Raw genomic sequence first — 57,446 nt, 5'->3', positions numbered from 1 at the left:
ACCGCTGACCGCGCGAGAGCGCGATATCGTGCAGGGGCTGGTGCGAGGGGACAGCAACAAGATGATCGCGCGCGACCTGGGTGTGGCGGAAAGCACGGTCAAGATTCACGTGCAGAACATCCTCAAGAAGCTCAATCTCGCCAGCCGCGTGCAGGTGGCCGTCTATGCCGTAGAGCACGGCATGACCGCCTAAGAGGCCGCTTCAGAATGATTCTGGCGTCGTTGCGCGGCCTTGGCCGGTCCACTTGTACTGTCTGCGGCCGCACCCTTGCAGGGCGCGCATGCGCTGGCAAGCGCATGCCGTTACGCAGGCGGCTCGCTTGCGAGCCGAAATCCCTGCTTCACCCTAGCCAGAACTGCTTCGCTTCATTCTGAAACGGCCTCCAAAAGCCCCGGGCGCGGCCCGGAGCCCTTCTGGCACTCAGTTCAGTAATCCGAGCGCTGCACGCCCTGCTCGGTACCTAGCAGCAGCACATTCGCGCCGCGCAGCGCAAACAGGCCAACCGTTACCACGCCGGGCAACTGGTTGATACGCTGCTCCAGGTCACGCGGGTTGTCGATCTGCAGGCCGGCAACATCGAGAATCACATTGCCGTTGTCAGTCTTGTAGATGCCGCCTTCCTTCGTCATGCGCAGGCGCGGTTGGCCGCCAAGCGCCGCCAGGCTTCGCGCCACGGCTGCGCGTGCCATCGGGATCACCTCCACCGGCAGCGGGAACTTGCCCATCGTCGGCACCAGCTTGCTGCCGTCGGCGATGCAGACGAAGCAGTCCGCCACCGAGGCGACGATCTTCTCGCGCGTCAGCGCGCCGCCGCCGCCCTTGATCATCGCGCCGGAGTTGTCAATCTCGTCGGCGCCATCCACGTAGACCGGGATGCTGTCGACTTCATTGAGGTCCAGCACCTTGAAGCCATGCTGCTGCAGGCGGCGCGTGGAGGCCTCGGAACTAGAGACGGCGCCGGAGAAGCGTTCCTTGAACGCCGCCACGGCGTCAATGAAGAGATTGGCGGTGGAGCCCGTGCCTACGCCGAGTACGGCACCTTCGGGCACTTCCTGCTTCACATAATCGGCGGCCGCTTGCGCGACCAGCGCCTTGAGTTCATCCTGAGTCATGACAACAGCCAGAAAAGCGTTGGAGAAAACGCGTAGTGTAGCGGATTGGAACCGCTTCACTGGCGTTTACGCCGCGCACTGCGCCGTTACAATGCCTTCTCCATCCGACGGAACCAGATCATGAACGAGCTTGAACAACTGAGGCAGTTCACCACGGTAGTGGCCGACACCGGCGACTTCCAGTTGATGAAGCAATACAAGCCGCAGGACGCGACCACCAATCCGTCGCTGATCCTCAAGGCCGTGCAGAAACCGGAGTACCGCCCGCTGCTGGAACAGGCCGTACGCGACCATCACGGCGAATCGGGCCTTGACGGCGTCATGGACCAGTTGCTGATCGCCTTCGGCTGCGAAATCCTGGCCATTGTGCCGGGCCGCGTGTCGACCGAGGTCGACGCACGCCTGTCGTTCAACACCCAGGCCACCGTAGACAAGGCACGCCACCTGATTGACCTCTACGAGCGGCGCGGCGTGGCGCGCGAGCGCGTGCTGATCAAGATTGCCTCCACCTGGGAAGGGATTCGCGCCGCCGAGATCCTGCAGCGCGAGGGCATCCGCTGCAATATGACACTGCTGTTCTCGCTGGCGCAGGCGGTGGCATGTGCCGAGGCCGGTGCGCAGCTTATTTCTCCGTTCGTTGGCCGCATTCTCGACTGGTACAAGAAACAGGCCGGCGAGAAGTGGGACCCGGTGGCAAACGGCGGCGACAACGATCCCGGCGTACGCTCGGTGCGCCAGATCTACGACTACTACAAGAAATTCGGCTACACGACGGAAGTCATGGGCGCCAGCTTCCGCAGCACGGGCCAGATCCTGTCGCTGGCCGGCTGCGACCTGCTGACGATCAGCCCCGATCTGCTCGAGCAACTTGCCGTCGGCACGACCACGATCGAACACAAGCTATCCGTGGAAGAAGCTCAGGCCGGCAATGTTGCACGCATCACCGCCGACGAAGCATCGTTCCGCTGGCAGCTCAATGAGGATGCGATGGCTACCGAGAAGCTCTCGGAAGGTATCCGCCTGTTCGCGGCGGATGCGGTAAAGCTTGAGAAGCTGGTCGGCGAACTGGCCGGTTGAGCGTACTGTGTTGCTCCCTCTCCCGCCTGCGGGAGAGGGGAGAAAACCATCAGGCGTTCAAGCCCCTTCCTGCTGCCACAGCATAGGCAGGCATTCTCCCGCCGGCGCGGACAGCACCAGATCCGCCGTTTCATCCAGCGCAGACGGCTGCGTATTCACGACGATCACCCGGGCGCCGATCTCCTTCGCCACACCCGGCAGCGCCGCAGCCGGATAGACCAGTCCCGACGTTCCCACAACGAGACACAGATCGCAGGTCTCGGCCGCATGATCGGCGCGAAAGCGCGCCACGCGTGGCAGATCCTCGCCAAACCACACCACGCCGGGACGCATCATCGCGCCACACAGCGCGCAATGGGGCGGATCGCCGGGAATTGGCGGCACGGTATCGCAGCGGCCGCAGCCGTCGAGCCATTTGTTGGCAAACAGGTTGCCGTGCAGTTCCACCACGTGCTCGCTGCCCGCGTGCTGATGCAGGCCGTCGATATTCTGCGTAACGAGCGTGATCGACTTCTGCCGGGCAAGCGCCGCCAGCGCATAGTGCGCCGGATTCGGCTGCGCCGCCGACACCAGTTCGCGCCGATGCTGATACCACTGCCACACGAGCGCCGGCTGGCGCCGGTACGCTTCCTCGGTGGCCAGCTCTTCGGGATCGAAGCGCGCCCAGAGGCCGGTCAGCGCGTCACGGAACGTTGGAACGCCCGATTCGGCGGAAATCCCCGCCCCGGTCAGCACGAAGATCTGGCGCGCGTCTGCGATCCAGCCACGCGCCAAAGACAGGGCGGCATTTTCCATGGTCAGCGCGGCAGCCGGCGCTGGCGCACCGCTTCGTACAGGCACACACCGCTGGCCACCGATACGTTCAGGCTTTCCACCCCGCCAGCCATCGGAATGGCTACCAGCTCGTCGCAAGTTTCGCGCGTCAGGCGGCGCATGCCCTCGCCTTCCGCGCCCATGACGATGGCGGTCGGCCCCTTCAGGTCGATGTCATACAGCGCCTTCTCAGTGCCGTCGGCAGTGCCGATCACCCAGACGCCCCGCTCCTGCAGTTCACGCAGCGTGCGGGCAAGGTTGGTCACGGTGATGTATGGCACGGTCTCGGCCGCGCCGCTGGCAACCTTCGCCACGGTGGCATTGAGCCCCACGCTACGGTCCTTCGGCGCGATCACCGCATGGGCACCCGCGCCGTCGGCCACACGCAGGCAGGCGCCGAGGTTGTGCGGATCAGTGACGCCATCAAGCACGAGCAGCAGCGGCGTGCCTTCGATGCCATCGAGGAGTTCGTCGAGATTGAGCGCGAGAGAAACGTCTTCGGCACGTGCCACCACACCCTGGTGGCGATCGGTGCCAGCCATGCCGCGCAGGCGCTCGGCATCCACCGGATGCAGCGTCACGCCAAGACTTTCCGCCAGGCGGATGAAGTCCTGCATGCGCCGGTCCTTGCGGTTCGCTTCAATGTAGATATCGGACACGCTCTGCGCGTTCTGGCGCAGGCGTGCGTTGACGGCGTGAAAGCCGATCAGGAGTTTGTGTTTGGCCATGGCGCGCATTGTACTCGCCATGGCCAACTTCAAACGCGCCGGCTTAACGCTTGCGTGCCGGGCGCGCGCTCTTGCCGGCCGGCTTCGCCGCCCGCTTGCCCGCCGACTGCTTGGCGGCCTTCAGGTGCGAGGGCTTCGGTTTGGCCGCATGCTTGGCAGGCTTGCCGGTTGGCGACTTCTTCGCCGGGGCGCGGCCATGCGGCGCATGACCGACATGGGCTTCGCGCGGCTTGACCGGCGTGATGACCGCTTCGAACACCGGTTGCTCTTCGATCACGCGGTCAAGCGTCTCGTCGAACGATTCCTCGGGTTTCGACGTGCCACCGAGCAGCGCCGCGAGCTGGCGGCCCTTCTTGCGCGCCGGCACCGCGTGGGCGGCAGGCACGTGCGGCTGTTCGCCAACGCCCGCGCGGGCGCGCAGCGTCTTGGCCGACGGCTCCTGCACCAGGCGGAAGTCGATCTTCCGGGCATCGAGGTCGACGCGCGAGACCTGCACACGCACGCGATCGGTCAGCCTGTAGCGGATGCCGGTGCGCTCGCCACGCAGTTCGTTGCGCGCCTCGTCGTACTGGAAGTAGTCGCTGCCGAGCTCGGTCACATGGACAAGGCCTTCCACGTACAACTCATCGAGCTGCACGAAGATACCGAACGACGTCACGGCACTGATTGTCCCCGCGTAGTCGCTGCCAAGCTTGTCGCGCATGAAATAGCACTTGAGCCAGGCCTCGACATCGCGCGACGCCTCGTCGGCGCGGCGCTCGTTGGCCGAGCAATGCAGCCCCAGTTCATCCCAGACGCCTTCATTGCGCTTGGCACGCGCGGCAACGTTCTCGGCGCGCTTCGCGGCATCGGCGGCCTGCATACGGCGCGCCTTCGGCGAGATCTGCGTGTTGAGCTCGGTGCCCTGGATAAAGGCCGGCTGGTACTTCTTGTGTGCCAGGATCGCCTTGATCGAACGGTGCACGAGCAGGTCGGGATAGCGCCGGATCGGGCTCGTGAAGTGCGCGTAGGCCTCGTAAGACAGGCCGAAGTGGCCGATGTTGTCCGGACTGTAGACCGCCTGCTGCATCGAGCGCAGCAGCATCGTCTGCAGCATCGGCGCATCGGGCCGCGACTTGATCTTGTCCATGACCTCGGCATAGTCGGACGCCTGCGGCTTGTCACCGCCGCCGAGCGAAAGACCCGCGGTCTTGAGGAACTCGCGCAGGTTCTTGAGCTTTTCTTCGCTCGGGCCCGCGTGGATACGGTACAGCGCCGGATGCTTGAAGCGCTCGAGGAAATCGGCCGCGCAGACGTTGGCCGTCAGCATGCATTCCTCGATCAGGCGGTGGGCGTCGTTACGCGTGCGCGGCAGGATCTGCTCGATCTTGCCCTGCGCATTGCACACGATGTAGGTCTCGGTGGTATCGAAGTCGATCGCACCGCGCGCACGACGGGCCTTCAGCAGGACCTGGAACAGCTCATACAGGTTCTGCAGGTGCGGCACCAGCTCCGCGCGCTTGTGGGCTTCGGGGCCCTTGGTGTTCGACAGGACGGACCAGACCTCGTTGTAGGTCAGGCGCGCGGACGAGTGCATCACGGCCGGGTAGAACTGGTATGCCTTGAGTTCGCCCTTGGCCGTGATCACTGCATCGCAGACCATGCACAGGCGGTCTACGTTGGGGTTCAGCGAGCACAGGCCGTTCGACAGCTTCTCCGGCAGCATCGGAATCACGCGGCGCGGGAAGTAGACCGACGTGGCGCGGTCGAGCGCATCGGCATCAAGTGGCGTGCCGGGACGCACATAGTGCGATACGTCGGCAATCGCCACGACCAGTCGCCAGCCCTTGGTGCGGCCAAGCTTGACCGGCTCGCAATAGACGGCATCGTCGAAGTCGCGCGCATCCTCACCGTCGATGGTGACCAGCGGAACATCGCGCAGGTCGATGCGATGATCGAGATCGGCCTGGCGCACCTCGTCGGGCAGCGCCTGGGCTTCCTTCGCGGCCGCAGGGGAAAACTGGTGCGGCACGCCATACTTGCGCACGGCGATCTCGATCTCCATGCCGGGATCGTCAATGTCGCCAAGCACCTCGATCACGCGGCCCACTGGCTGCACATAGCGATCGGGCCATTCGATCAGCTCTACGCTGACCACCTGCCCCACACGTGCCTTGCCTTGCGCCTTCGGCGGAATCAGGATGTCCTGGCCGATGCGCTTGTCCTCCGGCGCCACCACAAGCACGCCGTTCTCCGACAGCAGGCGGCCAATCACGTAGCGATTGGCGCGCTCGACGATCTCGACGATCTGCCCTTCCGGACGGCCGCGGCGATCGTAGCCAACCACGCGCACCTGCGCGCGATCGTTGTGCATCGCCTTCTGAAGCTCGCGCTCGGGCAGGAAGATGTCGTCCTCGCCGTCGTCGCGGATCAGGAAACCGAAGCCGTCACGATGGCCCTGCACGCGGCCAATCACGAAATTGGGTTGATGGGCCAGCTCGTAGCGGCCCTTGCGATTGAGTTCAATCTGGCCGTCGCGCTCCATGGCGGCAAGCCGTTTCTGAAAACCGTCATGCTCCTTGCGCGTGACGGCCAGGGCCTTGGCGATATCGCCGGCCGACAGGGGCGACCCCGATGTTCTCAGTACGCCGAGGATTTCTTCCCGGCTGGGGATCGGATAGTTGTTCTGATTCAATTTTTCTCGAAACTATTTGACAAACGTTTTACGGTCGCTATAATGGCCGCTTCGGTTGTTTCGACACCTGCCCAGGTGGCGGAATTGGTAGACGCACTAGGTTCAGGTCCTAGCGGTGGCAACACTGTGGAGGTTCGAGTCCTCTTCTGGGCACCATACCCTGAAAGGCCCGCAAATTGCGGGCCTTTCGCATTTCTTAGCCCAGGAAGAAAAGTCCTTGAGGACTTTTCGCGAGGACGAGAACAGGCCGCGCTTGCAAGCGCAGCCCGGGGTCGCGCCTGGGTGACCGAGTCCTCTCCTGGGCACCAAGATTCAGCAACGAACCCGCAACGCAAGTTGCGGGTTTTTTGTTTTTGCGTCGCTGAATCCTTCAAATCTCGTTCCTCTCTGCCTTGTTGATTCTCTACGGCTCACTCAAAGCCGTGGATGAGTGTATCAGTTTCAGTGCCGATTCCGGCATTATCTCGCCACCTTCGTGGCATCCATCACGAAAAACTCGCGGCCGTCAGCTCAACTCCCCGCTTGACGTGCCGGCCATCTGTAACTACCATAGTTTCACATTGAGATTTCCGCATGAGCACGAGTAGCCGATTCGCCGTCGCCGTTCACATCCTCACCCTGCTCGCGCAGGCCGAGGGCCCTGTGCCGTCGTCGATGATTGCAGGCAGCGTGGGTACCAATCCCGCACTGATCCGGCGCATGATCGGCGCCTTGACCGAAGCCGGCTTCGTCACCACGACGATGGGCAGCACGGGCGGTGCGATGTTGGCGCGGCCTGCCAGCCAGATCACGCTGCTTGAGGTATTCCGCACCACGGAGACCACGGCACTGATCACCCTGCACCAGAGCGCGCCAAATCCGGCCTGCCTGGTTGGTCGCGAGATCACGGGCGCCCTGCGGACGGTTGCCGATCGCGCGCAAGCGGCCATGGACGCCACACTCGCGGAAATCACGATTGCCAGCATGCTCGGCGAAGTCGAGCATGCCGCCCGGCGCCGCAAGCGCTGAATTTTTTTACCCTGATATGTAACCACACCGGTTTCATATCGATTTCGACACAAAGGATACGACCATGAAGATCGCCATCATCGGTGCCACCGGCAATGTAGGCACCCGCCTGACCGAGGAAGCACTGCGCCGCGGACATAGCGTCACCGCACTCGCGCGCCAGGCCTCCAGACTGCAGACCCGTGACGGCGTCACCACACGTGATGTGGATGTCGCTGACGCCAAGGCACTGGCCGACGCGCTGCGCGGCAACGATGTTGTCATCAGCACCGTCCGCTTCCTGCAGACAACGGCCACCCAGATCGCAGATGCGGTCAAGGCAGCGCAGATCAAGCGCCTGCTGGTGGTGGGCGGCGCCGGCAGTCTTTACGTGGCGCCCGGCGTGCAGCTCGTGGATACCCCCGAGTTTCCGGATCTCTACAAGGCCGAAGCGTCTGCTGGCCGCGATTTCCTGAACGCACTGCAGCGCGAATCGCAGCTTGACTGGGAATTCCTGTCGCCGTCGGCACTGTTCACGCCGGGCGATCGGACCGGCAAATTCCGCCTTGGCAAGGACGATCTGCTCGTCGATGCGAACGGCAAGAGCTGGATCTCGATGGAGGACTATGCGATTGCGATGCTCGATGAAGTCGAGCGGCCGATGCATGTCCGGGAGCGGTTTACGGTCGGCTATTGATTCGCCTGACATTGACTCGCCTGACGGCGATCTCCCCTCTCTCATTTGCGAGAGAGGGGACACAAGCAGGCAGGCTTAAGCTGCCGAATCGTCTTCCGGCAGGCCGGCGCGCTTGCCGCGCTTGAGCCAGGCTGCCAGGTTGTGGGGGCGCAGCGTGTCGTACTCTTCGAACGGCTGGTGAATCCAGGGATTCGACGGCAGGAACGTCACGTGGTAATCAGGCTTCACCTTCGAGCAAGCCTTGTACCAGAGCACGGCCGACCGCACATCGGTCACCGCGGGGTAACGCTCCTTCAGGTGGCGCCCCACTCGCTCAAGCGTGACGCCCGAATCGACGAGGTCGTCCACCAGCAGGATCTTGCCGGACAGCTCGCCGCGCGTCATCGTGATGTATTGCGCGATATCGAGATCACCCTGCTGCGTGCCCGCGGCCTCGCGGTACGAGCTGGTAGCCAGGATCGCCAGCGGCACATCGAAAATACGCGACATCTGGTCGCCCACACGCAGGCCGCCACGCGCCAGGCACAGGATCTTGTCGAATTTCCAGCCCGACTCATGCACGTTCATCGCCAGGCGTGCAATCAGGCGGTGATATTCGTCCCACGAGACCCAAAGGTTCTCGTCATCATTGGTTGGCAGGTTCATGGCGTCTTTTCTTTTCTCTGGGTCAGTGACCAATAGATAAAGCATCGGCCCGCATGTCGCGGGCCGAAGGCTTGTCGTGAGGCCGCGGCGCTCATGGCACCACGGTCATGCTCACTGGGTACTACAGACAAATCAGGCGATCTGGTACGGATGGCGCAACAGAATCGTCTCGTCACGGTCCGGACCGGTCGAGACCATGTCGATCGGAATGCCGACCACTTCCTCGATTCGCTTCAGGTAGACACGCGCCGCTTCCGGCAGTGCATCCCAGGTCTTCACGCCGAACGTCGATTCATTCCAGCCCGGGAACTCCTCGTAGATCGGCTTGCAGGCCGCCACGGCATCCGAGCCGCGCGGAAGGATGTCCACGCGCTTGCCGTCCAGTTCATAGCCGACGCACAGGTTGATCGTTTCGAGGCCATCCAGCACGTCGAGCTTGGTCATGCACAGGCCCGACACACCATTGATCTGCACCGAACGCTTCAGCGCGGCGGCATCAAGCCAGCCAGTACGGCGCGGACGGCCGGTCACGGAGCCGAACTCCTTGCCGACGTTAGCCAGACGCACGCCAACCGCGTCCTGACGGGCCGGGTTGTCGTTGTCGTACAGTTCGCTCGGGAACGGACCCGAACCTACGCGCGTGCAGTACGCCTTGGTGATGCCAAGGATGTAGTTCAGGCGGCCCGGGCCAACGCCCGCACCCGCTGCGGCGGCACCAGCCACGCAGTTGCTCGAGGTCACGTACGGATAGGTGCCGTGATCGACGTCGAGCAGCGTGCCTTGCGCACCTTCGAACATCAGATTGCCACCCGATGCATTCACCGCGTACAGCTCGGCCGACACATCGGCCACCATCGGCTTCAGACGCGGCGCGTAGGCCAGCATCTCGTCGAGGATCTGCTGGTAGTCCACGGCTTCGGCGCCGAGGTACTGGGTCAGCATGAAGTTGTGGAATTCAACGTTCTCGCGCAGGCGTTCGGCGAAATGCTCGGGATCGAACAGGTCCTGCACGCGCAGCGCACGGCGCGCAACCTTGTCTTCGTAAGCGGGACCGATACCGCGACCCGTGGTGCCGATCTTGGCGGCGCCGCGGCGGGCCTCACGTGCCTTGTCGATGGCTACGTGGTACGGCAGGATCAGCGTGGTGGCTTCCGAAATGCGCAGGCGGTTCTGCACCTGCAGGCCGGCAGCCTCGAGTTCCTCGATCTCCCGGAACAGCGCCTCGGGCGACAGCACCACACCATTGCCGATATAGCAGACGGTGCTCTCGCGCATGATCCCCGACGGAATCAGTCGCAGGATGGTCTTCTTGCCGCCGATGATAAGCGTGTGGCCGGCGTTGTGGCCGCCCTGGAACCGCACCACGCCTTTTGCATGATCGGTAAGCCAATCGACGATTTTCCCTTTGCCTTCGTCACCCCACTGGGTTCCGATCACGACGACATTGCGTCCCTGGCCTACTGCGGATGCGGACATGTTGAATTGGTCAGAAGGTTAAAAACGTATTCTACTCTCGTTGCCGGACGGTTCCCGGTTTTCGGGCACCCGTATGACAGACGTTTGTTGCCCCTTCCGGGCGATCACAGACCACCACGGGCATCAAACGCCATTTGAGAGCACGGATAGCGGCCGACACAAACTGCCGGCCGGGTATTTTCAGCGAGGCACAACCGCCCAGGTATCGCCCTGACGCTGCAGTTGGCGGTCGCAATTGAACTCGTCGAGATCGCGCGCATGGCCGGGGAGCGACTGGATGACGATCTCGCCCTTGGCGCGCAGCGCGACAATGGCCGAGCGCAGCGCAGGATCGGCGTCCCAAGGCGCGAAGATGGCATGGGCGCGCACCTCCACCGGCGACAGCGCGGCCACCTCGCGCAGGTCCAGCGAGAAGCCGGTAGCAGGACGGGCGCGCCCGAAGGCTTCGCCCACCTTGTCGTAACGGCCGCCGCGCGCCACGTAGTTGGGCAAACCAGAAACATAGGCCGTGAACATCACGCCGCTGTGATAGTGGTAACCGCGCAAATCGGAAAGGTCGATATTCACGCTTGCGCCGCTCACCTGTGCGGCCAGCGCGGCCAACTCGTCCAGCGCACGGCCGATGGCCGGGCTGGCCGGCAGCGTGGCGCGCGCGCGTTCGATCACCTCGACACCGCCGTAGAGCGTGGGCAGTGCCAGCAGCGCATCACGTTCGGTCTCGGGCAGGCCGCGGGTCAGCTCGCGCAAGGCCGGCACGTCCTTGGTCTCCAGCGCGGCAAACATCGCATCCTCGATATCGCGCACCGACGGCAACGCCGCGAGCAGCGCCTCCAGGATTCCCGCGTGGCACAGGTCCAGACGGATATCGGCGAGCCCGGCCGCCTGAAGCGCGGCCAGCATCAGTTCCTGGATCTCCACATCGGCTTCCAGGCCAGCATGGCCATAGATTTCCGCACCGATCTGGATGGGCTCGCGCGTGGCGTGGAAACCGGCCGGGCGCGCGTGGAGCACGTTCCCCGCGTAGCACAGACGTGTCACGCCGGGGCGATTCAGCAAGTGGGCATCGATACGCGCCACCTGCGGCGTAATGTCCGCGCGCAGGCCCATCGTACGGCCCGAAAGCTGATCCACCAGCTTCAGCGTACGCAGATCCAGGTCATGGCCGGTACCGGTCAGCAGCGACTCCAGGTACTCGAGCATCGGGGGCATGACCAGCTCATAGCCATAGGTGCGGAACAGGTCCAGCATGCGGCGGCGCAGTTCTTCAATCTTGCGCGCTTCCGACGGCAGGACGTCGGCAATGTTTTCGGGCAGGAGCCAGCGGTTGGACATGGGGAATCTCTTCTATCAAAAACAGGGGCCGGAGCGGTTCGCGCCCTCCAGCCGGACAAAACCCCGGAAAGCCCGGGGTTCGGTCGCTTCTCGCAGTCAGGCGCCTGAGGCGCCATCCGCGCTACTTCTTGCCGCCCGAGGCAGCCGGCGCAGCGCCGCCGTTGGGCGAACGCATATAGCGGAAGAAGTCCGAATTGGGCTCCAGCACCATTACGTTGCCCTTGTCACGGAACGTGTTCCGGTAGGCCTCCATGCTGCGCCAGAACTGCGCGAAGCTCGGATCCTTGCCGAACGATTCGGCGTAGATCTGCGAGGCCTTGGCATCGCCCTCGCCCTTGACCACCTGCGCGTCGCGGTAGGCCTCCGCCAGCACCACTTCACGCTGGCGATCTGCGTCGGCGCGGATTTTCTCACCTTCCGCGGCGCCCGTCGAACGCAGTTCGTTGGCCACGCGCTTGCGTTCGGCCTCCATGCGGCGATAGACCGACTCGCTGATGGCAGGCAGCAGGTCCACGCGCTTCAGGCGCACATCGATAATCTCCACGCCCACGGACTGCGCGTACTCGCTCATGCCGGCGCGGATATTCTGCATGACCTTCTCACGCTCGCCCGCCACGACATCGGCCACGGTGCGCTTGCCGAACTCCTCGCGCGCCACGGAATCGATACGCTGTGTCATGCGGTCCTGCGCGCCACGCACGTTGCCGCCGAAGGCGACGAAGAACTTGCGCGGATCGGTGATGCGCCATTTGACGAACCAGTCCACCACCATCGACTTCTTTTCGGCGGTCAGGAAACGTTCGTTGGCGGCCACGTCAATGGTCTGCAGGCGGCGGTCCATGAACATCACGTTCTGCAGCGGAGGCGGCAGCTTGAAATGGAGGCCGGGCTCACGCACGACCTGCTTGATCTCGCCAAACGCGAACACCACGGCATACTGGCGCTGGTCGACCACGAACAGCATCGACGACACGACGGCCAGCAGGACAAACAGGCCAATTGCAAAGGAAATCAGTCGGTTCATGACGGGTCTCCTCAGCGCGTGTCGCGGTCACGGCTGCGCATCGACTCGCGCGAGCGAATGTCCGGCGTGGACGCGTCTGGCACCGGCGGCGCATTCGTACCCGGCGCAACCGTCTGCGACGTGGCGGACGACGTGCCTTGCACCTGCGACATCAGCTTGTCCAGCGGCAGGTACAGCAGGTTGTTGCCCGACTTGGCGTCAACGAGGATCTTGTTCGAATTGGCGTAGATCTGCTGCATGGTCTCCAGATAGATGCGGTCACGCGTGACCTGCGGCGCCTTGGCGTACTCGGCCTGCACCGAGCGGAAGCGTGCTGAATCGCCCTCGGCCTGCGCGACCACGCGGGCGCGATAGGCTTCGGACTCCTCCTTCAGGCGCGCGGCCGTACCCTTGGCGCGCGGAATCACGTCATTCGCGTAGGCCTGGCCTTCACTGATCGCGCGCTCGCGATCCTGGCTGGCCTTGTTCACGTCGTCGAACGCGGCCTGCACCTGCTCGGGCGGCTGCACGCTCTGCACGTTGACCGAAATCACGCGGATGCCGGTCTTGTAGGCCGAGAGGATCGACTGGATCGACTTGGCCAGCGACTGCGCGATTTGCTCGCGGTTCTCGTAGAGCACCGCGTCCATCTTGTTGCGGCCAACAATCTCGCGCACCGAGGTCTCCGCGGCCTGGGTCACGAGTTCCTCGTCACCGCCGCGGTCGGTCTTGTTGTAGAACAGGAAATCGCTGGCGTCCTGAATGTCGTACTGGACCGTGAAACGGACATCGATGATGTTCTCGTCCTGCGTCAGCATCGACGAGTCCTTGAGGTTGCTGTCCTTGATCGACATGGCACGGCCCACTTCCACCGAACGCACTGCCGACAGGTTCACCACCTCGGCCGACTGGATCGGCCAGGGCATGCGCCAGTTGATGCCGGGGCCCGTCGAGTACTTGAACTTGCCGAACTGCAGGATCACCGCAGTCTGCCCTTCCTGCACCATGAAGAAGCCACTGGCAAGCCAGATACCGATCACCGCCGCGATGATCACGCCGATGCCGACATTGGAGCCCTTGCCGGACGGGCGCTGGCCCGTGCCGAAACCCTGCCCGCCGCCGCCGTTTTCCTTGCGGCCAAGCAGGCCGTTCAGGCGGCGGTTGAAATCGCGCCAGAGCTCATCGAGGTCGGGCGGGCCATCCTGCGGGCGCTGATTCTGCTGGCGGCTGTTGTCCTTGTCTTCATCGTCCTGTCCGTTACGGCCCCAGCGGGGGTCATTCAGCGACAAGATGGCGCGCAGGCGCGGCCAGCGCGCAAACCGCAGGGCGCGGCTGCCTGGCACGATGTGCGAGTCAGGATTCCGAGGGAACAGGGGCATGAAGAGCACGGGTCCGGGAAGTTTGGAACAGGGGGATTCTAGCAGCCATCTCGATCACTTTTGCTCAAAATGCCCAATCAGGCTGTGAATCTCGTCTAATGACGATCAGATTCGCCTCAGTGACGCACCTCTGGCTCGTCATCGGCATCCCACGGATCGCTATCCGATGGGGCCGCGAGGCCGTCGAGGCGTGGATCGTAAGGCGCTGGCTCGTCGGGCTGCGACGCCAGCCACTGCGCCACCTCCACGATCGACTCGCGCAGGCCGTCCAGGCCAAGCCCGTCGCGGGCAGACAGGAACACGCGCGTCGGCACCCCATCCTCGTTGCGCTCGACGCGCGGGCCCAGTTCCAGCAGTTCGGGCGCGGCATCGATCTTGTTCATCACCACGATCTGCGGGATGTCGGACGCGTCGATCTCGGCAAGCACGCGATTGACCTGCTCGATCTGCTCGTGGCGCACCGGGCTCGATGCGTCGACGACGTGCAGTAGCAGGTCGGCATGGACGGTTTCATCGAGCGTGGCACGAAACGCCGCCACGAGCTGCGTCGGCAGGTCACGGATGAAGCCGACCGTATCCGACAGCACCACATTGCCGAGGCCGTCGAGAAACAGGCGGCGCGACGTGGTGTCGAGCGTGGCGAACAATTGGTCCGCCGCGTAGGCGCGCGCCTTGGTCAATGCGTTGAACAGCGTCGATTTGCCAGCGTTGGTGTAGCCGACGAGCGAAATGCTCAGCGTATCGTTGCGCGCGCGTGCACGTCGTTGCGTATGGTGCTGGCGCTGCAAGCGCGCCAGATCGGCCTTGAGCCGCTTGGCGCGGTCATCAAGCATCCGGCGGTCAAGTTCGAGCTGGCGCTCGCCCGGGCCGCCGCGCATGCCGATACCGCCCTTCTGCCGCTCCAGGTGGCTCCACGCGCGAACCAGACGTGACGCCTGGTATTGCACCTGCGCCAGTTCCACCTGAACCTTGCCCACGTGACTCTGCGCACGCTGGCCGAAGATATCGAGAATCAGGCCCGTTCGATCGATCACATGACGATTCAGGAAGCGCTCGAGGTTACGCTGCTGAGCCGGACTCAGCGCGTGGTTGAACACCACCACGTCAGCGTCCAGCGCATCCGCCGCCTGGCGAAGTTCCTCCGCCTTGCCCGAACCAATAAACAGTGCCGGGTCCGGACGCGAACGCTTGCCCGTCAGCGTGTGAACAGGCAGCGAACCAGCCGTGCTGGTCAGCAGCGCCAGTTCGGACAGGCTTTCCTGAAAATCATGCTTGCCGAAATCGACGCCCACAAGGATGGCGCGGCTCGGTTCGGTCTGGGAGGTGGCTCTGGGTTGCAAGCGGGAGGACGCGAAGCGCCGGAGGATTCGTTGTTAAGACTAGATCTGACCGCGCTGGCAATGCTGCCTGTCGCGCCCTGATGCCGAGTGGCTCGGGGTCGTGCGGGATTGCGATCGGGAGGCGGCGGATGGTTTCGTCCGTTCAGGACGAGGAGGACGGCCCGTGAGCCGGGACACGCAGCACGACGGCCGCACACTGATGCGGCCGCCGGCGGGAGAGGAAAGATCAGCTCTCGGAAGCGTCATCCACGCGGAAATTGACGGCGCGCGCGGGCACGACGGTGGAAATCGCATGCTTGTAGACCATCTGCGTCACGGTGTTGCGCAGCAGGACCACGTACTGATCGAACGACTCGATATTGCCTTGCAGCTTGATGCCATTGACGAGGTAGATGGAAACCGGCACGTGCTCTTTGCGCAGCGCGTTCAGGAACGGGTCTTGTAGCAATTGCCCTTTGTTGCTCATGGCACACTCCAAATTTATAGATTTAGTGGTAGATCATGGGGACGAAAATCCCCGGTTCAAGTCAGTTGGCGCAAGATCGCGCCGGAAAAAAGTCAAAAAACGGTACCAAGCTGGCATCAACGTGCAGGGTTTCCCCCGCTACCGTGAATTTAGCTGCAGTTCCAAACGAACGCAAACGAAACTTGGCCGCCAGGAATGCCGCTTGCCCGGCTCAATCCTTCGATTCGGCGTACGGGTTTTTGTTCGTACGAAATTCGATGCGCAGCGGTGTTCCCTTGAGCTTGAAGGCCGTCCGGAAGCGGTTTTCGAGGTAACGCCGGTACGCTTCGGTCACCCCTGACAGCGCATTGCCGTGCACCACGATGATCGGCGGATTCGAACCACCCTGGTGCGCATAGCGCAATTTCGGGCGCGACATGCCCACGCGCTTTGGCTGCTGGAACTCCACCGCTTCACTCAGCACGCGCGTAAGCTGCGGCGTCGGGAGCTTGACCATCGCTGCGGCGTACGCGTCATCGACCGAGCGCAGCAGCGCGCCGATGCCGGTGCTCTCGCGCGCTGACACAAAGTGGAAGTTCGCGAAGTTCAGGAACTGCAGCTTGCGCTCCAGATCGTGCTTGACGCGGTCGCGCGAGTGACCGTCGAGGCCATCCCACTTGTTCACGCCGACCACGAGCGCCCTGCCCGACTCGACGATAAACCCGGCGATATGGGCATCCTGCTCGGAAATATCTTGCTGGGCGTCCAGCAGCAGCACGACCACGTTGGCATCCGCGATCGATTGCAGCGTCTTGACCACCGAGAATTTCTCGATCGCCTCGAACACCTTGCCGCGTTTGCGCAGCCCGGCCGTGTCGATCAGGGTGTACGGCTTGCCACCACGCTCGAACTCCACATAGATGGCGTCCCGCGTGGTGCCCGGCATGTCGAACGCGATCACGCGCTCTTCGCCGATCAGGGTGTTCACGAGCGTAGACTTGCCGACGTTCGGACGCCCCACGATGGCGATCTTGGTGCCGCGCTGGCCGCCATCTTCCTGTTCGGCCAGTTCCGGACGCTCCTGAACGGCGAGGTCGAGCGCCTCGTCGACGAGTTCGCTCACGCCGTCGCCGTGTGTCGACGAGATCGCGTACGGATCACCCATGCCGAGTTCATAGAAATCCGCCGCCACTGCGGTGTATTTCATGCCTTCGGCCTTGTTGACTGCCAGCATCACGCGGCGGCCGGTCTTGCGCAGGTAGTCGGCAATGACACGGTCCTGCGGCGCAAGGCCCAGACGGCCATCGACGAGGAAAATCACGACGTCCGCTTCCACCACGGCCTGGCGCGTCTGCTTCGCCATTTCGGCAACGATGCCGTCCTTGGCCACGGGCTCGAAGCCCCCCGTGTCAATGACGATGAATGGACGATCGCCAATACGGCCCTCGCCGTAATGGCGGTCCCGCGTCAGGCCCGGCAGGTCGGCGACAAGTGCGTCGCGCGAGCGGGTCATGCGATTGAATAGCGTCGACTTGCCCACATTGGGACGGCCGACGAGTGCGATAACTGGTTTCATGCAATAAACGGAAACAGGGGGCGGCTTGCGCCGTCCCCCAGCAGTTCCGGAGTCATGTTGATCCGACAACCGCCGTGCTCTCGCACGGCTGGCCGCTTTTCCTGTCGGCGGAACTGGAGCCTCGGGCTCCTCTTCCGCAGTTGCTGGCACGACCAGGGATCATGCTACCGGATTGAGGCCTCCCGTGCGACAGGGGCACGGGCGACCTTGCGTGCGTTACGTGCGCTGGCGATCAGTCCGGCACAAAGCCGTAGATATCACCATCGCGGGTCTGTACGACCAGCGTCTGCCCTGCCATGACCGGCGCCGCGGCAACTGCGCTGCCATCGGTCTTCATGCGGGCCAGGATCTTGCCATCCTCGCGCGACAGGAAGTGGACATAGCCTTCGTAGTCGCCCACCACCACCGAGCGGCCCACCGCCAGCGGCGCGCCAAGACCGCGATAGCGCAGGTCAGTATTCTTCCAGCGCTCATTGCCGTTCTGGCGATCGAACGAATACACGGCCGATGTTTCGTCGCTGGCGAACAGTGACGTCTCATCCTGCGTGAGACCAGTAGGCGAGGAAAAATCCTTGCCCCACTGGGGCTGGCCGTTGGCCAGTTCCAGGCACGACACGCGGCCCTGGAACGTCGTGGCGCACACCTGGCGGCCATAGACCGCCGGCATGCCGGTCACGTCATTCAGACGCTCGATCTCGGAAACGCCCTTCGGGTACGACACAGTGCTTTCCCAGCGAAGCGCGCCATTGGACGGTGCCAGCACGCCGAGCTTGCCGCCCGGGAACCCGGTGACGATGCCGTCGCCGGCGAACACCATGCCCATGGCAGCGCGCAGGTTCAGCGGCGTCTGCGTGCGCTGATAGATCCAGCGGCGCTCGCCGGTCATCGCATCGAGGCCGATCAGGCGCGTGTCCGTGGTACGCACCACCACGAGGCCACTGCCAACCAGCGGGGCCGACAGCACCTCGCCGTTGACCTGCTTCTTCCAGATCTGCTTGCCGCTGCCGTCGAACGCGTAGATCGCGCCCTTTTCACCCGCCACTGCCGTGACCGTACCATCGGTGCCGGGGCCCGAGGTCAGGTCCAGATCGGTCTTCGCCTTCCAGCGCGGCTGGCCGGTTGCCCCGTCGAGTGCGAGCACCGTGCCGCCTTTCGACGACACATAGACCGTGTTGCCCGAAGCCACCGGCGCCATCACATACGGGCCGCTCTTGCCCACGTCGGCCTTCCAGGCCTGCTTGACCGACAGCGTCGCGGCAATCGGCTGCAGTTCCGTGGGCGGATGCTTGTTTTCCTTGCTGAACAGCGAGCAGCCCGCCAGCAGGCCGAGGCAGGTACCCGCAACAATCGTGCGGGAGGCGGCTGCGCGAAGCAATGACGTCATACGGTGCGATCCTTATTGAGGAACTGGGGCCGCTCAGGCCGTGCCCAGCGCGTCGAGTTTGAACTGGATGATCTGGCGCATCGCCGCTTCCCCGCTGCCGAGTTTGTCAAGCGCCGTGCGATACGCGCTGCGCGCTTCGTCGCGCTTGTCCTGCGCGGCCAGCAGATCCCCGCGGCGATCCGCATACAGCGCCTGGTACGGTGCGGCGGGCTCGTCCTTGAGCAGCGCGAGGCCCTGGTCATAGGCTTTTTCGTCGAGCAGCACACCAGCCAGGCGCACACGCGCCAGCGGTGCGTAGTCGTCGCCGCCATGATCGATCGCCCATTGGAGCTGGGTCTTGGCACCAGCCAGGTCGCCGGCATCGTAGAGCACCTTGGCAGCAACCAGCGCACTCATCGGGCCATACGCGGTTCGGCCGAACTTGTCTTCAAGGTCGGTGGCGGCGCGCTTGACGCGATCCGCATCGCGGCTTTCCGCGGCCTTCGTGACCTGCTCGTACAGCTGCGCGGCATCGCGCGCCTGCACGCGTTGCCAATAGCTCCAGCCGCTCCAGGCCGCAAATGCGAGCAAGATGACAATCAGCGCCCAGGTGACGGCGTTACCGTACTGTTGCCACCAGGCCTTGAGACTCTCAAGCTGTTCCTGTTCTTCTAGATCGTAAGCCATGTCGAGGCAGTTACCCGCTTATGTTGAACATATCCGGCCACCGCCGAAGCAGCGGCCGGGTGATACCGTGATGGATATTCTGATTATTGCTCGTCGCCTTCGATCTCATCGACCATCGCGTCGATGATGAATTCGACGACCTGCTCGGCCGGCACACTGGCCTGCGGCCCGCCTTCCCCGGCATTGCCGCCACGCAGTTGCTTGACCTGCACCGTGCCGGCGGTGATTTCATCGTCGCCAATGATAACGGCAAAGGATGCGCCACTTGCGTCGGCCCGCTTCATCTGCGACTTGAAGCTTCCGCTCTTGCCATCCGGCGTGGCATGCAGCACCACGTCCAGGCCAGCGTCTCGCAGACGCTCCGCGGCAATCATCGACTGCTCGCTTGCGAGTTCGCCCTGATGGACCATATAGACGTCGCAGCCCTGCGTTTCGGGCACCAGGTTTTCTTCCCGGATCAGTTCGATAATCCGCTCGATGCCCATTGCCCAGCCACACGCCGGAGCAGGCTTGCCGCCCATCTGCTGGATCAGCGGGTCGTAGCGGCCGCCACCGGCGATGGTGCCCTGCGCGCCCAGCTTGTCCGTGATCCACTCGAACACGGTCAGGTTGTAGTAGTCCAGGCCGCGCACCAGACGCGGGTTGATCTTGTACGGAATATTGTTGGCGCGCAGGATCCTCTGAACACCTTCGAAGTGCGCCAGCGATTCCTCACCGAGGAAGTCGATCAGCTTGGGCGCATTGGCGGCCATTTCCTGCAGCGCCGGGTTCTTCGTGTCGAGCACGCGCAGCGGATTCGTGTACAGCCGTCGCTTGCTGTCCTCGTCAAGGATGTCCTGGAAGCCTTCCAGATACTTGATGAGCTGCTCACGGTGCGCGGCGCGCTCTTCTGCCTGACCCAGCGAATTCAGCTCGAGGCGGACACCGACCAGCCCGAGATCGTCCCACAGCCGCTGGCACATCAGGATGATTTCCGCATCGACATCCGGGCCGGCAAAGCCAAGTGCTTCGGCGCCAAGCTGATGGAACTGGCGATAGCGGCCGCGCTGCGGACGCTCGTGGCGGAACATCGGGCCCGTGTACCAGAGGCGCTTGGGGCCGTCGTACAGCAGGTTGTGTTCGATCGTGGAACGCACGGCCGCAGCGGTGCCTTCCGGACGCAGCGTCAGGTTCTCGCCGTTCAGTGAATCGGTGAAGGAATACATTTCCTTCTCGACGATGTCAGTGACTTCGCCGATGCCACGCACGAACAGCTGGGTATGCTCGACGATCGGCGTGCGGATTTGCTGGTAGCCATAGGCCCGCAGCATGCTGCGCGCGGCGCTCTCGAACATATCCCACAGCGGGGCGTCAGTGGGCAGCATGTCGTTCATGCCCTTCACGCCCTGCAGTGCCTTGACGGCCTTCGTCTTCTCTTCGCTCATGTCTTGATCGTTTTTGCGATAACGCCCGTGTATCAGGCTACCGCTTCCTCTTTTGCCTGTTTTGCGCCCGGCCCGTAGTGCGTGCGAACGTACTCGTCAACGATCGCCTGGAATTCCTGGGCGATATTCTCGCCGCGCAGGGTCTTCACCTTGACGCCATCGACAAACACAGGCGCGGCCGGCGATTCGCCCGAACCCGGCAGCGAAATGCCAATGTTGGCATGCTTGCTTTCGCCCGGACCATTGACGATGCAGCCCATCACGGCCACATCCATCTCTTCCACGCCGGGGTACTCTGTCTTCCAGACTGGCATCTGCTCGCGCAGGTATGACTGGATGCTCGCCGCCAGTTCCTGGAACGTCGTGCTCGTGGTGCGGCCGCAGCCTGGGCAGGCGATGACCATCGGCGTGAAGTTGCGCAGGCCCATCGTCTGCAGGATTTCCTGGCCAACGTAGACTTCCTTCTCGCGCGGCGCGCCCGGTTCCGGCGTCAGCGAGATGCGGATCGTGTCGCCGATGCCTTCCTGCAGCAGCACCGACAGCGCAGCCGTCGATGCCACGATGCCCTTGCTGCCCATGCCGGCTTCGGTCAGGCCCAGGTGCAGCGCGTAGTCGCAACGGCGAGCCAGTTCGCGGTACACCGCAATCAGTTCCTGCACCTGCGAAACCTTGCACGACAGGATGATCTGGCTGCCCGGCAGGCCGATTTCCTCGGCCTTCTGCGCCGATTCGATTGCCGACGTGATCAACGCTTCGACCATCACGCTCTGCGCGGGCCACGGCTCGGCGCGCTGGGCGTTTTCGTCCATGATGCGCGCGAGCAGGTCCTGGTCGAGACTGCCCCAGTTCACGCCAATGCGCACCGGCTTGTTGTAGCGGCACGCCATTTCGATCATCTCGGCGAACTGCTTGTCGCGCTTTGCGCCCTTGCCCACGTTGCCCGGATTGATCCGGTACTTCGAGAGCGCCTGCGCACACTCGGGAAAATCGTGCAGCAGCGTATGGCCGTTGTAGTGGAAATCACCCACCAGCGGCACGTTCACGCCCATGCGGTCCAACTGCTCGCGGATCGCCGGAACTGCCGCAGCGGCTTCCGGCGTGTTCACGGTGATGCGAACGATCTCCGAGCCTGCGCGCGCCAGTTCCTTGATCTGGATGGCGGTGCCAATGGCATCGACGGTATCGGTATTCGTCATCGACTGCACGCGCACGGGCGCGCCTCCGCCGATCGTGACAATGTTGTCACCCCACACGACGCTGGCCTGACGCGACACACGGCGCGGCAGCGGGCCCGGAATAACGGGCTGGAAAGCGTTCTGGTTCATTGCGTTACCACCTTGTTGCATGGCTGGCCGCGCCACCCGTCAATTACTGCAGGGTCAGGCGCGCCACGTTGTTCCGGTTGGCCGACTGGAGGTTCACCATCGCACCATTGTGCGTCAGCGATTCCACGCCCTTTACATTGCCAAGGATGACCTTGAAGGGAGCACCCGCGCCGCCGCCCGACACGGCATCGCCAGCCTTGGCCGTTCCGCCCAGGATGACCTTGCCGGATCGATCGCGGACTTCATACCAGGTATCGGCCGAGAAGCGGATCTGCACTGCACCGGCGCCTGTCGGCGCGGCTGGCGCCGTAGCGACCGGTATTACGGCCGGTGTTGCGACAGCCACGACAGCAGGTGCGGACGCCGCTTCGGATGAGGTCAGCGCACCACCGGTTGCCAGCGGCATTCCGCTCGAAGTGGTCGCCGGGTCCGGCTTCTTTGCCACGGCAGGTGCCGGTGTGGCTTGGGCCGCAGGTGCGGCCGATGCTGCCGACGCTGCCGGTGCCGCAGGCACCGCGGGCGCTGCCGATGCCGGTGCCGCCTCCGAAGGCGCGGGCGAATCGTTGCCCGTCATCACCGGCGGCAGCGTTGCGCTCACCGTGCCGTCATTATTGCTCTGCTCAGTGGCCCGCTCTTCCACGGCCGGTGCCGGCGCTTCTGCAGCCTTCTTGCTGTGAGTCTCCAGCCAGGCCTTGGCGTGATCGAAGCCGAAGTAGCCGCCAACGCCAATCAGTGCCAGCACGCAGACCAGCCATAGCCACCGTCCGCCAGCACCACCGACACCCTTCGTGCCAAAGCGGTTGCGATCGTCGAAGGCCTGGTTGAGCGCACCTTCGTTCCGGCGCGTGATCCCTGTCACCGGCGCGGCCTGGGCCTGCGCGTGATAGCGGCCCAGCAACCCGTCGATATCGACCTGCAGCGCGCGTGCATAGGCGCGCATCACGCCCTTGGCAAACGTCACGTCGGGCAGGCTCGACACATTGCCGGACTCGATCGCGACGAGCTTTGACGATGCCACTTTCAGCCGCGCGCTGACATCTTCCAGCGACAGCCGCTGGGCCTCGCGGGCTTCTTTCAGTTGCGCCCCGATTTCGCGGGCCACGGCCTCGCGTTCGGAGTCTGTCGCGCCACCGCCGACGTGTTCCGTCGCTGCGGCCTGGCTACCGGCGCGCTCTTGTTCACTCATCCCAAGCTCCTCTCTCGTATGCGGTCAGCTCGCGCGAGTCCGGGAACCGGCTGCGCAGTTGCGCCGTGAGTGCGTTTTGCGTATCGGCGTCGCCCTGACGACGGGCAATGCGCGCACCCAGCCAGAGGGATTGCGCGCTGACGAAGCGACTGCCGTTGACGCGGTCGACATACTGTTTGGCCTGAGCCATGTTCCCGCGCTGGAAGCTCAGTTGCGCGAGGTTGGTCAGAACGGCCGGATCGTTGCGGTCATAACCGTAGGCCGTCTGTAGATTCTTCTCAGCCGACGCCAGGTCGCCATTGCGCATCTCGCAGGCACCAAGGTTCGTCAGCGGCCTCACCGGCCCGTTGACCGACGGCGCCTGCACCGCGCGCTGCAGCGTTGCCTTCGCCTCCGCGTAGCGATGGTTCTGACAAAGGAACCAGCCGTAGTTGTTCAGCACGTCCGGGTCGTTCTCGCGCATGCTCAGCGCGGTGCGGAAGCTGTCTTCAGCCAGGGCATTCTCGTTCATGCCCATGTAGATCAGCGCACGGACGTGATAGCCATCAACCAGCGTCGGATCGATATTGATGGCCTGCTTGACCTCGTCAAGCGCTACCGGATACTGACGGGCCTCCAGATACTGTGTGGCCAGCCGCAGCCGGATAGTGGCGCGCTTGTTGGCAGAAGTCTGATCGGAAGCGGTCTGGATGTCCTGCGCAGGTGCAGGCGGCAACGAACAGGCAGACAGCATCAGCCCGAACAGGGCAGCAACAATCAGACGGGTCATGCAGGACGGGCCTCTCGAGAGGTGCCGGCCTCAACCACCGGCACCAGTGGCGTGATCTTGCCGAACTTGCCGCGTTCGGACAGACGGGTACGATCCATGACCTCGCCAGCAAGCTGGCCGCATGCGGCGTCGATGTCGTCGCCGCGGGTCTTGCGGATCGTCGTGACGATACCCGCATCCATCAGCACCTGGGCGAAGCGGCGGATCTGCTCGTTGTTCGAGCGCTTCAGCCCGGATTCCGGGAACGGGTTGAACGGGATAAGGTTGAACTTGCACGGCACGTCGGCCACAAGCTTCAGCAGTTCCCGCGCGTGTTCGACGGTGTCATTGACGCCGTCGAGCATGCAGTATTCGAAAGTAATGAAATCGCGCGGCGCGAATGCCAGGTAGCGGCGGCACGCCGCCATCAGTTCGGCCAGCGGATACTTGCGATTGAGCGGTACCAGCACGTCGCGCAGCGCATCGTTCGACGCGTGCAGCGATACGGCCAGTGCCACGGGCAGGTCCTTCGACAAACGGTCCATCATCGGCACCACGCCGGACGTGGACAGCGTCACGCGCCGGCGCGACAGGCCGTACGCGTTGTCGTCGAGCATCAGCCGCATCGCCGGCACGACCGCGTCGTAGTTGAGCAGCGGCTCGCCCATGCCCATCATCACCACGTTGGAGATGACGCGCTCGTCCTTGGGGCCCCGGCCCAGCTGGGCGCGCATTGCGAATTCAGCCATCCAGAGCTGGCCGATGATTTCGCCGGTCGAGAGATTGCGGGAGAAACCCTGCTTGCCGGTCGAACAGAAACGGCAATTGACGGCGCACCCCGCCTGCGACGACACGCACAGCGTACCGCGCGTGTCCTCGGGGATGTACACCGTCTCCACCGCGTTACCGGCGCCGACATCGATCAGCCATTTGCGCGTGCCGTCCGACGAAATGTTGTCGGTAATGACGGAAGGCGCGCGGATCTCGGCACGCGTCGCAAGCTTTTCGCGCAGCGACTTGGCGAGATCCGACATGGCGTCGAAGCGGCTGGCACCGAACTGGTGGATCCAGCGTTGCAGCTGCCGCGCACGGAACGGCTTCTCGCCGAGCTCGCCGCAATAAGCGGTGAGCGCGTCCGCATCGAGGTCGAGCAGGTTGACGAGATCATTCATGACGGCAGTTCCAGCTTGACTACAGGTTCAGTCGTGATGTCAGAGACAATCAGCGGCTGTAAACGTTCATACCCGGGAAGAAGAAGGCAATTTCCACGGCAGCCGTTTCCGAAGCGTCCGAACCATGGACGGCGTTGGCGTCGATGCTGTCGGCGAAATCGGCGCGGATCGTGCCCTTTTCAGCCTTCTTCGGGTCGGTGGCGCCCATCAGGTCGCGGTTCTTGGCAATGGCGTTTTCACCTTCCAGTGCCTGGATCATGACCGGGCCCGAAACCATGAAGTCCACCAGGTCCTTGAAGAACGGGCGGGCAGCGTGCACGGCGTAGAATTGCTCGGCTTCACCGCGCGACAGGTGAACCATCTTGGCGGCAACGACTTTCAGGCCAGCGGCCTCGAAACGGGCGTAGATCTGGCCGATAACGTTCTTGGCCACGGCATCCGGCTTGATAATCGACAGGGTGCGTTCGATCGCCATGAAAAACTCCGAAAAATGAAGGGGTTACAAATGGATTAAACGTGCAATTCTAGCACGACCGCATGACGGTTTCGAGCCTGCACCCCAATGCCATCCTCCAAGCAGTCGGCACGCCTGTTTTGGATAGGTAAAATGCCTTATAAGCTACATTTGCACGAAGGCCACGGGAACAGAACTCCCGAAACCCCGTCAAATGTTTGCGTTTTCGGAGAACAACCATTGCACAGGGATATTGTTAATACAAAGCCCCCTTGCAAATCCGCGGGCGCGATGCCACATTGGCGCTGTGCCTGCCGGGTTGCCCCGGCGTCTCACCGATACTGATGACAGGAGTCACCATGAACAATAAGCTGAACACCTACGGTTTCGGCAATAGTGCTGCGAACGCCACCGATGTGGCTGTCCGCAACCGGGTCCTTCGCAATACTTACTGGCTGCTGGCCATTTCGATGATCCCGACCGTGATCGGCGCGTGGATCGGCGTGGTCACTGGCTTCACGACCTTGATCGCGGGTAGCCCGATGATGTCGGCGGTGCTGTTCCTCGCCGTTGCCTTCGGCTTCATGTTTGCCATCGAGAAGACCAAGAACAGCGGCATGGGTGTGGTCCTGCTGCTGGCCTTCACGTTCTTCATGGGCCTGATGCTCGCGCGCATCCTCAGCTTCACGCTGTCGTTCTCGAACGGACCCGCGCTGATCATGTACGCATTCGGCGGCACCGCCGCGGTGTTTGGCGTAATGGCCACCATTGCCAGCGTCAGCAAGCGCGATTTCTCCGGCCTGGCCAAGTTCCTGTTCGTTGGCGTGGTCCTGCTGATCCTGGCCAGCCTGGCCAATATCTGGCTGCAACTGCCGGCGCTGATGATCACGCTGTCGGTGATCGCCATCGGCATTTTCTCGGTGTTCATCCTGATCGACGTTCAGCGCGTTGTGAACGGTGGTGAAACCAACTATGTCACGGCCACGCTGGCGATCTACCTGGACGTCTACAACGTGTTCGTGAACCTGCTGGCCCTGCTGGGCATTGCAGGCGGCAGCCGCGACTGATAGACGTTAGCCAAGGGGTTCCGTAGCGTCTCGAGCGCTGCCCCAACCAAAGAAAAAAGCCGCCCTCGGGCGGCTTTTTTCATGCGCATGCGGCGCTGCTTCAATCGCGCTCGAACACGGCGATCGACTCCACGTGCGACGTATGCGGGAACATGTTGACCACGCCGGCTCCAGCCATACGGTAGCCGGCCTCATGCACCAGCAGACCGGCATCGCGCGCGAGCGTCGCCGGGCTGCAGGACACATAGACGATGCGCTTCGGCAGCACGTCGCTCCCGGCCTGGTTCAGTTCACCCAGCGCCTTGCAGACAGCCAGCGCGCCCTCGCGCGGCGGATCGACCAGCCAGCGATCGAATCGGCCCAGCGCGGCGATATCCTCAGCGGTCACTTCGAACAGGTTGCGGCATGCAAACGACGTCTTGCCGGCCAGCCCGTTGTACTCGGCATTGGCCAGCGCTCGCGTGGTCAGTGCGTCGCTGCCTTCGATACCGGTCACCGAAGCCCCTTGCGTAGCCAGCGGCAGCGTGAAGTTGCCAATACCGCAGAACAGGTCGAGCAGGCGGTCAGTCGGTTGCGCATCGAGCAGACGCAGCGCGCGCCCAATCAGCACGCGGTTGATCTGGTGATTGACCTGCGTGAAGTCCGTCGGCTTGAACGGCATGCGGATACCGAACTCGGGCAGCGTATATGCCAGTTCCTGGTCGGCCGGGTAAAACGCATAGACCGTATCGGGCCCCTTCGGCTGCAACCAGAATTGCACATGGTGCTGATCGGCAAAGGCACGCAGCAGATCCTTGTCAGCATCGGTGAGAGGCTCGAGGATACGCAGCACAAGTGCAGTTACCTCTGCGCCGACGGCCAGTTCGATCTGGGGCATGCGGTCGCGGATCGACAGGCCCGTCACCAGCTCCCGCAGCGGCACCAGCATCGCCGACACATGTGGCGGCAGGATCTCGCAGCGCGTCATGTCCGCCACGTAGCTGCTCTTGCGCTCATGGAAACCTACCAGCACCCCGCCCTTCTTGGCCACGTACCGCACGGTCAGGCGGGCACGGTAGCGGTAACCCCAATCCGGCCCGGCGATCGGGCGGAACACGACGTCGGGCTTCACCTTCGACAGATGCCAGAGATTGTCTTCGAGCACACGCTGCTTGATGGCCAACTGCGCACGCGAATCGAGGTGCTGCATCGAGCAGCCGCCGCAGACGCCAAAATGCTGGCAACCGGGTTGCACGCGCATCACCGACTCCTGCTTCACCTCGACGAGGTGAGCCTGTTCGTAGCTTGGCTTGCGGCGAAAGCTGCGATAGGAGACGGTTTCGCCGGGCAACGCGCCTTCGACAAAGATCACCTTGCCGGGCGTGCCATCCTCGTTTTCCAGACGGCCAACGCCACGCGCCTCCATGTCGAGGCTGTCGATCTTGACGACGGGGTCGGTGGAAGCGGCGGGAGCAGTGGGCACCACACCTGGGCTGCCCGCTTGAGTGGGCTGGGTAGACACGGCTTGAGACACCAGTGAGACCTGACGTATTGTTTTGCAGAAGCGCGATTGTAGTCCAGTCACAGCGCCGTCATGGAAAAGCCGGGCGAAGAGGCGAGCAATGGAACTGATTTCCTGGAACATCCAGTGGGGCCGGGGCGCCGGCGGCAAGGTCGACCTGGCTCGCACCATCAACACCCTGCGCGGGATGGCCGATGCCGATGTGCTGTGCCTGCAGGAAGTCACACGCGGCTTCTCCGACCTGGCCGGGCAGCCGCAAACCGATCAGGTCGCTGAACTGGCCACGCTACTGCCGGAATATCGGGTGATTTTTGCCCCGGGCGTCGACCGCACGCACCGCGACGGCAGCCCTCGCCAGTTTGGCAACGTCGTGGCCACGCGCCTGCCAGTACGCGAGATCTTCCGCCATGCCCTGCCGTGGCCGGCGGACCCCGACGTGGCATCGATGCCCCGCGTGGCGCTGGAAGTGACGGTGCAGACCGGCACGCGGCCGCTGCGCATCATTTGCACGCACCTGGAGTACTACTCGACATCGCAACGCGCCGCCCAGGCCGAGGCCCTGCGCGACTGGCATGCGCAGGCGTGCGGGCACGCACGCCACCCCGGGCGATCGGAAAGCAAACCCGGCCCGTTCACACCCGAGCCGCGGCCAAGCGAAGCAATCCTGTGCGGTGACTTCAACAGCCGGCCAGATGACTTCGCCTATCGGCGCATGCTGGAACCCTATGGCGACGGCACCCCCGACTGGCGGGATGCCTGGATCCATATGCATCCGGGGCAGCCACACGCCCCTACCTGCGCGCTTTACGACAAGCAGCAGTGGCCCGAGCCGCCGTTTGCATGCGACTTCATGCTGGTCAGCGACGATCTGGTCGGGAAGGTGCGGCGGTGCGAGGTCAACGGTTTGACTGATGCGTCGGACCATCAGCCGATCCACCTGACGGTGGACCTTTAACTCAACAGTCGTCTTCGCTCTCGGGGCTCAGCGGCTGCAGGCGGAACGCGCGCAGATACTCCATCCACTGCTCGCCCGGCAGTTCGGCCAGCGATTCCTGCACGAGCGCCACCTCCAGATCAAACTCACGCGGCGTCAGGCCGCCGCGCATGAGTTGAAAGCGGCAGTACATCAGGTACGTGTTGACGACGTCGGTTTCGCAGTAATCGCGAATCTCGTTGAGCTTCCCTGCCTGAAACGCCTCCCAGACCTTGCTGCCATCCATCCCCATCTTGCCGGGGAATCCGCACAGCTTGGCCAGGTCATCGAGCGGCGCGCTCGCGCGCGGCTGGTACATCGCCAGCAGGTCCATCAGGTCCAGGTGCCGCATGTGATAGCGGCTGATGTAATTGTTCCACTTGAAGTCACGGCTATCGTCGTCGCGGCCCTCGCCCATTTCCCAGTAGCGCGGCGCCGCCACGCCGTGGATCAGACCACGGTAGTGCAGCACGGGCAGGTCGAAGCCACCGCCATTCCACGATACGAGCTGCGGGCTGTAGCGCGCAATCAGCTCATAGAACTTCTGGATCAGCGTGGCCTCGCCATCCTCGAGCGTGCCGAGCGAGCCGACATGAAACACCGCCGAACCATCGCGCTGCGTCCGGCGCAGCACGCACGAAATCGCGGCCACGCGTTGCAGATAGTGCGGCAGGAAGTCGGAGCCGGACTTTTCCCGGCGGGCGGCAAACGCATGCTCGGCGACTTCGGCGTCGCTCATCGATGCGGGATGGTCATGCAAACGGCGCAGGCCGTCGACATCGGGAATCGTCTCGATGTCGAATACCAGCACAGGGGTCATAGAACGGCGTCCTTGCGTACACCTTGCGAAGCGAAATGCCGTTTGAGCTTGACGAGCGCTTCCTGCTGGATCTGACGCACGCGTTCCCGCGTGAGACCCATTTCCTCAGCCAGCTCCTCGAGCGTGGCTGGCTCGATGTGGTTGAGGCCGAAGCGGCGCTCCACCACATAGCGATGCTTCTCCGACAGGCGTGCCAGCCAGAGTTTCATCAGGTTTTCCAGCTCGCGGTGCGCCACTTCCTGATCCGGAGCGGCGTTATGTTCGTCGGACAGGAAATCGAGCAGGCTTGAGCCCGGATCGAGATCGAACGGCGTGTCGAGCGAGGTGGTATGTTCATTGAGTGCCAGCACGTCCTGCACCTCGTCCGGCGTCTTGCCGAGCAGGTGGGCGATGTCCTCGAGGCTGGCGTCGCGGCCGTCTGTGCCACCTTTTTCAAGATGGCGCTTGGCGCGCAGGACCTGGTTGAGCTCGCGAATCACGTGCACCGGCAAACGCACGGTGCGCGCCTGGTTCATGATCGCCCGCTCGATGCTCTGGCGAATCCACCACGTGGCATACGTGGAGAATCGGAATCCGCGCGACGGGTCGAATTTCTCGATCGCGTGCATCAGGCCCAGGTTGCCTTCCTCGATCAGGTCGAGCAGCGGCACGCCCCGGTTGAGATAACCCTTGGCGATGCTGACCACGAGACGCAGATTGCGCTCGATCATCACCTGGCGCGCGGAGAAATCGCCACCCTTGGCCAGCGTGGAGAAATGCAGTTCCTCCGGCGCGGACAACAGCGGCTTGATACTGATGCGATTGAGATAGTGCTGGACGGTGTCGGCCGCCAGTTCCGTATGCAATACGGTGCGGAAATCGTCGGGTTCGGCGGCGGCTTCGGTAGTGCCCTCCTCCTCATCCTCTTCGGATTCTTCCTCGTCGCCGTCGTCGTGATCGGCTTCGTCCGCATTCAGGTCCGCATTACGCAAACCTGCGCGCGAAACGGGTGTGATCGGCTCGTCGGCGACGGGCACCATTTCGGAGGCAGGATCTTGCCCGAATACCTCGGCACCGATCCCGTCGTCATGTCTTGCCAAGCCAGCTTTTCCTTCCGGCTGCTTGGGACGACGGGTCCTGCTGACAACTCCGGATGAGACAGTTTTCTGGCGTGGCATGAACCCTCACTGTGGCGGCAGATACCGCATCGGATCGACCGGTTTTCCGTTCTTGCGAACCTCAAAGTGCAGCTTGACCCTGTCAGAATCACTGTTACCCATTTCGGCAATCTTCTGGCCCTTGCGGACGGTTGATTGCTCTGTGACCAGCACCTTGTCGTTGTGCCCGTAGGCGGTCAGGTACGTGTCATTGTGTTTGATGATGACAAGATTCCCGTAGCCGCGCAAGGGGCCCACGTGAATCACACGACCCTCGTCCGCAGCCAGCACCGCATCGCCCTTTTTGCCGGCGATGTCGATGCCCTTGTTGCCCTTGTCGTCAAACTTGGAGACCAGTTGACCGTTCGCCGGCCAGGCCAGGCGAATATCGGACGCCGGCGCCGAAGCCGCGGTCGCAGCGGCAGTGGCAGCGGCCGCTGCCGTTGCGGCGGCCGCCGGCGTACCGGACGACGTACCGGACGACGTACCTACGGGCGTCCCGACAGGATGCGCCGAATCGATCGGCTGCGACTGGACGGCGCCAGACGCCACAGGCACGGTTGCCACGCCCGGCGCGGCATTCACGTCCGCGCTCGGCGGCACCACGCGCAACAACTGGCCGACCTCGATCTGGTTCGGGTTGACCATGTTGTTCCAGGTTGCCACATCACGGTAAGACTGGCCGTTTTCGAGCGCGATACGGTAAAGCGTATCACCTCGCTTGACCCGATAGTATCCGGCAGGCGCCGGCTCGGTGGAGGCGGCTTGCTGGGCACCACCGGCCGTGGACGTGCGGTCCACTACCGGTGCGGGCATGGGGGAGTTGGCGCAGGCAGCCAGCACTGCCGCGAGCGCCACGACGCTCAAACGTTGTCCGACTCGTGCGAAATAGTCCGAATTCACGATGTTGTGCATAGATCGACTCAGATGGTGCCCGATTTTAAGGGCACAAAGAAAACCGCTTCAAGCGCAGTCCTGTGAAACCGATGCCGATTGAGGCGCTCGATCAGCAGCAGTTGCTGCGTCACGGTCTGCCCCGGCGCACCGGTACTGGGCGCAACCACCGGGGCGATCAGACGCCCGCCGATGGCAAGTTGTTCCAGCAACGCCTGCGGGACTTCCATGCCCGCGGCGGCGAGGATGATCGACGAAAAAGGCGCGGCCTGTGGCAGGCCGAGCATCCCGTCGCCATAGTGCAGCCGGATATTTGGCACGCGCAACGGCCGCAGGTTCGCCTTGGCTTGTTCGTGTAGCGGACGAATCCGCTCTATGGAGAACACTTCCTGGGCCACCAGGCTCAGCACGGCCGCCTGATAACCACAGCCGGTGCCAATTTCCAGCACGCGTTCGAGCGGCTGGTCGGGCGGCAGTCCTTCGCGCAGCAGCTCGATCATGCGCGCCACCACGGACGGCTTGGAAATCGTCTGCTGATGGCCGATGGGCAACGCCGCATCCTCGTACGCCTGCGAGGCCAGACCAGGCTCCATGAACAGGTGGCGCGGCACCGTGGCGATGGCGCCCAGCACCCGTTCGTCGCGTATGCCACCCGCGCGCAGCCGTGCCGCCAGTGCCGTGCGTGCGCGGTCCGACGCCATGCCGCCGCCGCCAGCCGTTGCGGCGGACGCGCGCGCCTCCACGGCACTGCCGGGAAGCGGAGGAGGCGCAGGCGGTGCTGCAGGCTTGCGTGGCTTGACTGGGTCTGCCGCAGGAGCAGCCGCGCGCTTGCCCACGGCCGGCATGCCGGCGGTACGCGCGGGCGCGGGCTTGCGCTCGACCACCGCATCTAGCGGCAGTGGAAAGCGGGATCGGCGCGGCGTGGAACTCATTTGGACAGGTACGACTGGGAGGCTGGCACGCGCGGACATGCGCGGCGATTCGGTGTGAACGACTGACGGGTGCGTGGCGATGACACGCTTACCCCAGCCACTGTTCGATTTTTTCGAGCTGACCGCGATGGGTCAGGTCAAGCTGCAGTGGTGTCAGCGAGACGTAGCCATTGGCGGTCGCGTGGAAATCGGTGCCCTCGCTCGCATCGCGTGCATCGCCGGCCGGACCGATCCAGTAGTTGGTATCGCCACGCGGATTGACCTGCACGATCACAGGTTGCGACGGATGCCGCTTCCCGAGCCGGGTGGCGCGATTCCCGCGGATGTGCTCGTACGGCAGGTTCGGAATATTGACGTTGAGCAGCAGCGGCTCGGTCGGCGGGTGGGCGATCACGTGTTCGACAATCTCCCTGGCCACCCGCGCGGCCGCGTCCAGGTGTGTCCAGCCCTTGTCGACCTGCGAGAACGCGATCGACGGAATGCCGAACAGGTAGCCTTCGATTGCCGCCGCCACCGTGCCCGAATACAGGACATCCTCGCCCATGTTCTGTCCCTGATTAATCCCCGAGACCACCAGGTCGGGGCGATCGTCGAGCAGACCGGTCAGGGCCACGTGCACGCAGTCGGTGGGCGTTCCATTGATGTAACGAAAGCCCTGCTGCACGCCCTCCCGCGCCTCGTAGACCGATAGCGGCCGCTGCAATGTCAGCGAATTCGATGCGCCGCTATGATTCTGTTCGGGGGCGATCACGGTCACGCGCGCCAGGGGGGCGAGCGCAGCGTGCAGGACGGCGAGTCCCGGCGCGAGATAACCGTCATCGTTGGCAAGGAGGATATGCATGGCCGCGATTGTACCCGAGCAAAGCGGCGTGGGAGCGTCATCGTGCGGCCGGACATGCGGCGCCCGAATGGACGACATGCAGCGATTTTCCGAACAGAACGACCGTGCTTTTCCTGGGCTACACTTGCCCGCAGCGCGTGAGACCCCTCGCGCATGACTTATCAAGAACGGAGACATGATGAAAGCCGTATTGTGCAAGGCCTGGGGCCCGCCCGACTCCCTGACTCTGGAAACGCTGCCCGACCTCGTGCCGGGCGATGGCGAGGTCGTCATCGACGTCAAGGCGGCCGGTGTCAACTTCCCCGATGTACTGATCATCCAGAACAAGTACCAGGCCAAGCCGGCCCTGCCGTTCTCGCCCGGATCCGAACTGGCGGGCGTGGTCAATGCCGTCGGCGCCGGCGTGACGCATGTGAAGCCTGGCGACAAGGTTATCGCCTACCTCGGCAATGGCGCATTTGCGTCACAGGCGAAGGCGCCCGCCAATGCCGTGGTGCCGATGCCTCCCGGTATCGATTTCGACGTGGCGGCGGCGTTCACGCTGACTTATGGCACCTCTCACCACGCGGTAGTCGACCGTGGCCAGCTCAAGGCTGGCGAAACCATGCTGGTGCTCGGCGCAGCGGGCGGTGTGGGCCTAGCGGCAATCGAGATCGGCAAGGCCATCGGCGCGCGCGTGATCGCGGCGGCGTCCACCGCTGAAAAGCTTGCAGTCTGCAAGGAGCACGGCGCCGACGCGCTGATCAACTACAGCACCGAGGACCTGCGCGAGCGAGTCAAGGAGCTGACCGGCGGCAAGGGCCCGGACGTAATCTACGACCCGGTGGGTGGTATCTATGCCGAACCGGCGTTCCGCTCGATTGGCTGGCGCGGGCGCTACCTTGTGGTTGGCTTTGCCAATGGCGAGATTCCCAAGATGCCGCTGAACCTGGCGCTGCTCAAGGGAGCATCGCTGGTGGGCGTGTTCTGGGGCGATTTCGCACGCCGCGAGCCCAAGGCCAATCAGGCCAACATGGTGCAGATGCTTGGCTGGATGAAGGAAGGCAAGATCCGCCCGCATATCTCGGCACGGTATCCGCTGGAGCAGGCAGCGCAAGCGCTCAAGGACATGGAAGCGCGCAAGGTGACCGGGAAGATCGTGATCAACCCCTGATGGTCTGCCTATGTTTTCTCCCCTCTCCCGCACGCGGGAGAGGGGAGAAAACCGCGAAAAAATCTGACCGTCAGAGCTTCTCCGTTTCGCCGGTCTTTGGCTGCCACCTCATCAGCCGCTTCTCCCCGACCGTCACCATCCAGTCCAGCACCAGTGCAAACGCGGTCAGCACCACGATGCCTGCGAACACGGTATTGATATCGAAAGTGCCTTCGGCCTGCAGGATCAGGTAGCCCACGCCGCGCGCCGACCCCAGGTATTCGCCCACCACCGCCCCCACGAACGCCAGACCCACCGAGGTATGCAGCGACGAGAACACCCAGCTTGTCGCGCTCGGCAGGTACACGTGGCGCAGCAGTTGCTGCTTGCTGGCGCCAAGCATCCGCGCGTTGGCCAGCACCACCGGGCTCACTTCCTTGACGCCCTGGTAGACGTTGAAGAAGACGATAAAGAACACCAGCGTCACGGCCAGCGCCACCTTCGACCAGATGCCCAGGCCAAACCAGACCGCGAAGATCGGCGCCAGGATCACGCGCGGCATCGAGTTGGCCGCCTTGACATACGGGTCGAGCACCGCTGACGTGAACGGGCTCAGCGCCAGCCACAGGCCCACGCCAAGGCCGCTCACCGTGCCGATGCCGAAGGCCAGCACGGTTTCCAGCAGCGTGACACCCAGGTGCAGGTAGATATCGCGCTCGACGACAAACCAGCTCCAGATACGCTGCGCCACCACGAGTGGCTCGCCGAAGAAGAACGCCACCTGCTCCGAGCGCGTGGCCAGATGCCAGACGATCAGGATCACCGCGAGCAGCAGAAGCTGCCAGACCCGCAGCATGCCATTGGAATTGGGACGAAAAGCCATGTCGTTGATCTTGTCCGGTCGGGAAAATCAGGCCACCTGGCGCTGTTGCGCGTAGCCCTTGAGCACCTCTTCGCGCAACACGTCCCAGATGGCGGCGTGCAGTTCCACGAAGCGTGGATGGTTGCGGATTTCGGCCACGTCGCGCGGGCGCGGCAGGTCGATGGCGAACTCGCCGATCGGGTGCGTGCCCGGGCCGGCCGACAGCACCACCACGCGGTCGCTCATGGAAATCGCCTCATCGAGATCGTGCGTGATGAACAGCACGGCCTTGCGCTTGGCGGCCCAGAGGTCAAGCACTTCGTTCTCCATCAACTGGCGCGTCTGGATATCCAGCGCCGAGAACGGCTCGTCCATCAGGATGATGTCCGGGTCCATCACCAGCGTCTGCGCCAGGCTCACGCGCTTGCGCATGCCGCCCGAAAGCTGGTGCGGATAGCGATCACCAAACCCGCCCAGACCCACGCGCCGCAGCCATTCTTCGCCCTGCTTCACGGCGTCGGCACGCGGCACGCCACGGAATTCCAGGCCGGCGATCACGTTGTCCAGCGCGCTGCGCCACGGCATCAGCGCCTCCGCCTGGAACATGTATCCGGCGCGCGCGTTGATACCCTTGAGTGGTTCGCCAAACACGCGCACGTCACCGGTCGAGGGTTCCAGCAGGCCGGCCGAAACATTGAGCAGCGTCGACTTGCCGCAGCCAGTGGGCCCCACCACGGAGACAAACTCTCCGGGCTGGATGGACAACGTGACGTCGCGCACGGCGGTATAGCGCTGCGAGCGGTCTTCGCGCGAGACGAAGGTGCAGGTCACGTTTTCGAGGGAAAGTGCAGGCGTGCTCATGACGGCAGGACTCGAAGAAGCTTTCGCCCGCCGCACGGCTGCCGTGCGGCGGGCGACGAGGGGGCTGTCCGGCTGGACAGGTTACTTACTTGTACTTGGCGTTCGCCTTCTGCACGAACGTGTTCGTGAACGTGTTCTCGAGCTTGATCGTCTTGCCCTTGAGCTCCGGGTCGAACTGCTGCAGCGTGTTCAGCGCCGTCTTCGGACCATCGGCCGGCATCACGCCGTCCGGCGAGATGGCTTCCTTGACCTTGTCCCACGCGGCCAGGTACAGCGCGCGGTCGCCCAGCAGATAGCTTTCCGGCACCGTCTTGACGATGTCCGACGGGCCAGCCTTCTGCAGCCACTTCAGCGCGCGCACCATGGCATTGGTCATCGCCTGCGTGGTATTCGGGTTCTGCTCGATGAACTTGGTCGAGGCGTAGAGGCAGCCCGAAGGCATATTGCCGCCGAACACGGTCTGTGTCTCCTTGATCGTGCGCGTGTCCGAGGCGATCTTTACCTCGTTCTTCTGGGTCAGCATCGAGATCACGGGATCAAGGTTGGCCATCGCGTCGATCTGGCCCGAACGCATTGCCGCCACGGCACCCGCGCTGGCGCCCACGCCGATGAACGACACGTCCGACGGCTTCAGGCCAGCCTTTGCCAGCACGAAGTTCGCCATCATGTTGGTGGACGAACCCGGTGCCGTCACGCCGATCTTCTTGCCCTTCAGGTCGGCAATCGACTTGAAGTTCGGCATCGTCTTGTTGGACACCACCAGCACGATCTGCGGCGCGCGGCCCTGCAGCACGAATTCCTGATAGTGCTGGCCCTTGGCCTGCAGGTTGATCGTGTGTTCGTACGCACCCGACACCACGTCGGCACTGCCGCCCACCACGGCCTGCAGCGCCTTGGCGCCGCCGGCGAAGTCGACGATTTCCACGTCGAGACCTTCGTCCTTGAAATAGCCCAGCCGCTCCGCAATCGTCAGCGGCAGGTAGTAGAACAGGTTCTTGCCCCCGACGGCGATGGTGACCTTGCTCTTCTCCGGCTTGCCCTGCGCCTGCGCGCTGCCGAAGGTGAACCACCCCGCCAGGAACAGCGCCAGCGCAATCAGCAACTGTTTCCAGAAAGTCTTGTTGTACATGTTGCTCTCCTGCCTTTTCTATTTTTGCTTGATTTAGGGGCGGCGCGCCGCAAGGCGGCTTGCGGCGATGCTACCGGAGGCGACGGCTATCCGCATCGGGATCAACACCTAAGCTGCGCCCAATAAAACCATGGCGACCATCGTACGCGCCGCCCCTTTCAGGCAGCTTGCCCGTCAATCATTCCGCGTGGATGTCCGCGGACTTGATCACCTTGGCCCAGCGCTGCAGTTCCGCGCGCTGGTACTGGTCGAGCTGTTGCGGGTTCATGTAGCGTGCTTCGGCGCCAAGGTCCTCGGCCTTTTTGCGGAACGCTTCCGACTTCATGATCTTCTCGATCTCGGTCGTCAGGCGGTCAATCACCGGCTTGGGTGTGCCCGCCGGCGCGTACATCGCAAACCACGACGAGACATCGAGGTCGGGATAGCCCGCTTCCGGTGCGGAAGGCACGTCCTTCAGGCTGGGCAGCCGGGTCTTGCTGGTGACCACCAGCGGACGCAGCCTGCCCGCCGCGATATGGCCCATCAGCGGCGGCGGTGTGGTGATCGTCATGTCGACGTTGCCACCAAGCAGGTCGGTCATCGCCGGCCCCGTGCCCTTGTACGGCACGTGCGTGGTCTGGATGCCGGCCATCTGGTTCAGCAGTTCGGTGGATACGTGCTGCAGCGACCCGTTACCGGACGACGCGTAGTTGAGCTTGTTCGGGTTGGCCTTGGCGTAGGCCACCAGTTCCTTGAGCGATTTCACGGGCAGGCTCGGACGCACCACCAGCACCTGCGGCGCCGACAACAGGTTGGCCACCGGCGCGAAATCCTTGATCGGGTCCCAGGACACCTTGGTCAGCAGCGGCGTGATGACGTGATAGCCCGAGTACTGCACCAGCAGCGTGTAGCCGTCCGGCCTGGCACGTTGCACGGCCTGCGCGGCGATCGTACCGTTGCCGCCCGGCTTGTTGTCGACAACTACCGACTGGCCGAGCGCCCTCGACAGCGGCTCCGAGATCATGCGCGCGGCAAGGTCGGTGGTGCCGCCGGCGGCGGCCGGCACCACGAGCATGATCGAGTGGTCGGGGTACGTTCCACCCTGCGCGGATGCGGATAAGGCCAAACCAGCGGCGGCCAGCAGCGTGCCCACGGTATTCAGTGTGCGTTTCATGGTTGTCTCCGTATGTCTTATTGGGAAATTCGAAAACCTCTTCTGGTTTTCTCCCCTCTCCCGCCCTGCGGGAGAGGGGAGAAAACCGGTGGTCAATACAAGCGATCAAACGTTGGCAAAAAACTCCGCCATCCACGCAGGCGGCCGGTGCGTGCGCAGGCGCGGGCCGGCGCGCAGAAGCTGGCTTGGCACTTCGCGCCGCACCAGGTCCGATACGCCACCGACCACGTCGAGCAGCGCGCCGAGATCGACGCCGGTATCGACGCCCATCGAAGCAAACATGTGCACAAGCTCCTCGGTGCTGACGTTGCCGCTTGCACCTGGCGCGTACGGGCATCCACCCAGGCCGCCTGCTGCGGCATCGAAGCGGCTCACGCCGGTCTGCCATGCGGCAATCGCATTTGCCAGGCCCATGCCGCGCGTGTTGTGCAGATGGATGGTCAGGCCGGTCTGCGGCAACGCGCGCCGGAATGCCTCGCACACGCCCGCCACCTGATTCGGATAGGCCATGCCCGTGGTGTCGCACAGCGTGATTCCTGCCGCGCCGGCATCGGCAAACGTCTTCGCGAGCGTCATGACATCGGCTTCGCTGACGTCGCCCTCGAACGGGCAGCCGAACACGGTGGACAACGAGACGTTCACGGGCACGTTTGCGCGGCCTGCCTCGGCGACCATCGCCAGCAACTGCGCCTGCGACTGCTCGCGCGTCATGCGCAGGTTGGCGCGGTTGTGCGTTTCGCTCGACGACATCACCAGGTTGACTTCGTCGGGCCGGCACGACAACGCGCGTTCCAGGCCGCGCAAGTTCGGCACCAGCACCGTGAGCCGCACGCCGGGCACGCGTTCGACCTGATGCATTACGGCCTCGGCATCTGCCAACGCGGGAATGGCGCGCGCGGATGTGAACGACGTGGCTTCGATGCGCGCAAAGCCGCAATGCGACAACGCGTTGACAAAGGCGACCTTGCCTTCGGTGGGTACCGTCACGGGCTCGATCTGCAGGCCGTCACGCGGCGCCACCTCGTTGATTTCGATCTTCGCCGGACCAGCCAGCGGATAGGTTCGGGCGCTCATGCAATCACTCCACGCGCACGCAGATCGGCAATGGCAGCCGTGTCGAAGCCGGCATCCGCCAGCACGGCGTCGGTATGCTCGCCCAGCGTGGGCGCGCGATCATGGATGGCGCCGGGGTTGCCCGAGAGCTTCGGCATGATGCCGGGCACTTCCACCTGCAAACCCTTCGCCGACGTCACGGTTTCGATCACGCCGCGCGCGCGGTAGTGCGGGTCTTCGGCGATGTCCTTGACGGTGTAGATGCGGCCGGACGGCACGTCCGCCGCGCGCAGCACCTCCAGTGCGGAGGCCACGGTCTGCGTCTTCGTCCAGGCCGTGATTGCGGCGTCGATTTCGTCCACGCGCTGTACGCGGCCATCATTGCGTGCCAGCGCAGGATCGTCGCCAAGGTCATTGCGACCCATCGCGGCCATCAGGCGACGGAAGATCGCATCGCCATTCGCGGCGACCAGCACGTACTCGCCGCAGCCACACAGGTATGCATTCGACGGTGCGATACCGGGCAACGCCCCGCCGGCCGGCTGGCGCACGGCGCCGAACGCCGAGTATTCGGGCAGCAGGCTTTCACTGAGATTGAACAACGACTCGTAGAGCGCCACGTCGATGACCTGCCCTTCCCCACCGCGCGCGTCGCGCTCGTACAGGGCCAGCAGCACGCCAAGCGCGCCATGCAGGCCGGCGATCGTATCGCCGAGCGACAGTCCCGCGCGCACCGGCGGGCGCCCGGGTTCTCCGGTCAGGTAGCGCAAGCCGCTCATCGCCTCCGCAACCGCCGCGAAGCCCGGCTCATCCTTCTTCGGGCCGGTCTGGCCGTAGCCGGACACGCGGACCATGATCAGCTTCGGGTTGTCGGCGTGCAGCACATCCCACCCGAGCCCCCACTTCTCCATCGTGCCCGGGCGGAAGTTCTCGATCAGCACATCGGCTTCGCTGGCCAGCTTGCGCACCAGCGCCTGGCCTTCGGGCTGGCGCAGGTCGATGGCGATCGACTGCTTGTTACGCGACTGGGCTTCCCACCAGACCGAGGTGTCTTCATGCATCATGCGCCACTTTCGCAGCGGGTCGCCCTGGCCGGGCGGCTCCACCTTGACCACCTGTGCGCCGAAATCGGCGAGGGTCTTGGCGGCAAAGGGGCCGGCAATCAGTTGGCCCAGTTCGAGCACGCGGATGCCGTCGAGAATCTGTTGCGCCATGAATGTCTCCGTAGAACTGACCCTGGCGGGGGTAGGTTGGCGTAGTTTCGACGGAGTGTGCCCCAGCAGCGGGGTGATGCGGAATCGGCATTCCGGAAAGCGGGCTTTCTTCGAATGCGAAAGATCAGGAAAAACCCTGAAGAATCTGGGCTTTGGAAACCGTTTCAGAGTGAAGCGCAGCGGTTCTGGCTAGGCGCGGGGCCGCAGACAGTACAAGTAGTACGGCAAGGCCCCGCAACGACGCCAGAATCAGTCTGAAACGGTTTCCTAGAAAGGCGCGCGGTCGCCGCAGAGGTGGGTAATCAACAGTCGTGCGGAAACCGTCAGGCCTGCCGGGTCGCGCATGCCGATCAGCAGCGAACGGCGCGCCCAGGCGTCCTTCAGGCCAACCAGCGACAGGCCCATCGACTTGACGTGCGGCTCGGCCGCGATGCGCGGCAGCACGCCTACGCCAAGACCGGCCATGACCATGCGGCACATCGCATCGAAGCTGCGCACCTGGATGCGCAGGCGGAACTGACGCTCAAGCCGGCTGCTTTCCTCGAGCAGCCGTGCCGCCAGCGACGTCACCTGCGGCAGGCTGACGAAGTCGTATTCGAGTGCGTCGGCATAGTGCACCGGACCGTGCTGCGCGAGCGGATGTCCCGGCGGCGTGATGATGACGAGTTCGTCCTGCCGATACTCGACAGTCACCAGCCCCGCGCACGGCGTGCGGTCGGCAAAGATCCCGACATCGGCCCGGTTTTCCATTACCGCGGCGACGATGTCGCTGCTGTTGTGCTCTTCCAGCTCGATGCGGATGGTTGGATGCTGGCGCATGAACTGCGCGAGGTCATCGGGCAGAAACTGCGTGATGGCCGACGTGTTGGCGCACACGCGAACCTGCCCGCGCACGCCCGACGCATAGTCGGACATCACGCCGGCCATGCGCTCGACGTCCTGCAGGATCGTCAGCGCGTGGTGGAAACAGGCCTGCCCGGCTTCGGTAAGCTGCACGCCGGCGGCGTGGCGAAAGAACAGCGGCGCGCCAACCGCGGTCTCCAGATCAGAGATCCGCTTGCTGGCTGCAGCCACTGCCAGATGAGACTGGCGCGCGCCAGCCGAAATACTGCCTTGCCGAGCCACGGCCACGAACAGGCCCAGCGTGACGAGATCGAAGCGCGCCAGATTCATGGTTGGTTACAGCGTGCGGCGGTCCATCACGGCACGGGCGATGGTGCCTGCGTCGACGTATTCCAGTTCGCCGCCCACTGGTACGCCGCGCGCCAGGCGCGAAACCTTGAGCCCGCGCGCCTTCAGCATTTCGCCGACGTAGTGTGCGGTGGCCTCGCCTTCGCTGGTGAAATTGGTGGCGACGATCACCTCGCTGACCGGACCGCCGAGTTCGGGGTCGGTGGCACGCGCCAGCAGGCGGTCCAGATGGATTTCCTTCGGGCCGACGCCGTCAAGCGGCGACAGCCGCCCCATCAGCACGAAATACTGGCCGCGATAGGTCAGCGTCTGCTCGATCATGCCTTGATCGGCCGGCGTTTCCACCACGCAAAGCAGCGACGCATCGCGCTCGGGATCGCGGCAGGTCTCGCAGATTTCCTGCTCGGTGAACGTGTTGCAGCGCGCGCAATGGCGGATGCCATCGGCGGCCCCGCGCAGCGCGTCGCCAAGCTTGCGCGCGCCTTCGCGGTCATGCTGCAGCAGGTGATATGCCATGCGTTGGGCCGATTTCGGTCCAACGCCGGGCAGCACCTTGAGCGCCTCGATCAGCGCTTGCAGCGAGGTGGGCGGAGCCGCCTTCATGGCATTTCCGCCTGGATGAGGCCAGTCATCAGAACGGCAGCTTGAAGCCCGGAGGCAGCGGCAGGCCCGAGGTCATCGAACCCATTTTTTCCTGCGAGGTGGCTTCGGCCTTGCGCACGGCGTCATTGAACGCGGCGGCGACCAGGTCTTCCAGCAGATCCTTGTCGTCGGCCAGCAGGCTCGGATCGATCGTGACGCGCTTGACGTCGTTCTTGCAGGTCATCAACACCTTCACGAGACCGGCGCCGGACTGGCCTTCGACCTCGATCTGGGCAAGCTGCTCCTGCATCTTCTTCATGTTTTCCTGCATTTGCTGGGCTTGCTTCATCAGCCCGGCCAGTTGACCTTTCATCATGGAATCACTCCTTGGATATATGTGTGAATGGGTGTGGGCGGCGCAGCCTGTATCCCGGGCGGCCGCCTCTGTATATCAGGCTGCGCGCGGCTGGACGGAACCGGGCACGATCTGCCCGCCAAACTCACGCAACAGGCCCTGTACGAACGGGTCGCGGTCGATATCGGCTTCTGCCTCGCGCTGGCGCTCGGCACGCGCGGCCGCATCGACCGCCGCTGCGGTATGGGTGACGCCGCCGATCTCGCACTGGACGCGCACATCGACACCGAAGTGCTCGTTAAGCGCGGCCTGCAGGCGCTCCGCAACGTTGGTTTCTGCGATCGCGGCAACCGGTACACGAAGATGCAGCGTACGTCCGACCACGCGATGCAACTCGCTTTGATGGGCGAGTTGCTGGGCCAGGCCCTTGAGCGGCAGGCCGGCGGCGAGCGCAGGCCAGTCACCCGTGAAAACGGGCGGCGTGCCGTCATCGGATGCACGCGGGGCAACCGGCGGCACGGCAGGCGCCAACGGCACGGCAGGCTCCGGTTCGGGCTCGGGCTTGCGGGCCTGCGCGGGCGGTTGTGCAGATGCAGCCTTGCGCGCGGCACGCGGTGCACGATCGAAACCTTCGGATTCGAAGCCATTGTCGAATCCGCCGAAGTTGGCGTCGTAACCCGGGTCGCTGTCATATGGACCGATCACGGGCAGGTCGGGCGGCAATTCCTCCCACGGCGGCACATCGCTGCCGCCTGCGGCTTCCCACGGCGGCACCGCCTTGGGCTCGGATTTGGCCTCGGGTTTTGCCTCGGGTTGCGGAGCAGGCCTGGCGGCAGGCGCCGGACGGTCGGCGGCAGCGGGCACAGACGCCACTGGTGCGGGTGCCGGAGCGACGGCCGTGGCGGGACGCGAGGCAGAAGGCGGACGCAGCGGCTGGGCGGCCGGGCGCGGACTGGCTGCAGCGGCACTGACACCAGCGTTCGGCGAAGCCGGTATCGCACGCGCGCCGCCTCGCCCTGCCGAGGCCTGTCGCGCGGCGGCCAGCGCGGCACGGGCGGGCGACATGGACGCATCGCTGGCAACCGGAGCCGGGGATGCCTCAACCGGGGCAACTGGAGTACTTGGAGCAGCCGGAGCAACAGGAACAGGGGCAGCAGCGGCAACCACGGCCACCGGTGCCGCAGGCACGGGAGTCGCGGGAGCCACCGCAACCGGCGCAGGCGCCACAGGCGCAGCAGCTGCGGCAGCCATGGCGCGGGGAGCCGGTGTGGCGCTCTGGCCAGCCGGGCGCGGACGCGCCACCTGCTGCCCGCCGCCGCCCTGCCCACCCACTGGCGTGGCCGGTGCCGCGGACGGACGGAATGCCAGCATGCGCAGCAGCGTCATCGTAAAGCCAGCATATTCGTCCGGCGCCAGCGCAAGCTCGCTGCGGCCAAGATTGGCAATCTGGTAGAAGAGCTGAATTTCCTGCGCGTCGAACAATCCGGCCAGCCGGCGTACTTCCTCGGCTTCGGGCCATTCATCCTGCACCGATGCCGGCACGGCCTGGGCCAGTGCCACCTTGTGCAGCAGCGAGCCAAGATCCTGCAATGCGCCGGCAAACGACAGGCTGCGGTCGGCCATCGAATCGGCGATGCCGAGCATGGTGGCGCCATCTTCGGCGGCCAGCGCATCGAGCAGCTGCACCAGGTAGCTCTGGTCGATCGCGCCCAGCATGCCGCGCACGGCCTCTTCCGAAACCTGTCCGGCGCTGTAGGCGATGGCCTGGTCGGTCAGCGACAACGCGTCGCGCATCGACCCATGGGCCGCCTGCGCCAGCAGACGCAGCGCGCTGCCGTCATGGCTGATGCCTTCCTGGCCCAGGATATGGTCGAGGTGCGAGACGATATGGCCCGGCGGCATCTGCTTCAGGTTGAACTGCAGGCAGCGTGACAGCACGGTGACCGGGATCTTTTGCGGATCGGTCGTGGCCAGGATGAACTTGACGTGCCCGGGCGGCTCCTCCAGCGTCTTCAGCATCGCGTTGAAGGCGTGGTTGGTCAGCATGTGCACTTCGTCGATCATGTAGACCTTGAAGCGGCCGACCGTCGGTGCGTAGATGGCCTTGTCGAGCAGTTGCGCCATCTCGTCGACGCCACGGTTCGACGCCGCGTCCATCTCGATGTAGTCGACAAACCGCCCGCTGTCGATCTCCATGCAGGCCTTGCACTGGCCACACGGCTGCGCAGTAATGCCGCCGCTGCCGTCAGGGCCGGTGCAATTGAGGGCCTTGGCCAGGATCCGGGACAGCGTGGTCTTGCCGACGCCACGCGTGCCGGTGAACAGGTAGGCGTGATGCAGCCGTTGCTGTTCCAGCGCGTGCGTGAGCGCGCGGACCACGTGCTCCTGGCCGACCAGCGTGGTGAAATCCCTGGGGCGCCATTTGCGCGCTAGAACTTGATAACTCATGGCGGCGATTGTAGCAAAAGGCGGACCTGAAAAGCCGGTGGTCGATGCGCACCACGATTCGGTGCGGCCAGCCGCCGCCAAGACCGAGCACCCGATCGCGCACACCCCTTAAAAAAAAATCCCATACCCTATGGCATGGGATCTCGGCTCGCCTGAACACCAGGCAAAGTTAGAGATACAGCAAAGTGAAGGTTACGTTTCCGTCAAGCTGAACCCCGCCAGTCAGCGATGGCAATTGACTCTTGGGAGCAATCGCAGCCTGCACGCCAATTTGCTGGACAATAGTTGTGTACGCAGCAGGCTCAGTAGTATCAGGGGCAGCCCACGAGAAACTTCGGATGCCGTGTATAGAATATCCATCACCAGACGCAGTCCAGCTCGTCAGATTGTGCGAATAGATGGACCGCACGACCTCGCCATCGCCAGTCGCCTGCATGCCCGAACTCGGGCCGAGACGGATTGTGTAAGCACCCAGCGCTTGACCATCGGCATTTCCCAGCCCTGCCCAACTAGGGCCATAGTTAACCAACACCCTACCTGCCGCGCTGTTTGCCGTCCCAGTACGATTGTCAGCCGTGGAAAGAGCGACTCTGGTTGCCGCGTCGCACGTGATTGTCATCGAAACAACGACAGGATCCAGTGCGGTCGCAGCATCTTCGGCGAGCGTCACCGCCGAAATCGTTCCATAGTTGACGACGCCATTACCGGAGATACTGACATTGCATGCCGACGGTCGAATCGTCCCTTTTACTGCAAGATCAGCAGTCTCCGCCGCATGGGAGCCAAAGGAGGCTGCCGCCAGCATTGCGGCAAGAGTGGTCAAGCGGAATGTCTTTGTCATGATGATGCTCCGTGAATCAGTGTTGATGGCTTCCCATGCGGGAACACCTGAATTCTGATTCGCTTGCGGCCACCGCGAAATCGCCATTCCCTTAAATTGCTGAACCGCCCCCTCGGCGCGGCTCAGCCATCGTCCGTCAGCGGTTAGCCACACTCCCCCACATACCCGCAATTGGCGCACTTGGCGCAGCCGTCCACTTTGTGCAGGGCGTGCGCGCCACACTCGGGGCACGGCTTGCCCGTGCCGATTCCGGCGGCCAGTTTGGCGGCGGGAGCCGGCTCGGCCGGCGAAGCCAGCGAAACGGCCGCTTCCCCGCCGTCACGCCGCGCCAGACGGGCGGCCAGCGCCGCTACCGGCACCTGGCCGCCCTCATCGTCCAGGAAACCGCGCTTGATCAGGATGCGCTGGATCGCAAAGCTCAGCGCCGCCACCTCGGAATCATGGAAGCGCGGAACCTCGGTGCCGTCCTGGCGCACCAGCGAGCCGTAGCGGACCGTGCCCTTGTCCCACACGACGTTGCGCATATCGCCCAGCGCCTTGGCGATCGGTCCACCCGAGCGCGCCACCATTGACAACAGCCGCATGGTCGACGTGATCCACTGCTGCCCTTCGCTACGCTGCCCGGCCGGCATGAAGAACTCGATCGGTCGTTCGATCGTCACAGGTTGGCCGCCGACGGTGCCGGACACCCGCATGAAGTTGACGGTCAGGTAGACGGTCTTGTGACCCTCGTAAGTCAGGTATTCGACCTTCGAGGTTACGCCTTCGAGGTCGCCGAGCGGCCGGCTGCCGAACGGCCGGGTCAGCGGGTCGTCCTCGCTGGGGGCGGCTGGCGTCGGCGCGGCTGGGGCCGGGGTGACCGACAGTACGGCGCCCAGCACCTGGTTCGGCCGGTACGTGGCCAGCCCCTTGAGCCCCGCCTTCCAGGCTTCGAGGTACAGGTTGCGGAATGCCTCGTACGGATAGTCCTCCGGCACGTTCACGGTCTTGCTGATGCTCGTGTCGATATACGGCTGCACCGCTTCCAGCATCCGCATATGGTCAATCGCCGACATCTGCAGCGCCGTGACGAAGCTGTCCGGCAACTTCTCCATGTCACCGCCCATATGGCGATAGAGCCGCCAGGCGTGATCTGCCACTTCGAACGACCGGTAGCTGTTGTCCGGCATCCGTTTGCGGCGGTTGTAGGTCCACGAGAATGCCGGTTCGATGCCATTCGACGCGTTGTCAGCAAAGGCCAGCGTGATCGTGCCGGTCGGAGCGATGGAGAGCAGATGCGAGTTTCTCAGGCCGTGCTCGCGGATTGCGCCGCGCACGGGCTCCGGCAAGCGGCTCACAAAACCGCCGCTCAGGTAGGCATCGGCATCGAACAGCGGGAACCTGCCCTTCTCATCGGCCAGCTCCGCCGACGCCAGGTACGCATGGTCGCGCATCGTCTCCGATATGCGGCCAGCCAGTTCGCGCGCGGCGTCCGTGTCATAGCGCACCCCCAGCATCACCAGCGCACTGCCAAGACCAAGGAAGCCCAGGCCGATACGGCGCTTGGCCTGCGCCTCGGCCTGCTGCTCGGGCAACGGCCAGAACGTGACATCGAGCACGTTGTCGAGCATCCGCGTCGACACGCGCACGACCTCGGCGAACGCCTCGAAATCGAAACTCGCCTGATCGGTGAACGACTGGCGCACGAAGCGCGTCAGGTTGATCGATCCAAGGCAGCAGCAGCCATACGATGGCAGGGGCTGCTCCGCGCAGGGATTGGTGGCCTCGATCGTCTCGCAGTAATAGAGATTGTTGTCGGCATTGATGCGCGAAAGGAACAGGATGCCCGGCTCCGCATGATCGTAGGTGGCCTGCATGACCTGGTCCCACAGGCGGCGTGCCGGTACGCGGCGGTAGACCCACTGGCCATCGTCACGGCGATAGGCGCCTGCGGCGATCATGTCCATGCCAGGCTCGGCTTCATGGACCAGTTCGACCTCTCCGTCGGCCTCCACGGCCTGCATGAATTCGTCGGTGACGCCGATCGAGATATTGAAGTTGGTCAGGTCGCCACGGTCCTTGGCGTGGATAAAGCTTTCGATATCCGGGTGATCGCAGCGCAGAACGCCCATTTGCGCGCCACGCCGCGCACCGGCCGATTCGACGGTGGCGCACGAGGCATCGAACACCTTCATGAACGACACCGGGCCCGACGCGCGCGAATGCGTGGCACGTACCAGCGCCCCGCCCGGCCGGATCGAGGAAAAGTCATAGCCAACCCCGCCGCCGCGCCGCATGGTCTCGGCGGCCTGGGCTACTGCGGTATAGATGCTTGGCTTGCCGCCACGCGTCTCGGATACCGAATCGCCCACGGGCTGAACGAAACAGTTGATCAGCGTAGCCTGGATGCCAGTGCCAGCCGCGGAGTTGATGCGCCCGGCGGGCACGAAGCCGCTTTCAAGCGCCCACAGGAAGCGCGCGGCCCACGCTTCGCGTTTGTCGGCGGCCTCCACTTCGGCCAGCGCGCGCGCCACGCGACGACGCACGTCGTCGATGGTCTGCTCTTCGCCCTTGGCGTACTTTTCCTGGAGGACTTCAATGGAGATGTCTTGCGGCGCGAGCGCACCGCGGAGGATCTGGTCGTTTGCGTTCATGTCCCAGCCTGTCAGATGAGAACCTATCGGCATCAAATAGCCGCCCGCCATGCTGCCAGCACGAACGGATGCCAACCCCGCGTCAGATCAAATAACCAACCAAAGCCCTTGGCAATTGTACGAAATTGGGAGCACCGCCAAAGGATGCGTTACAATGCCGCTCGGACGGGCCTCCTCGCATGGCGGCGCGGTCAACCTGGTCAGGTCGGGAACGAAGCAGCCACAGCCGTTTTCCACCAGTGCCGAGGGTCAGGCTCGTCCCCCTTCCTCTGTTTTTCTCCGCGTTTTTCCAGCATTCCCCTGCATTCTTCCGATGCACGCGCCTGGCATGTGCGCCGGTTGCATCCGCTTTGCCCAATTGTGCGCCCGTTTTGAGAAACAGGCGCAGCAGGCACCCGTCTCAGAACAATGACCCCTGATGCGTCGTGGCGATAGGCGCGGTTTGCCTCGGCGCGCTGCGCAGGCTCTCCAGATCGATCCATTCGCCGGCCGCGGTGGCCACGCCAGCCTCGATCCGCCTGCCCGGGAAAATCGGCGTCACGGCCGCCACATAGCGCGCCAGCTGCGCGCGATAGGCCGCATGTTCCTGCGGCAATAGCCGGAGCTTGTAGTCGATGATCACGACGCGATCGTCAAACTCCACAAGCCGGTCGATCCGCAGCAGCCGGCCACGATCATCGTAAAGCTCGACTTCGTTGTGCGCTGACACCGCATCGTGCGGAAACAGCAGCGGCCGCAACGCTGTCGCCCCCAGCATGGCGCGCAGGTCCGCCACTGCCGCGTCGGCCTGCTGCTGCCAGCGTTCGCGTGCGTTCGGTGCGCCAGCGCCCGTCAGCGGGAACCAGCGCAGAACCGTCTGGACATCGGGCAAGCCGCCATGTGCCTCCGGGTAGCGCGTCACGCGTTCCAGCAGTGCGTGAAGCAACTCGCCATGTGCCGCCGCATCGGCATCGAACACGATGCCCTCCTTGTCCTCGCCATCGTCCGGCCCCCCGTCATCGGCTGCCTCGACATCCTGCGCCAACAGGCCATCATCGGTTGCGTCGCGATAACGCAGCCGGAAATCGGCATAGCGCACACGTTCGCTCGCTGGCGCCACGGTATTCGCCGCGGCGATATCGGCTTCTGGGTACGCCGTGATCTCGTCGCCAACACGGGCTGCGGCCAGCCGTACGTACCAGCTTCCGGCGATCTCCGCTGCGGGCGCGTCGTCCTTCTCCGCCTTGCTTGCGCGCCCCTTGACGCCGCTGACCAGCAACGCCTGTTGCGCGCGCGTCATCGCCACATAGAGCAGGTTCCAGTTCTCGCGCTCGGCCAGCGAGGCTTCGGCCTCGAACATCGGTGCACGTGCCAGGCCGCGCTCGCTGCGCTTGCCGTAGGCCGAAAAATGCCTCGGCACAGGCGACGCGGGCGGCCAGTCAACCAGGATGCCGCCGCGATCGGCGGCAGGGTCACTGTGGTTTGCGTCGAGCAGAATCACGAATGGCGCTTCCAGCCCCTTCGCCGCGTGCACGGTCAGGATATGCACCGCGTCGAGCTGACTGCTTTCGGCATCGTCGGGCTCGGCCTCGGTGTCTTCCACGGCCTCGCCCATGCCGCCCTCGTCCGGGCTTTCGTCCTCGTCGCCACGACGAATTTCCTGCAACTCGTCGATGAACTTGGGCAGGCTTGGATAGCGCCCCCCGTCGAGATCAAGCGACAGCTTCAGGAACGCATCGAGGTTGGCCAGCACCTGCTCGCGAATCGCCGTCGGTGCGGCCTCTGCATAACGCCGGCGCAACTCGCCCTGATGGTAGATCTGGTCGATAAGGTCGTGCACAGGCTTGTGCGGCGCCAGTGACAGCCACGCACGCAGCCGTACCGCGCCGGTGCGCAGCGCGTCAGTTGCCCCATCGGGCAGCCCGGCGGACTCGATGCGCGCCCACCAGCCGCCCTCGCCTTCCATGGTGGCCAGCAGGACCAGGTCGTCGTCAGTCGCCCCAACGATCGGGCTCTTGAGGACATGTGCGAAGTCGAGGTCGGACTCCGGCGTCATCAGGAACGCCAGCAGCGCCGAGAGATCGAGCGCCTCAAGCGTCGTCAGCAGGCCGCCTCGGCGCGGACTCAGGCATGGGATGCCTGCCTCGCGCAGCGCGCGTTCGTAGTCGGCCAGGAATGTCTTGCGACGCACCAGCAGATGCATGTCGCGCCAGCTTGCCGCGCGTGAGCTATCGCCTTCGCGAACAGGCACCTGGTCACGCAGATAGTGCAGCCATGCCGCCACGCGCCGCCCTTCCTCGTAGCGCAGGGAGTCTGCCTGCTGGATGCGCGGTTGGGTCAGCGTGTCGCGATGGCCATCGGTTCCGGATGCTTCACCAGCCTCCGCGCCATCGGCGCCATCAGCCTCATCGACCCCATCGGCCTCATTGACCTCATCCGCGTCCACAAGCGGCAGCAGCCACACCGGGCCGCCCGGGCCACCCAGCGCCGTTGTCTGCGTTTCATACAGCGGATAGCGGCCTTCCGCACGTGCATGGTCGAACACCGCGTTGACCCAGTCGAGCACCTCCGGCCGATTGCGTCGCGTGCGATTGGTGCGCAGCACGGTGGCACCGAATTCGCCCTGCAGCATCTCGCGTGCGGCATCGAACAGCCGGGCGTCGGCGCGGCGGAAGCGGTAGATCGACTGCTTGGGGTCCCCAACCAGGAATACGCTGGGCTTGTCGCCAAGCCCCTGGTATCCCGCCAACCAGCCCTGCAAAATGCGCCATTGCAGCGGGTTCGTGTCCTGGAACTCGTCAAGCAGCAGATGGCGGTAGCGCGCGTCGAGGCGCACCTGCAGGTACGTCGCGGTTTCCTCGTCGGCCATCAGCTTTGCCGCGAGCCATTCGAGGTCGGCGAAGTCCATCGCGCGCTGATCGCCCTTGTGGCGCTGGTAGCGTTCAAGCAGCGCATCGCCAAGGCGATACAGCGCCAGGTTGATCGCCAGCACCGCGGCTTCGGCGCGGCGTGCCGCAATTTCATCGAGCCTTGCGCAGTGATCGGCATGGTGCGCCAGCAGGTCGTCCACCGCGCCCTCGCTGCCGCAAACCTTCGTCAGCGCGGCGGTGCGGCGCAGCGAACGCGGCTTGCCGGCATCGGTAAAGAACGCGGCACGCAGTCGCTGGAAGGCCTCCGCGGCAGGCTCACCGGGCGCTGCGCCCGCATCGCGCCACGCGCGAATCGCGCGCAGCCCCTCGACGAGCTTCGACGCATGCCCCTGCTCGCTCTTGCCGCCACGCCCCAACAGCACTGCCAGTTGCGCGCAATCCTCGATCCAGTCATCGTCGCAGAGCGCGTCTGTCAGGATGTCGGTCGTGGCGTCGTCACCAAGGTCCTCGGCGAGCTTCGCCGCGGGATCACCGGCCTCCTTGAACGCAAACCATTCGTTGCGCGCGTGGAACATGCGGTCGAGCAGACCGCGAGCCTGAAAATCGCCGATCGCGTCAACCAGCGTTTCGTACGATTCGCGCAGATCGGCATATTGCGGTTGCGCCAGCGCGCGCCAGAACGGCGCCCACGCCTCCCGCTTCATGCGCAGCGCATCTTCACGCAGCGAAGCGCCCGGAACAATGCCCGACGACAGCGGCGCGCCACGCAGCAGCGTTCCGAACCAGCCGTGGAACGTGTCGATCGCCATCCGCCCCGGCGACGCCAACACCTGCGCATGCAGCATGCGTGCGCGCGGCAACGCCGCACGTGCGGCATCGGGAGACAGGCCGCGCATTTCAAGCTGGGCGAGCACCGCGTCGTCGGACCCGCTGGCAAGCTGGGAAAGCACTTCGAGCAGACGCTCGCGCATTTCCTCGGCAGCCTTGCGTGTGAACGTGATGGCCAGGATTTCATGGGGCGCCGCACCGGACAGCAGCAGCCGCACCAGACGCGCCACCAGCAGCCATGTCTTGCCGCTGCCCGCGCAGGCCTCTACCACCACGGAGCGGCCGGGGTCACAAGCGGCACGCGTGAAATCGGCTTCGCCAACGGGCTGGCCATCGCGCAGATAGGCATGAATTTCCGTCATCGCTGCAGATCGGGCAAGGTGGTGGATTCCCAGAAGCCCTTGCGGCACAGGCCGCGAGCTTCGCAATAGGTGCAGGCGGATGCATCGCCCATTGCGGGCAGCCGGGCCCCTTCGCGCAAGCGCCCGACATCATGGCGCAACTGACGTTCGAGCCAGGTCACGGCGGCCTGGAACTCCGGCAGATCGACTTCGCGCTGCGCGCCCGGCGAGCTGTCGCGACCTCCCTGCTTCACGCCTTCCAGCGCCACCCAGCTTCCCGCCACGGCGTCAGCGCGCAGCAGCCCGTAAAACGCAAGCTGGCAGTCTTCCTCGGCATCGCCAACCTTGCGGCGCAGCTTGCTGGCCGGTTGCGTCTTGTAGTCGAGCACCGCGTGCGCGCCATCGGGCCCCTTGTCGAGCCTGTCGATTCGGCCGGTCAAATGCAACGGCTGGCCATCCGGCATCGCCACGTCCACACCGGCATCGAATTCACCGCCTCGCCATTGCCAGCCGGCTTCCTCGCGCGCGGCCTGCCAGGCCACGTACGACGGCAGAACTTCGCACCAGCGGCGGTAGTAGCTGATCGCGTTGCCGTCCTCATCGATCTGCTTGCCGAAGACGGTGGCCGAGATCTCCTGCAAGCGCGCCAGGCGCCGGTCGCTATCGGTAGCGTTGCGGCGCTCGCCCGAGGCGTGCATCTCTTCGTGGTACTGCAGCAGCACGCGGTGCAGCAGATTGCCGATGTCGCGCTTCTCCAGATCGTCATTCAGGGTATCGAGCCCGGCGAGCCCGAGCATGCGGCCCGCGAAGAACTGGTACGGGCAGCGGCGCAGCATGTTGTATGCCTGTGCGCTCCAGCGTGCGGGTACGCGCTCGGGTGCCGTCGGCGCAGGCATATGGCCCGGCAGCGCAAACGCGTCGTGCAGGCTCGGCGCGGCACTGGCTTCGATCGGCTCGCCGGCGCGCGCGCAACTTGCTGACAACCGTTCGATCCACCCCGAGACGTGATGCGGCTCGCCCCGGCTGCCATAGCGTTGCCATGTCAGCACCACGTCGTCATTGTTGAGCAGCACCTCGGCCAGGTCGCGGGCCTGCTGGGCAAAGCGCGCCTCGCGGTCTTCGAGTTCAAGCTCCCGCCGCATCTGGTTGGAGAAGAACATTAGCTCGGCCGCGCTCGACGGCAACTGTGCATCGTCACAGCCAACCACCACGACGCCGTCGAAACGGCGCATCCGCGCACCGTTGAGCGGCAGGATCGTGATACGCGACTGGCTTGGCGCCGATGGTTCCTTGTAGGCCACCGATTCGAGCAAGGCCGACAACATCGCACGAAATTCCTGCTGGTTCAGCGTAGCGTGGCTGCCGGTCTCGTCCTCGGGCAGTTCAGCGATGCGTGCCAGCGCATCCAGCAGTTGCCGCCCGGCATCGTCGTCGGCCAGCGCGGCGCGCATGCCAAGCGTGTCGAGCATGGCATCGAGCCGTTCGAGCCAGACCGCAAGCGGCTGCTGCGCAAGCCCTCGCGGCCACCGCGCGGCTTCATCCGCGAGCGTGGCAATCAGCGTGCGTGCCGCGGTGCGCGTCTGCAGCAGCGCATCGCTGGCTTCCATCGTTTCCGCATCTACCGGCACACCGGCCGCTGGTTCGCGCTCGGCAAACAGGTGCAGCAACCTCGCCCAGCCCCCGGTGATGACGGCCCGGCGAATCTGGCGCTCCATCAGCGCGATGGCCGCGCCGCGATGCTCGAACGCGGACAGGCAGAACGGGCTCTTGAGCAGATCGAGCAAGGCTGCGGCATCGCCGTCGCGCGCGAGCACGTCAAACCAGCGCATCAGCGCCGCAGCGGCGCGCGTGGTCGAGAGCTTCCATCCGGTTTCATCGCGTACCGGCGCTCCGGCCCGCGCCAGCAATGCGCGCGCGCGGCGCGCAACCACACGGTCGTGGGCCACCAGCGCCACATGCTTGCGGCCTTCGTTGAGCCATTGCACAAGCTGGCTCGCGGCGGCGGTGGCTTCGTCTTCGAAGCGCGCGCTGCCGATCACGCGAACGCGCGGGCGTTCGGCCGGCAATTCCGGCGGCAAGGCCAGCGGCGCCAGCGGTTCCACGTCTTCGCCGCCGTCCTCACCGTCGCCTTCGCCTTCATCCTTGCCTTCAACTTCGGCGCCGCGGCGGGCCTCTGGCCACAGCGCGAGCAACGAGCGGTACCAGCCGGATGCGCCGTCGTCCAGTGTGCCGCCAGACCAGTCGTAGCCGACCTCCAGCGTCGGCACGAGTTCGCCGGCCTGCTGCAGGAACCTTGCTTCTATCGGCTCCGGAGGCGTCGGACCAATCCAGACCACCGGGCCGGCGACCTGTTGCGCAAGCCGCTGCAACGCGCGGCGCCGCACCGGGAGCGGATCGTCAGGGCCCGAGAGCATCTGCCAGAACGCCAGGACGATCTGGGCTTCCTGCCCCAGGAACCGCTCCGACAAATGGGCATAGGTGCGCTGCAGGGCGCCATTGAGCAGTTCGGCGCGCTCATCGTGATCGGCACCGTCGATGTCATCGTCGTCGCGGACGGCCGCGTCCTCGAGCCAGCGCGCGCTTAGTTCGTCACTGATCGACAACAGCGTCTGCGCCAGGCCCCAGGCCGCACCTTCGGTCTGGGCGCCAAAGGCAGTCCGCAGCCAGTCCTGCGCGCGAATGGCCTGCTGCACGGCAAGCAGGCGTGCGGCATGGCTGCGCGCGGGCCTGGGTTCTGCGGCAAGGTCGGGGGGCAGGTCAAGCAGCCAGTGGCCAAGCGTCAGCACGCGCGGCAGCAGCCGCGGCCGGCCGGCGGCACGCGCGGCGGCATCCAGTGCCTGGCGCACGCCGGGAATCTGAGCGGCCGTGGGCACGACCACGTGCGCCCCGGACGCCGCCGGACCGCAATGGTCAAGGAAGTACCACGTCGCCGTGGCGGCCTGGTCGAGGAAGGACGGGCCGGGAGGAAACGAGAGCCGGGTCATGTATGAAAAGGACGGGGACAAACCCGAGGGCAACCCGGGGCCCTCGGCGCGAACATCACAATCAGTGGTCGTCTCCGGCCGCACCACCCTCCAGCCGCACACGCAGTTTGCGCGCGGTTTCCAGCAGCCCTTCATAGCCCGAGCGCGCATGCTCGGGCAGGTCGGGATCGCCGATCAGTGTGCCAAGCGTTTCCATTACGCTATAGATCAGCCCCTTGGCGGCGCCAGTGGCGATGCTTTCGGACTCGACGGCACTGCTGAGGTGTTCCAGCGCGTCGCTCAGGTGATCCGCGTCCGGCGTCTGGGCGTCTTCGGGCGGGGTGGGCTTGCGGGAATCTGGCGTCATGATCGATGGCCTTGTCGATGGGTATGTGCGTGATGTGCGCACGTTTCAATTCTACGCGTGCAACCCGCTCGTCAGAACGAGCGGACTCACAAAGTGCATTCTAGGTCATGCCCAGCCGCGGCAAACCCCCGGGCAATCCCGCCTGACACGGCCAATTAACTCAAATGAGTGAGGCCGATTGAGTAAATCTCTTGGCGCGATTGACACTATCATCGGCAAATCGACGTACGGCACGGCAGAATATCCCCGTGGCCCATTTGGGCCGGCCGGGCGGCCCCGGTTTGGCGGGGGACTTGATTTTCGCCAAGCTGGTAACATATCGGCGTCATTGGCGGTGCGTGCTGCCGCGCGCTGTCATTCGGCGAGTCCGCGTGATGTCGTGTAAGGTAGCGGTTCGCGCCGACAGCCGTTGTCCGCCTTCAACATAAACTGAGCGATACCTGAGGTTCCCCGCCATGAGCGAACAAATCAAATATGTGAGCGACGCTTCGTTCGATGCCGACGTGCTCAAGTCCGACAAGCCCGTCCTGCTCGACTTCTGGGCCGAGTGGTGCGGCCCCTGCAAGATGATTGCCCCGATCCTGGACGAGGTTGCCAAGGACTACGGCGACAAGGTCCAGATCGCCAAGATCAACGTCGACGAGAACCAGCAAGTGCCGGCCAAGTTCGGCATCCGCGGCATCCCGACGCTGATCCTGTTCAAGAACGGCCAGGTAGCCGCGCAGAAGGTTGGCGCGCTGTCGAAGTCGCAGCTGACCGCCTTCCTGGACAGCCAGCTGTAAGCTGACCGCCCCGCCGGAACCCAACGGCTCCGGCAACGCACAATCCGGTCACGC

The 57,446-nt window shown here is 64.3% G+C and carries 49 protein-coding genes, 1 tRNA gene and 1 other RNA gene (1 of these 51 cut by a window edge); 10 read left to right on the top strand and 41 right to left on the bottom strand.

Annotated features, from left to right (window positions below; translation table 11 throughout):
- Positions 1 to 193, top strand: the 3' portion of a protein-coding gene (locus tag B552_RS0106995) for a response regulator (RefSeq protein ID WP_019448288.1). It extends 491 nt beyond the left edge of the window; 193 of the gene's 684 nt are visible here — the last part of the coding sequence; its start codon lies beyond the left edge, outside the window; the stop codon is at positions 191 to 193.
- A 233-nt stretch (positions 194 to 426) separates the two neighbouring features.
- Here the strand turns inward: B552_RS0106995 and rpiA are convergent, their stop codons facing one another.
- Positions 427 to 1,113: a ribose-5-phosphate isomerase RpiA gene (gene rpiA, locus B552_RS0106990; protein ID WP_019448287.1), complete on the bottom strand. Its 687-nt coding sequence runs from the start codon at positions 1,111 to 1,113 to the stop codon at positions 427 to 429.
- A gap of 120 nt (positions 1,114 to 1,233) precedes the next feature.
- On the opposite strand from rpiA, the gene tal reads away from it, so the two are divergent.
- Complete coding sequence (gene tal, locus B552_RS0106985) at positions 1,234 to 2,190, top strand: transaldolase (protein WP_019448286.1); 957 nt, start codon at positions 1,234 to 1,236, stop codon at positions 2,188 to 2,190.
- Between the two features lie 57 nt (positions 2,191 to 2,247).
- Here tal and B552_RS0106980 read toward each other — a convergent pair whose 3' ends face one another.
- The 3 genes from B552_RS0106980 to rnr are packed head-to-tail and all read right to left on the bottom strand — an operon-like array spanning position 2,248 to position 6,405.
- On the bottom strand, positions 2,248 to 2,985 hold the full coding sequence (locus tag B552_RS0106980; RefSeq protein WP_019448285.1) for an NAD-dependent deacylase: 738 nt from the start codon (positions 2,983 to 2,985) through the stop codon (positions 2,248 to 2,250).
- 2 nt (positions 2,986 to 2,987) lie between these two features.
- Positions 2,988 to 3,731, bottom strand: coding sequence for a 23S rRNA (guanosine(2251)-2'-O)-methyltransferase RlmB (rlmB, locus tag B552_RS0106975; RefSeq protein ID WP_026035405.1), 744 nt, complete (start codon positions 3,729 to 3,731; stop codon positions 2,988 to 2,990).
- A 43-nt stretch (positions 3,732 to 3,774) separates the two neighbouring features.
- Complete coding sequence (rnr, locus tag B552_RS0106970) at positions 3,775 to 6,405, bottom strand: ribonuclease R (protein ID WP_019448283.1); 2,631 nt, start codon at positions 6,403 to 6,405, stop codon at positions 3,775 to 3,777.
- A 69-nt stretch (positions 6,406 to 6,474) separates the two neighbouring features.
- On the opposite strand from rnr, the gene B552_RS0106965 reads away from it, so the two are divergent.
- From B552_RS0106965 to B552_RS0106955, 3 genes are all read left to right on the top strand, one after another.
- Positions 6,475 to 6,561 (top strand) — tRNA-Leu (locus B552_RS0106965).
- A gap of 417 nt (positions 6,562 to 6,978) precedes the next feature.
- Positions 6,979 to 7,413, top strand: a complete 435-nt coding sequence (locus B552_RS0106960; protein ID WP_019448282.1) for an Rrf2 family transcriptional regulator — start codon at positions 6,979 to 6,981, stop codon at positions 7,411 to 7,413.
- A 64-nt stretch (positions 7,414 to 7,477) separates the two neighbouring features.
- On the top strand, positions 7,478 to 8,089 hold the full coding sequence (locus B552_RS0106955) for an NAD(P)-dependent oxidoreductase (protein ID WP_019448281.1): 612 nt from the start codon (positions 7,478 to 7,480) through the stop codon (positions 8,087 to 8,089).
- 75 nt (positions 8,090 to 8,164) lie between these two features.
- Here B552_RS0106955 and B552_RS0106950 read toward each other — a convergent pair whose 3' ends face one another.
- The 16 genes from B552_RS0106950 to ndk all read right to left on the bottom strand — a co-directional run bounded on the left by B552_RS0106950 (position 8,165) and on the right by ndk (position 25,665).
- The gene (locus tag B552_RS0106950; RefSeq protein ID WP_019448280.1) at positions 8,165 to 8,734 is read right to left on the bottom strand and encodes a phosphoribosyltransferase; all 570 of its coding nucleotides are present in this window, start codon (positions 8,732 to 8,734) and stop codon (positions 8,165 to 8,167) included.
- A 132-nt stretch (positions 8,735 to 8,866) separates the two neighbouring features.
- Positions 8,867 to 10,210, bottom strand: a complete 1,344-nt coding sequence (locus tag B552_RS0106945; protein ID WP_019448279.1) for an adenylosuccinate synthase — start codon at positions 10,208 to 10,210, stop codon at positions 8,867 to 8,869.
- A gap of 180 nt (positions 10,211 to 10,390) precedes the next feature.
- On the bottom strand, positions 10,391 to 11,542 hold the full coding sequence (locus tag B552_RS0106940; RefSeq protein WP_019448278.1) for an ATP phosphoribosyltransferase regulatory subunit: 1,152 nt from the start codon (positions 11,540 to 11,542) through the stop codon (positions 10,391 to 10,393).
- A 121-nt stretch (positions 11,543 to 11,663) separates the two neighbouring features.
- Positions 11,664 to 12,566 carry a protease modulator HflC gene (gene hflC / locus B552_RS0106935; RefSeq protein ID WP_019448277.1) on the bottom strand — a complete coding sequence of 301 codons (903 nt, stop codon included), beginning with the start codon at positions 12,564 to 12,566 and terminating at the stop codon, positions 11,664 to 11,666.
- A gap of 11 nt (positions 12,567 to 12,577) precedes the next feature.
- Complete coding sequence (hflK, locus tag B552_RS0106930; protein WP_026035404.1) at positions 12,578 to 13,924, bottom strand: FtsH protease activity modulator HflK; 1,347 nt, start codon at positions 13,922 to 13,924, stop codon at positions 12,578 to 12,580.
- Between the two features lie 116 nt (positions 13,925 to 14,040).
- Entirely contained in the window at positions 14,041 to 15,264 is a 1,224-nt protein-coding gene (gene hflX / locus B552_RS0106925) for a GTPase HflX (RefSeq protein WP_026035403.1), read from the bottom strand.
- Between the two features lie 226 nt (positions 15,265 to 15,490).
- Entirely contained in the window at positions 15,491 to 15,730 is a 240-nt protein-coding gene (gene hfq, locus B552_RS0106920; protein WP_019448274.1) for an RNA chaperone Hfq, read from the bottom strand.
- 211 nt (positions 15,731 to 15,941) lie between these two features.
- Entirely contained in the window at positions 15,942 to 17,285 is a 1,344-nt protein-coding gene (gene der / locus B552_RS0106915; protein WP_026035402.1) for a ribosome biogenesis GTPase Der, read from the bottom strand.
- Positions 17,286 to 17,517: 232 nt separating this feature from the next.
- Positions 17,518 to 18,669 carry an outer membrane protein assembly factor BamB gene (gene bamB, locus B552_RS0106910; RefSeq protein ID WP_019448272.1) on the bottom strand — a complete coding sequence of 384 codons (1,152 nt, stop codon included), beginning with the start codon at positions 18,667 to 18,669 and terminating at the stop codon, positions 17,518 to 17,520.
- Positions 18,670 to 18,702: 33 nt separating this feature from the next.
- Positions 18,703 to 19,335, bottom strand: a complete 633-nt coding sequence (locus B552_RS0106905) for a tetratricopeptide repeat protein (RefSeq protein WP_019448271.1) — start codon at positions 19,333 to 19,335, stop codon at positions 18,703 to 18,705.
- An 83-nt stretch (positions 19,336 to 19,418) separates the two neighbouring features.
- The gene (gene hisS, locus B552_RS0106900; RefSeq protein WP_019448270.1) at positions 19,419 to 20,759 is read right to left on the bottom strand and encodes a histidine--tRNA ligase; all 1,341 of its coding nucleotides are present in this window, start codon (positions 20,757 to 20,759) and stop codon (positions 19,419 to 19,421) included.
- Positions 20,760 to 20,791: 32 nt separating this feature from the next.
- Positions 20,792 to 22,084: a flavodoxin-dependent (E)-4-hydroxy-3-methylbut-2-enyl-diphosphate synthase gene (gene ispG, locus B552_RS0106895; RefSeq protein WP_019448269.1), complete on the bottom strand. Its 1,293-nt coding sequence runs from the start codon at positions 22,082 to 22,084 to the stop codon at positions 20,792 to 20,794.
- A 43-nt stretch (positions 22,085 to 22,127) separates the two neighbouring features.
- Positions 22,128 to 23,270, bottom strand: a complete 1,143-nt coding sequence (locus B552_RS0106890) for a RodZ domain-containing protein (RefSeq protein ID WP_019448268.1) — start codon at positions 23,268 to 23,270, stop codon at positions 22,128 to 22,130.
- Positions 23,263 to 24,039: a type IV pilus biogenesis/stability protein PilW gene (gene pilW / locus B552_RS0106885; protein WP_019448267.1), complete on the bottom strand. Its 777-nt coding sequence runs from the start codon at positions 24,037 to 24,039 to the stop codon at positions 23,263 to 23,265. The genes B552_RS0106890 and pilW overlap by 8 nt, the downstream gene beginning before the upstream one ends.
- The gene (gene rlmN, locus B552_RS0106880) at positions 24,036 to 25,190 is read right to left on the bottom strand and encodes a 23S rRNA (adenine(2503)-C(2))-methyltransferase RlmN (protein ID WP_019448266.1); all 1,155 of its coding nucleotides are present in this window, start codon (positions 25,188 to 25,190) and stop codon (positions 24,036 to 24,038) included. Before rlmN ends, pilW begins: the two co-directional genes overlap by 4 nt.
- 49 nt (positions 25,191 to 25,239) lie before the next feature.
- Positions 25,240 to 25,665 (bottom strand): nucleoside-diphosphate kinase, encoded by a 426-nt coding sequence (gene ndk / locus B552_RS0106875; RefSeq protein WP_019448265.1) that lies wholly within the window; start codon positions 25,663 to 25,665, stop codon positions 25,240 to 25,242.
- A 338-nt stretch (positions 25,666 to 26,003) separates the two neighbouring features.
- On the opposite strand from ndk, the gene B552_RS0106870 reads away from it, so the two are divergent.
- Positions 26,004 to 26,711, top strand: a complete 708-nt coding sequence (locus tag B552_RS0106870) for a Bax inhibitor-1/YccA family protein (protein WP_019448264.1) — start codon at positions 26,004 to 26,006, stop codon at positions 26,709 to 26,711.
- Between the two features lie 100 nt (positions 26,712 to 26,811).
- On the opposite strand, the gene rlmD is transcribed toward B552_RS0106870, so the two are convergent.
- Complete coding sequence (gene rlmD, locus B552_RS0106865; RefSeq protein ID WP_280949271.1) at positions 26,812 to 28,212, bottom strand: 23S rRNA (uracil(1939)-C(5))-methyltransferase RlmD; 1,401 nt, start codon at positions 28,210 to 28,212, stop codon at positions 26,812 to 26,814.
- 100 nt (positions 28,213 to 28,312) lie between these two features.
- Here rlmD and B552_RS0106860 point away from each other — a divergent pair, with 100 nt between their 5' ends.
- Positions 28,313 to 29,167, top strand: a complete 855-nt coding sequence (locus tag B552_RS0106860) for an endonuclease/exonuclease/phosphatase family protein (protein ID WP_019448262.1) — start codon at positions 28,313 to 28,315, stop codon at positions 29,165 to 29,167.
- 1 nt (position 29,168) lies between these two features.
- Here the strand turns inward: B552_RS0106860 and B552_RS0106855 are convergent, their stop codons facing one another.
- The 5 genes from B552_RS0106855 to surE form a co-directional block, all read right to left on the bottom strand.
- A complete protein-coding gene (locus B552_RS0106855; protein WP_019448261.1) occupies positions 29,169 to 30,005 on the bottom strand; it encodes a 3'-5' exonuclease in 837 nt (278 codons plus the stop codon).
- The gene (gene rpoS, locus B552_RS0106850; RefSeq protein ID WP_026035400.1) at positions 30,002 to 31,162 is read right to left on the bottom strand and encodes an RNA polymerase sigma factor RpoS; all 1,161 of its coding nucleotides are present in this window, start codon (positions 31,160 to 31,162) and stop codon (positions 30,002 to 30,004) included. The genes B552_RS0106855 and rpoS overlap by 4 nt, the downstream gene beginning before the upstream one ends.
- A 6-nt stretch (positions 31,163 to 31,168) precedes the next feature.
- Complete coding sequence (locus B552_RS0106845; protein WP_019448259.1) at positions 31,169 to 32,056, bottom strand: peptidoglycan DD-metalloendopeptidase family protein; 888 nt, start codon at positions 32,054 to 32,056, stop codon at positions 31,169 to 31,171.
- Between the two features lie 8 nt (positions 32,057 to 32,064).
- On the bottom strand, positions 32,065 to 32,967 hold the full coding sequence (locus tag B552_RS0106840; protein WP_019448258.1) for a protein-L-isoaspartate(D-aspartate) O-methyltransferase: 903 nt from the start codon (positions 32,965 to 32,967) through the stop codon (positions 32,065 to 32,067).
- 88 nt (positions 32,968 to 33,055) lie between these two features.
- Entirely contained in the window at positions 33,056 to 33,808 is a 753-nt protein-coding gene (gene surE, locus B552_RS0106835) for a 5'/3'-nucleotidase SurE (RefSeq protein ID WP_026035399.1), read from the bottom strand.
- 178 nt (positions 33,809 to 33,986) lie between these two features.
- Between surE and B552_RS0106830 the strand changes: the two genes are divergently transcribed.
- Positions 33,987 to 34,961, top strand: a complete 975-nt coding sequence (locus B552_RS0106830; protein WP_019448256.1) for an NADPH:quinone oxidoreductase family protein — start codon at positions 33,987 to 33,989, stop codon at positions 34,959 to 34,961.
- Positions 34,962 to 35,031: 70 nt separating this feature from the next.
- Here B552_RS0106830 and B552_RS0106825 read toward each other — a convergent pair whose 3' ends face one another.
- The 12 genes from B552_RS0106825 to B552_RS0106770 all read right to left on the bottom strand — a co-directional run bounded on the left by B552_RS0106825 (position 35,032) and on the right by B552_RS0106770 (position 49,262).
- Positions 35,032 to 35,823: an ABC transporter permease gene (locus tag B552_RS0106825; protein WP_026035398.1), complete on the bottom strand. Its 792-nt coding sequence runs from the start codon at positions 35,821 to 35,823 to the stop codon at positions 35,032 to 35,034.
- Between the two features lie 27 nt (positions 35,824 to 35,850).
- A complete protein-coding gene (locus B552_RS0106820; RefSeq protein WP_019448254.1) occupies positions 35,851 to 36,663 on the bottom strand; it encodes an ABC transporter ATP-binding protein in 813 nt (270 codons plus the stop codon).
- 85 nt (positions 36,664 to 36,748) lie between these two features.
- Positions 36,749 to 37,792, bottom strand: coding sequence for an ABC transporter substrate-binding protein (locus B552_RS0106815; RefSeq protein ID WP_019448253.1), 1,044 nt, complete (start codon positions 37,790 to 37,792; stop codon positions 36,749 to 36,751).
- Positions 37,793 to 37,970: 178 nt separating this feature from the next.
- Positions 37,971 to 38,945 (bottom strand): tripartite tricarboxylate transporter substrate binding protein, encoded by a 975-nt coding sequence (locus B552_RS0106810; RefSeq protein WP_019448252.1) that lies wholly within the window; start codon positions 38,943 to 38,945, stop codon positions 37,971 to 37,973.
- Between the two features lie 105 nt (positions 38,946 to 39,050).
- A complete protein-coding gene (locus B552_RS0106805; RefSeq protein WP_019448251.1) occupies positions 39,051 to 40,019 on the bottom strand; it encodes a hydroxymethylglutaryl-CoA lyase in 969 nt (322 codons plus the stop codon).
- Positions 40,016 to 41,212, bottom strand: coding sequence for a CaiB/BaiF CoA-transferase family protein (locus B552_RS0106800; protein ID WP_019448250.1), 1,197 nt, complete (start codon positions 41,210 to 41,212; stop codon positions 40,016 to 40,018). Before B552_RS0106800 ends, B552_RS0106805 begins: the two co-directional genes overlap by 4 nt.
- A gap of 267 nt (positions 41,213 to 41,479) precedes the next feature.
- Positions 41,480 to 42,385, bottom strand: coding sequence for a LysR family transcriptional regulator (locus B552_RS0106795; protein WP_019448249.1), 906 nt, complete (start codon positions 42,383 to 42,385; stop codon positions 41,480 to 41,482).
- 6 nt (positions 42,386 to 42,391) lie between these two features.
- Positions 42,392 to 43,006 (bottom strand): recombination mediator RecR, encoded by a 615-nt coding sequence (recR, locus tag B552_RS0106790; RefSeq protein ID WP_019448248.1) that lies wholly within the window; start codon positions 43,004 to 43,006, stop codon positions 42,392 to 42,394.
- 28 nt (positions 43,007 to 43,034) lie between these two features.
- On the bottom strand, positions 43,035 to 43,361 hold the full coding sequence (locus tag B552_RS0106785) for a YbaB/EbfC family nucleoid-associated protein (RefSeq protein ID WP_019448247.1): 327 nt from the start codon (positions 43,359 to 43,361) through the stop codon (positions 43,035 to 43,037).
- A gap of 75 nt (positions 43,362 to 43,436) precedes the next feature.
- Entirely contained in the window at positions 43,437 to 45,788 is a 2,352-nt protein-coding gene (locus B552_RS0106780) for a DNA polymerase III subunit gamma/tau (protein ID WP_026035397.1), read from the bottom strand.
- 169 nt (positions 45,789 to 45,957) lie between these two features.
- On the bottom strand, positions 45,958 to 46,629 hold the full coding sequence (locus B552_RS28305) for a DUF1120 domain-containing protein (protein ID WP_085958765.1): 672 nt from the start codon (positions 46,627 to 46,629) through the stop codon (positions 45,958 to 45,960).
- Positions 46,630 to 46,772: 143 nt separating this feature from the next.
- Entirely contained in the window at positions 46,773 to 49,262 is a 2,490-nt protein-coding gene (locus B552_RS0106770; protein WP_019448245.1) for an adenosylcobalamin-dependent ribonucleoside-diphosphate reductase, read from the bottom strand.
- Between the two features lie 164 nt (positions 49,263 to 49,426).
- On the opposite strand from B552_RS0106770, the gene ffs reads away from it, so the two are divergent.
- Positions 49,427 to 49,525: signal recognition particle sRNA small type (ffs, locus tag B552_RS28300), an RNA gene on the top strand.
- A gap of 137 nt (positions 49,526 to 49,662) precedes the next feature.
- Here ffs and B552_RS0106765 read toward each other — a convergent pair.
- From B552_RS0106765 to B552_RS0106755, 3 genes are all read right to left on the bottom strand, one after another.
- Positions 49,663 to 53,301, bottom strand: coding sequence for an exodeoxyribonuclease V subunit beta (locus B552_RS0106765; protein ID WP_019448244.1), 3,639 nt, complete (start codon positions 53,299 to 53,301; stop codon positions 49,663 to 49,665).
- A complete protein-coding gene (locus B552_RS0106760; protein WP_026035396.1) occupies positions 53,298 to 56,264 on the bottom strand; it encodes a PD-(D/E)XK nuclease family protein in 2,967 nt (988 codons plus the stop codon). Before B552_RS0106760 ends, B552_RS0106765 begins: the two co-directional genes overlap by 4 nt.
- Positions 56,265 to 56,325: 61 nt before the next feature.
- Entirely contained in the window at positions 56,326 to 56,610 is a 285-nt protein-coding gene (locus B552_RS0106755; protein ID WP_019448242.1) for a hypothetical protein, read from the bottom strand.
- A 455-nt stretch (positions 56,611 to 57,065) separates the two neighbouring features.
- Here B552_RS0106755 and trxA point away from each other — a divergent pair, with 455 nt between their 5' ends.
- Positions 57,066 to 57,392: a thioredoxin TrxA gene (gene trxA / locus B552_RS0106750; protein WP_019448241.1), complete on the top strand. Its 327-nt coding sequence runs from the start codon at positions 57,066 to 57,068 to the stop codon at positions 57,390 to 57,392.
- Positions 57,393 to 57,446: the final 54 nt, after the last annotated feature.

The sequence above is a fragment of the Cupriavidus sp. BIS7 genome, assembly GCF_000292345.1.
Classification (GTDB): domain Bacteria; phylum Pseudomonadota; class Gammaproteobacteria; order Burkholderiales; family Burkholderiaceae; genus Cupriavidus.
Note: the sequence above shows the minus strand (reverse complement) of the source record. Positions and strands in the feature narration are given on the sequence as shown.

Excerpts from the sequence above, each read along its gene's own strand:
- rpoS (WP_026035400.1), bottom strand. The coding sequence starts at position 31,162 with ATGCCACGCCAGAAAACTGTCTCATCCGGAGTTGTCAGCAGGACCCGT.
- B552_RS0106780 (WP_026035397.1), bottom strand. The coding sequence starts at position 45,788 with ATGAGTTATCAAGTTCTAGCGCGCAAATGGCGCCCCAGGGATTTCACC.
- pilW (WP_019448267.1), bottom strand. The coding sequence starts at position 24,039 with ATGACCCGTCTGATTGTTGCTGCCCTGTTCGGGCTGATGCTGTCTGCC.
- B552_RS0106825 (WP_026035398.1), bottom strand. The coding sequence starts at position 35,823 with ATGGCTTTTCGTCCCAATTCCAATGGCATGCTGCGGGTCTGGCAGCTT.
- B552_RS0106860 (WP_019448262.1), top strand. The coding sequence starts at position 28,313 with ATGGAACTGATTTCCTGGAACATCCAGTGGGGCCGGGGCGCCGGCGGC.
- B552_RS0106815 (WP_019448253.1), bottom strand. The coding sequence starts at position 37,792 with ATGTACAACAAGACTTTCTGGAAACAGTTGCTGATTGCGCTGGCGCTG.
- B552_RS0106810 (WP_019448252.1), bottom strand. The coding sequence starts at position 38,945 with ATGAAACGCACACTGAATACCGTGGGCACGCTGCTGGCCGCCGCTGGT.
- B552_RS0106770 (WP_019448245.1), bottom strand. The coding sequence starts at position 49,262 with ATGAACGCAAACGACCAGATCCTCCGCGGTGCGCTCGCGCCGCAAGAC.
- rlmB (WP_026035405.1), bottom strand. The coding sequence starts at position 3,731 with ATGGCCAAACACAAACTCCTGATCGGCTTTCACGCCGTCAACGCACGC.
- B552_RS0106945 (WP_019448279.1), bottom strand. The coding sequence starts at position 10,210 with ATGTCCGCATCCGCAGTAGGCCAGGGACGCAATGTCGTCGTGATCGGA.
- B552_RS0106960 (WP_019448282.1), top strand. The coding sequence starts at position 6,979 with ATGAGCACGAGTAGCCGATTCGCCGTCGCCGTTCACATCCTCACCCTG.
- bamB (WP_019448272.1), bottom strand. The coding sequence starts at position 18,669 with ATGACGTCATTGCTTCGCGCAGCCGCCTCCCGCACGATTGTTGCGGGT.
- B552_RS0106760 (WP_026035396.1), bottom strand. The coding sequence starts at position 56,264 with ATGACCCGGCTCTCGTTTCCTCCCGGCCCGTCCTTCCTCGACCAGGCC.
- B552_RS0106820 (WP_019448254.1), bottom strand. The coding sequence starts at position 36,663 with ATGAGCACGCCTGCACTTTCCCTCGAAAACGTGACCTGCACCTTCGTC.
- ndk (WP_019448265.1), bottom strand. The coding sequence starts at position 25,665 with ATGGCGATCGAACGCACCCTGTCGATTATCAAGCCGGATGCCGTGGCC.
- B552_RS0106765 (WP_019448244.1), bottom strand. The coding sequence starts at position 53,301 with ATGACGGAAATTCATGCCTATCTGCGCGATGGCCAGCCCGTTGGCGAA.
- B552_RS0106795 (WP_019448249.1), bottom strand. The coding sequence starts at position 42,385 with ATGAATCTGGCGCGCTTCGATCTCGTCACGCTGGGCCTGTTCGTGGCC.
- B552_RS0106950 (WP_019448280.1), bottom strand. The coding sequence starts at position 8,734 with ATGAACCTGCCAACCAATGATGACGAGAACCTTTGGGTCTCGTGGGAC.
- B552_RS0106890 (WP_019448268.1), bottom strand. The coding sequence starts at position 23,270 with ATGAGTGAACAAGAGCGCGCCGGTAGCCAGGCCGCAGCGACGGAACAC.
- rpiA (WP_019448287.1), bottom strand. The coding sequence starts at position 1,113 with ATGACTCAGGATGAACTCAAGGCGCTGGTCGCGCAAGCGGCCGCCGAT.
- der (WP_026035402.1), bottom strand. The coding sequence starts at position 17,285 with ATGAAACCAGTTATCGCACTCGTCGGCCGTCCCAATGTGGGCAAGTCG.
- B552_RS0106980 (WP_019448285.1), bottom strand. The coding sequence starts at position 2,985 with ATGGAAAATGCCGCCCTGTCTTTGGCGCGTGGCTGGATCGCAGACGCG.
- B552_RS0106840 (WP_019448258.1), bottom strand. The coding sequence starts at position 32,967 with ATGAGTTCCACGCCGCGCCGATCCCGCTTTCCACTGCCGCTAGATGCG.
- hflC (WP_019448277.1), bottom strand. The coding sequence starts at position 12,566 with ATGAACCGACTGATTTCCTTTGCAATTGGCCTGTTTGTCCTGCTGGCC.
- B552_RS0106870 (WP_019448264.1), top strand. The coding sequence starts at position 26,004 with ATGAACAATAAGCTGAACACCTACGGTTTCGGCAATAGTGCTGCGAAC.
- B552_RS0106800 (WP_019448250.1), bottom strand. The coding sequence starts at position 41,212 with ATGGCGCAACAGATTCTCGACGGCATCCGCGTGCTCGAACTGGGCCAA.
- rlmN (WP_019448266.1), bottom strand. The coding sequence starts at position 25,190 with ATGAATGATCTCGTCAACCTGCTCGACCTCGATGCGGACGCGCTCACC.
- B552_RS0106845 (WP_019448259.1), bottom strand. The coding sequence starts at position 32,056 with ATGCACAACATCGTGAATTCGGACTATTTCGCACGAGTCGGACAACGT.
- B552_RS0106785 (WP_019448247.1), bottom strand. The coding sequence starts at position 43,361 with ATGATGAAAGGTCAACTGGCCGGGCTGATGAAGCAAGCCCAGCAAATG.
- tal (WP_019448286.1), top strand. The coding sequence starts at position 1,234 with ATGAACGAGCTTGAACAACTGAGGCAGTTCACCACGGTAGTGGCCGAC.
- B552_RS28305 (WP_085958765.1), bottom strand. The coding sequence starts at position 46,629 with ATGACAAAGACATTCCGCTTGACCACTCTTGCCGCAATGCTGGCGGCA.
- B552_RS0106830 (WP_019448256.1), top strand. The coding sequence starts at position 33,987 with ATGAAAGCCGTATTGTGCAAGGCCTGGGGCCCGCCCGACTCCCTGACT.
- B552_RS0106805 (WP_019448251.1), bottom strand. The coding sequence starts at position 40,019 with ATGAGCGCCCGAACCTATCCGCTGGCTGGTCCGGCGAAGATCGAAATC.
- B552_RS0106940 (WP_019448278.1), bottom strand. The coding sequence starts at position 11,542 with ATGTCCAACCGCTGGCTCCTGCCCGAAAACATTGCCGACGTCCTGCCG.
- ispG (WP_019448269.1), bottom strand. The coding sequence starts at position 22,084 with ATGAACCAGAACGCTTTCCAGCCCGTTATTCCGGGCCCGCTGCCGCGC.
- B552_RS0106905 (WP_019448271.1), bottom strand. The coding sequence starts at position 19,335 with ATGGCTTACGATCTAGAAGAACAGGAACAGCTTGAGAGTCTCAAGGCC.
- B552_RS0106855 (WP_019448261.1), bottom strand. The coding sequence starts at position 30,005 with ATGACCCCTGTGCTGGTATTCGACATCGAGACGATTCCCGATGTCGAC.
- B552_RS0106755 (WP_019448242.1), bottom strand. The coding sequence starts at position 56,610 with ATGACGCCAGATTCCCGCAAGCCCACCCCGCCCGAAGACGCCCAGACG.
- recR (WP_019448248.1), bottom strand. The coding sequence starts at position 43,006 with ATGAAGGCGGCTCCGCCCACCTCGCTGCAAGCGCTGATCGAGGCGCTC.
- B552_RS0106955 (WP_019448281.1), top strand. The coding sequence starts at position 7,478 with ATGAAGATCGCCATCATCGGTGCCACCGGCAATGTAGGCACCCGCCTG.
- hfq (WP_019448274.1), bottom strand. The coding sequence starts at position 15,730 with ATGAGCAACAAAGGGCAATTGCTACAAGACCCGTTCCTGAACGCGCTG.
- hisS (WP_019448270.1), bottom strand. The coding sequence starts at position 20,759 with ATGAGCGAAGAGAAGACGAAGGCCGTCAAGGCACTGCAGGGCGTGAAG.
- surE (WP_026035399.1), bottom strand. The coding sequence starts at position 33,808 with ATGCATATCCTCCTTGCCAACGATGACGGTTATCTCGCGCCGGGACTC.
- trxA (WP_019448241.1), top strand. The coding sequence starts at position 57,066 with ATGAGCGAACAAATCAAATATGTGAGCGACGCTTCGTTCGATGCCGAC.
- hflK (WP_026035404.1), bottom strand. The coding sequence starts at position 13,924 with ATGCCCCTGTTCCCTCGGAATCCTGACTCGCACATCGTGCCAGGCAGC.